The sequence below is a fragment of the Sphingomonas sp. Leaf62 genome (assembly GCF_001421915.1).
GTDB lineage: Bacteria > Pseudomonadota > Alphaproteobacteria > Sphingomonadales > Sphingomonadaceae > Sphingomonas.
Genome location: NZ_LMLN01000029.1, coordinates 39,848 through 88,609, shown reverse-complemented (window position 1 = coordinate 88,609; position 48,762 = coordinate 39,848). Strand labels below are relative to the sequence as shown.

Sequence of the window (48,762 nt, the reverse complement as noted above, 5' to 3'; positions counted from 1 at the left end):
GGAGCAGATGGCGGCCAACATCAAACAGAATGCCGACAATGCCGCCCAGACCGAAAAGATCGCCCGCCAGTCGTCGAAGGACGCCGAGGCCAGCGGTGTCGCGGTCGAACGCGCCGTGGGTGCGATGCGGACGATCGCGCAGAAGATCGGCATCGTGCAGGAGATCGCCCGCCAGACCGACCTGCTGGCACTGAACGCGGCGGTGGAAGCAGCCCGAGCCGGCGAACATGGTCGCGGCTTCGCGGTCGTCGCCTCGGAAGTCCGCAAGNACGCAGCCAGACCGCGGCGGCCGAAATCAGCGCGGTATCGGGCGACACGGTGCAGGCAGCGGCACAGGCCGGCGAGATGCTGACCAGGCTGGTCCCCGACATCCGCCGGACCGCCGAACTGGTGTCCGAAATCAGCGCGGCCTGCCGCGAACAGGATATCGGTGCGTCGCAGATCAACCAGGCGCTGCAACAGCTGGATCAGGTGACGCAGCAGAACGCATCGGCATCCGAACAGATCACCTCGACGTCCGAGGAACTGGCCGGACAGGCGGAGGAACTGCAGTCGAGCATCGCTTTCTTCCGGATCGACGCGGCCGGTGGATCGGCGCGTGCCAAGCCGGCCCCCAAGCCGCAGGGCAAACCCGCGTCCAAGGCCAGGGCGAAGACCAATACGGTTGCCGACCAGCAGGCCCGTGCCCGTGGCTTCGCGCTCGATATGGCGCAGGGCGGACCCGATAGCGAAGACGCCGCCTTCGGTCAGGCCGCCTGACCCCGACAGGTGCCGCCGCCCGTCGCACCGGGCGGCGGCCATGCACCACGAGGAGCGAACATGTTTCGGCTATCGATCATCGGCCTTGCCACGCTGGCTTTGACCGGTGTTGCTACCCCCGCCCGGGCGCAGGACGACGCGCCGGCATCCGCCTTGTCGCTCGACCTCGCCTATAAGGGCGATGTCGTCGGGGTCGCGGCAGGCGAGACGCGGGGGGCGCGCTATCTCGACAATCTCGACGTGGTCGCCGCACTCGACCTCGACCGGGCGGTCGGCTGGCGCGGCGGCAGCGCCGTTGTCAGCCTGCTCAACAATCTGGGCGGGCGGCCCAACGACCTGGCCGGTACCTTGCAGGGCGTCGACAATATCGAGGTCGGCGCGCCCGGGCTGCTGCTGTACCAGGCATGGTTCCAGCAGAGTTTTGCCGACGACCGGCTGTCGATACTGGTCGGCAAATACGACCTGAACAGCGAATTCTATGCCGGCGATGCCGCCGCGCACCTGATCGCGCCGGCGTTCGGCATCGGATCGGAACTGGCCGCGACCGGTCCCAACGGGCCGTCGATCTTTCCGCGCACCGACCTTGCCATTCGCCTGCGCGCCGGGGACGAGCGGCACTATGTGCAGGCGGTGGCGATCCGCGCGCCGCGCGGCACCGCCGATACCGGCCGCGAACGATCGACGCTGTTCGTCGCCGAGGGCGGGTTGCAGGGCCGCACCGCGATCGGCATCGGCGGCTGGGCCTATAGCCGCCGCCAGCCGCGTATCGCGCCGCCGGGCGTCACCCTGGCCGACGGTGCCGCCGCGTCGCACGGCGTCTATCTACTGCTCGAACGGGATCTGGCGGGCGAGGCCGACAAGGCGGGCCACTGGCGCGCCTTTGCCCGCGCCGGATTGTCCGACGGGCGGACGACGCCGTTCGCGGGCGGGTTTCAGATCGGCCTGACCGGACGCGGCATCGTGCCCGCCCGTCCCGACAGCCAGGTGTCGATCGGCATGGCCAGCGCCGATCTCAGCACCCCCTATCGCCGCGCCAATCCGGCGGGCGAACCGGCGCTGACCGGATCGGAGGGCATGATCGAGCTGACCTATAGCGACCGGATCGCGCCGTTCCTGACGCTGCAACCCGATGTGCAATATGTCCGCCGCCCCGGGGGCTTGCGCGATGCCGACGACGCGCTGGTGCTGGGGTTGCGGGCGATCGTCGCGTGGAAGGTGCTGTAGGACCATCCCCGGCCCCTAATAGGCGCGCTGTCCCGCGACATTGCCGGCGGGCACGTAGCGGCACACGACATAGTCGTCGCGCGCGTTGCTCGCCTCGGCACAGCCGAACCGCTGCGTCGTCCGCCACATGATCTGGGTGTAATGCCCGACGTCGCCGAATTTGCCGGTGCGGGACACGGCGGGCAGCACGCCCGGCACATAGTCGCGCCGTTCGGCGACCCAATGCCCGACCATCTCGTCGTAGCGATAGGCACCGCGCGTGCCGGTCCACAGATTCTCGCCCTGCTCGGGAACGCCGCGCGGTTGCGCCGAATGTTCGAACCGACCGGTCTTTGCCAGCGTATCGGCATGGCGGGCGGCATCGCGCGCCAGTGCAGGGTCCCAGCCGAGCGGGGCCAGTCCCGCCGCCGCCCGCGCCGCCCGGTGGCCCGCGTCCATCGCCTGTCGCAACAGCGCCGGCCCGCGCGGTGCCGGCCCCTCGAACGCGCGCGGCTCGACGATGCGTTCGGGACCTGCCTCGCCGCCCGACGAACAGCCGGTCAGCAGCAAAACCGGCGCCAGTATTTGTATCGATCGCATGACGCCCATATGGGACGGCGATGGTGCCCGACCAACCTCCGCTCACGCTGCCGCCGCTGGCGCTCTACGTCCACTGGCCGTTCTGCGTATCGAAATGCCCCTATTGCGACTTCAACAGCCATGTCCGCGATACGGTCGATCAGGCGGCGTGGTTGCAGGCGCTGCTCGCCGATCTGGCGCATGAGGTCGCCGCACTGCCCGACCGGCGGCTGGCGTCGATCTTCTTCGGGGGCGGCACGCCGTCGTTGATGCCGCCGGCGACGGTCGCGGCGATCATCGACGCCGCCTGCTGCGCCTGGCCGCCGACCGACGATATCGAAATCACGCTGGAGGCGAATCCGTCGTCGGTCGAGGCCGCCCGCTTCGCCGATATCGCCGCCGCCGGGGTCAATCGCGTGTCGCTGGGCGTGCAGGCGTTGCACGACGACGCCCTCGCCTTCCTCGAACGCGCGCATGGCGTCGAGGAGGCGCTGACCGCGCTCGGCGTCGCGCAGCGCCATTTCGCGCGGGTCAGTTTCGACCTGATCTATGCCCGGCCCGGCCAGTCGCTGGCGGCATGGGAAGCCGAACTCGCCCGCGCGCTGTCGTTCGGGACCGAGCATCTGTCGCTGTACCAGCTGACCATCGAGCCGGGCACGCGCTTCGCGACGCTGGCGGCCAAGGGGGCGCTGACCCTGCCCGATCCCGACCTTGCCGCCGACCTGTTCGAAACCACGCAGGCGATGATGTCGGTCGCCGGTCTGCCGCTGTACGAGGTGTCGAACCATGCCCGTGCGGGCGCGGAGAGCCGCCACAACCTGACCTATTGGCGCTATCGCGACTATGCCGGCATCGGTCCGGGCGCGCATGGCCGGCGCGAGGGGCTGGCGACGGTCCGGCGCAAGAAGCCCGAGAACTGGATCGCGGCGGTGACGCGCAACGGCCACGGCATCGAACGCGAGGATGCGCTGACCCCCGACGAACGCGTGACCGAGGCGCTGGTGATGGGCCTGCGGATGCGCGAGGGCATCGACCTCGCCCGCGTCGCGGCACTGGGCGGACGGCCGATCGATGCGGTGGTGCGTGCCCCGGCGGTGGCGCTGCTGGCGCGACAGGGGCTGGTGGCGCGCGACGGCGACCGGCTGGCGCTGACCCCGGCGGGTTTTCCGGTGCTCGACGCGGTGCTGCGCGAGATCGCGGTATAGGCTTGCCCCGCTCCCGGCGACTGCGCACAACCGCGCATCACCAGTAAAAACGGGGCCGACCATGCCGACCATGCCGACCATCACCCGCCGTACCGCGATCGCCGGCCTCGCCGCCGCCACCGCATCGGCGACCCTGCCCGCCCAGCCGCGCGCCAGCGGCGTCCTGCGCGTCGCTTCGACGTGGGACTTCGGTGCCGCCGCGAACGATGCCGCCGTCGCCCGGTTCAAGCGCGGCGGCACGCTGATCGACGCGCTCGAAGCCGGGGCGCAGGTGCCCGAAGCCGACCTGACCAACCATTCGGTGGGCAAGGGCGGCTATCCCGATCGCGACGGGCGGGTCACGCTGGACGCGGTCATCATGGACGACAAGGGCCATGTCGGCGCGGTCGCGGCGATGGAGGATATCGCCCATCCGATTTCGGTCGCGCGCGCGGTGATGGAGCGTACCCCGCACACCTTCCTGGTCGGCGATGGTGCGCGGCAATTCGCGCTGGCCAACGGCTTCACCGCCGAGAAGCTGCTGACACCCGAAGCCGAGGCGGAATGGCGCAAATGGCTGAAAACGTCGAAATACGCGCCGGCCGCCAACAGCGAGAACGCCCGTGCCCCGCTCGGCGGGCCGCTCGACCATGACACGATCGGCATGATCGCGCGTGCGCCCGACGGATCGCTCGCCGGTGCCTGCACGACGTCGGGCATGGCGTTCAAGCTGCACGGCCGGGTGGGCGATTCGCCACAGGTCGGCAGCGGCCTGTTCGTCGAGGGCGGCGTCGGTGCCGCGACCGCCACCGGTCTGGGCGAGGAAGTGACGCGCATCGCCGGCACCGCCCGCGTCGTATCGTCACTGCGCGCCGGCATGTCGCCCATGGCAGCCTGTCGCGAAGCGGTCGAGCATATCGCCCGGTTGCGCGGGTCGGCGCTCGACGGGGTGCAGGTCGGTTTCCTCGCGATGGACGCGCGTGGACAGGTCGGCGCCTTCGCGATCCTGCCGGGCTTCACCTATGCCGTCACCGGCGACGACGGACGCAGCACGGTGTCGAAGTCGGCGAGCCTGCGCAGCGCCTGACGCGAAAAGGCCCTGTCACCGCGATGGTGACAGGGCCAGTTCGTTACCCGAAAAGCAGGATCAGAAGTTAACGGTAGCGCCAATCGAAATCTGACGACCCAGCGAGTCGTAGCGCGCCGGGATCGTGTTGTTGCGCGCCAGCGATACGTCATAGGAGTTCGGCAGGATCGGCGGCACCTTGTCGAGCAGGTTGTTGGCAGCGAAGCGGAGCGTGAACTGCTTACCCACCGCGAACGTCGCCGCCAGATCGAAATAGCTGACCGGATCGAAGCGATAGAAGGTCTTGCGTGCGTCCTCCGGCGTACCGCCGACGGCGGGGTCGCCCGAGTTCTTTGCATGGGTCAGCGAGCCGACATAGCGCCAGTTGAACGAGATCGACGCGACCTTGTCCGGCGTGATGTAGGTGGTGCGCAAGCCATGGGTCCATTTCGGGATCAGCTGCCCGCAACCATTGCCGAAAAGCCCTGCGCAGTTGCGTTCGTCGCGGATCGGCGATTCCTGATTGCCAGCCAGCGTCGTCCACGATCCGTTAAAGATCCAGTCGAGCGTACCGAACCGGTCGATCGGCAGAACATACTGGCCCTGGAAGTCCCAACCATGCGCCTTGGTCTTGTACGTGTTGGTCGTACCCTGCTGGATATAGCCCGAGGTCGGATTGCTCGCCGGCGCGCTGTACAAAATACCGGTGGTCGGCGCGCGGACGATCTTGTCGCAGAAATACGAGTCGCCGCCTGACGTCAGACAGCCTTCCTGCCAATAGCTGTAATCCGCATAGCCGATCGAGTCATCGATATCGATCAGGAAGCGATCGACCGAAAAGGTCAGCCCCGGCAGGAAGCGCGGCTTGAGCACCACCCCGAACGTCTTGGTCCAAGCGGTTTCGGGATCGACGGTAAAGCCGCCGGTGAACACCGTGCACTGGTTGTTCGGACAGTTCAGCGTCGGGCTGCCATACAGCGAATCCGCAAGGCCGGTGGCGCGACAGACATCGATCGACGCACGCGGTGCTACGGTTTGCGTGATGGTGCGCGTGGGATCAGTGGGATCGGGTACCTGAACGGTTGTGCTGGCGCAGAAGTCGTTCTGCGAACCACCCTGCGTGCCGTACTGCCGCTGGGTCGCCTGCCGGATCTCGATCACGGTCGGCGCGCGCTGCGCCTTGTTGAACGCGCCGCGGAAGGTGACGTCCTGAATCGGAGCCCACAGCGCCTCGATCTTATACGTGCTGAACGTATCCGGATTGGTATCGTACTTCGACAGGCGATAGCCGGCATTGACCTGCAACAGATGGGTCCAGCGCTGTTTCTCGACCAGCGGCACCTGCACTTCGACGTTGGCTTCCTTCACGCTCTGGCGCAGCTGGAAGTTCTCGCCGCCATTCTGGTCACGGAACGCCTGGTTGGCGGTGCCGAGGAAACGGTCCTTGCGATATTCGGCACCAATGGCGAATGCCACGCCCTGGTCCGCCCATGGCGCAGTGATACCGTACTTGCCCAGGTCACCCGACAGGTTGGCCACCACGTCGAACAACTGAGTGACGTTGCCGTACGTACCGTCGCGACCGCTGAACAGATAATCGTAGAGCGCCGTATTGTTGTTGTTCGCAGTGAAGGCATCGAACGGGACGCAGCCGTCGGCGGTACCCGTGGCGCACGTCGGCGTGCCACCCACGTTGACAACGTTCAGCGACCGGTTGATCTTCGCGAATTCCGGGAACGGACCATTGGTCACGTCCTGCTGACTGCGCACATAGACGCCGGCGACGTCATAGCTCCACGCTTCGGCGATGGTCCCGCGCACGCCACCGACAGCGCGAATGCCCTGATTCTCGTACAGATCGGCCGAATAGGGCAGCGCGTTAAAGCGATAGCGTACCTCGATCGGCAACAGCGTCGACGTACCCGCCGCCGTACCGCAGATCGCGGCCTGTTGTGCCGTCGACATCAGCGGGTTGTTGCAGTTCACGCTGAACGGGGTCGAACCATAGGCGGTGAAGCTGAACACCCGTGCCGGGAAACGATTGTACGACTTGTCCTTGAACCACAAGCCGTTACCATACAGCTCGACCGCGTCCGACAGCTTCAGCGATACGAACCCGCCGGCATTCAGGCGGTTGCTTTCGCGCTGGTACGAATACCCGTCGAACGGATTCGCCTGGATGCCCACGCCGAACGGAACGAACGTCCGGGTACCATCGGGGTTGTTGGCATAGACACGGTTCGCCTGCGTGCCGCCGCGCGGGCTAAGGTAACCGTACTGGGTGTAGGTCGAGGTCGAGCAGCTGAGCGGGCCATCGATCCCTGCCTCGACCAGCTGACATGCCGAGCTGGCGCGGGCATCGTAAGGGACCAGGTCAGCCTTGCGATAGTTGACGAAGCCCATGACGCTCAGCCGGTCGTCGAACAGTTTCGTGCCTGCCGACAGCGTCAAATCGACGCGCGCGCCGTCGTTGGTCAGGCCACGCGGCACCGGGAACCCCGCCGCGCGGGCATAGGGACTGACCAGCGTGTCCTTATTCTCGTGATTGTAGAAATTGTAGTTCGCATTCAGATTGATGCCGTCCAGGTCCTTGCGCAGGATGAAGTTGACGACCCCGGCGACGGCATCCGAGCCGTAGACCGACGATGCACCGCCGGAAAGGACGTCAATGCGTTCGATCAGCGCGACCGGGATCATGCCAGCATCGACGCCGTTCTGCGTACCCAGCCGCAATCCGTCGACCAGCGTCAGCGTGCGTTCGAAGCCGAGGCTGCGCAACTTGATCCGCTGGCGACCGTCCGAATCCTGATAATTCTGCTGCGCATCCGGTGCGATCTGCGGCAAGCGGTTGAGAACGTCCTCGACATTGACGGCCGCCTGCAAGCGGATTTCTTCCGACGTAACCGACTGGATCGGCGCGGCCGACGTGGCATTGGGCCGACGGATACGCGTGCCGGTGACGACGATCGCGTCGTCGTCCTTGTCGGTCGTCGCGGTGTTCGTATCGGGCAGTGCCTCTACGGGCACGACCTGCGCATGGGCGGTACCAGCCAGCATCGTCGCGAGACAGGATGTGGCCAGCAGCTTCGTTATCGATTTCATTGAATCCCCCTTGTTGGCGCAGCGTCGCGTTTGTCGCTTGAGGAAGGGTCCGGCCCAGTCGGGTCGCACCGTCACCCGTCACGTCGCACGGCCTGTTCACCTGTGCGACAGTTTTCCGCCAGCACGCACACGGGTCAATATCGAATGAAACTAGATACCATATATGCGACACGTATTGCTAACAGCCGTGCTAATTCCGCAACACACCTTCGGACTATGACAGCAACAGATGCACCACCGTCGCGCTCGGCTGTGCCACCGCGCGGACGCCCGGCAACGTCGCGGGATCGATCGTCGCCGGTTGGGCCAGTTCGACGCGCATCCGGCCCGCCAGCGGTTCGACGCGCAGGATCGCACCTGCCCCGCCCAACGCCTCGATCAGCGCCGCCGGAAGGGTGGGCTGCGTGACAGGCACTTCGGCTGACGGGACCGGGGGCGGGGGGGCGGCCGGACCGTTGGCCCCGGCTTCGCGAATTTCTTCCGCTACCTGATCGGCGATCGGGCCGACCACGACCTGCACCGCGCGTGCCGAGGGGCGCAGCACGCCCATCGCGCCCAGTGCCTTCAGCGCCGCTTCGTCGACCAGCGCCTGATCGGCGACGACCAGCCGCAGCCGGGTGGTGCATGCCCCGATGCTGACGAGGTTGCCGCTGCCGCCCAGCGCGGCGAGGAACGCCCGCCCGCGCGCGCCATCGCCGGTGGCCGGGGCGCCGGTCATGGTCGGCGCACTGGCATCGCGGCCCGGCGTCTTCAGGTCGAACCGCACGATGAAGAAGCGGAACACCCCGTAATACAGCGCGAAATACACGGCACCGACCGGCAGCAGCATCAGCGGCCGGGTCGCCTTTCCATAGTTCAGCACATAGTCGAACAGGCCGGCCGAGAAGCCGAAGCCGAGCTTGACCCCCAGCCAGTCCATCAGCGCCATCGACAGCCCGGTCAGCACCGCATGGATCGCGTACAGCACGGGCGCGAGGAACATGAACGAGAATTCGATCGGTTCGGTCACGCCGGTCAGGAAGCTGGTGAGCGCGAGGCTGAGCAACATGCCGCCCACCGCCTTGCGCCGGTCGGGCAGCGCCGATCGGTACATGGCAAGGCATGCGGCGGGCAGGCCGAACATCATCACCGGGAAATAGCCGGCCATGAACGCCCCCGCCGTCGGATCACCGGCGAAGAAGCGGCGCAGATCGCCGGTCGTCCCCCCGAAATCGCCGAGCACGAACCACGCGACGTTGTTAAGGATATGATGCAGCCCGGTGACGAGCAGCAGCCGGTTGAGCAGGCCGAACCCGAACAGGCCGAAGCTGCCCGACGCCACCAGTCCGCGGCTGAGCAGATCGAGCGCGGCGGTGATGCCGCCGAAGCTCAGGCCGACCACGATGGCGATGCCGATGCCCACCACGCCGCTGACGATCGGCACGAACCGCCGCCCGCCGAAGAACGCCAGATATTCGGGCACCTTGATCGTCGCATAGCGATTATAGGCATGGCCGCCGATCAGCCCGGCGACGATGCCGATCGGCACGTCGAGCTTGGCAAAGGCCTTTGCCTTCCACGCCGCCGACAGCGTCGCCGCCACCCCCGCATCGAAGCCATGCGTCACGTCGGCCGGTACGGTCAGGAACACCGGCCCGCCATTCTTGACGACCAGATAGCAGACGACGCCGGCAAGGCACGCCGCGCCGTTGCCGTCGCGGGCGATGCCGCAGGCCACGCCGATCGCGAACAGCAGGCCGAGATTGTTGAACAGCGCATCGCCCGCCGCCGCCAGCAGGGCGATGTCGAGCAGGTCGGGCTGGCCCAGCCGCAGCAACAGCCCCGCTACCGGCAGGACCGCGATCGGCAGCATGAGCGCGCGGCCGATCGGCTGCAGCGTTTCGACGATCGACTTCATACGCCCTGCTCCTGAAGAAATTCGCGAACCATGGTCCGCACCTCGGCCGGCGATGCCGCCGCCAGCGCGCGGACCGCCAGCAACCGGCAGCGATGGGTATCGAGCCGCCGGACCAGCGCCTTCAATTCGGGCACGAAGCGCGGGGACGCCGACAATTCGGTGATGCCAAGCCCGACCAGCAGCGGGATCGCCAGCCGATCCGACGCAAGGCCACCGCACACCCCGACCCAGCGACGATGCCGCGCGGCCCCGTCGGTCGTGTGCGCGATCAGTTGCAGCACGGCGGGGTGCAACCCGTCGATGCCTGAGGCGACCGCCGGATTGCCGCGATCCATCGCCAGCGCATATTGCGTCAGGTCGTTGGTCCCGATCGACAGGAAATCGGCATGCGCCGCCAGCGTCGCGGCAGTGACCGCCGCCGCCGGCGTTTCGACCATGATGCCAACCTCGACCCGGTCGATGATGCCCAGTTCGGCGCGCAGCCGGTCGACGACCGCGCGCACGGCGGCGATTTCGGCGACGCTCGCGACCATCGGGATCATGATCCGGCATTGCCCGACCGGCTGCACCGACAATATGCCGCGCAACTGGGTTTCGAGAATATCGGGCATGGCCAGCGCGACGCGGATGCCGCGCAGGCCCAGCGCCGGATTTTCCTCCGGCGCGATCGGCAGATAGGGGGCGGGTTTGTCGCCCCCGATATCGAGCAGCCGCACGATCAGCGGCCGCCCGTCGAGTTCGGCGGCGATCGCACCATAGAGCGCGGCCTGTTCGGCAACATCGGGCGCGCTGTCGCGGTCGAGGAACAGAAATTCGGTGCGCAGCAGCCCCGACCCTTCCGCGCCATTGGCCATCGCCGCCTTCGCATCCTCGATCGACCCGAGATTGGCGAACGCCTCGATCCGGACGCCGTCGAGCGTTACACAGGCTTCGGTCGCATGGGCGAGCGCGGCGGCGCGGTCAGCGTTGCGGCGATCGGCATGGGCGCGTGCCTCGGCCAGCGTCGCCGCATCGGGATCGACGTGCAGCACGCCGCCATCGGCGTCGAGGATCACCGTCGCGCCATCGGCGATCGCTGCCAGCGGCGCGCCGATCGCGACCAGCGCGGGCAGGCCCATCGTCGCCGCAAGGATCGCGACATGCGAGGTCGGCCCGCCACGTTCGACCGCGAGGCCGATGACGTTGGCCGGATCGATCGCCATCACCTGCGACGGCAGCAGATCGTCGGCGAGCAGGATGGTGCCTGCGGGGAAGGTCATCGCTTCCGCCTGTGTGCCGGTCAGTTCGCCCAGCACCTGCCGTTCGAGGTCGAGCAGATCGTCGGCACGCTCGGCCAGCCGCGCGTCGCCGAGATTGCGCAGCGTCGCCGCCTGCGCCCGCGTTGCCGCGCGCCACGCATGGCCGGCATCGCGCCCGTCGCCGATCGCGCCGTTCGCTGCGTCGCGCAGATCGGCATCGTCGAGGAACGCGATATGCGCGGCGCGGATCGCCGCCCCCTCGCCGGTGGTCGTGGCCAGCGTCTCGCGCACCGCCGACAGCGCCGAATCAAGGCGTGCCGCCTCGATCGCCGCGCCCTGGCCGTCGATCGGCACCGTGATGTCGGCGACGCGCAGCCAGCGGGCGGTACCGATCGCATAGCCCGGTGCCGCCAGCGTGCCCGCCATCTGCCCCTCGGGCAAGGCGACCGCCGCCGGCGGCGGCGGGGTGACCACGGGACTGGTCGCGGCCTGTCTGGCGCGCTCCCCCATGCCGCTTTCGATCAGCGTCACCAGCGCGGAAACGGCTTCGCGCGCGTCGGGGCCGCTCGCGATCACGTCGATCGTGTCGCCGAACCGCACGCCCAGCCCGAGCAGACCGACCGCGCCGGTGGTGCGGGCTTCGGCCCCGTCCTTGCCCAGCCAGCTGGTCGCGACGAAGCCGCGCGCGACTTCGCCGATCCTTGCCGCGGGCCGTGCGTGCAGGCCATGCGCCATCGCCACGCGCACCTGCTGGACGATCCGCTCGCCCTCGATCGACGGGGTGGCAGACACCGTCCCCGCGATCGGCTCGACAGTCATCAGCAGCTGGCCGATCCCGACGACGCGGTCGGTTTCACGCCGGACAATGCGAAAGGCATCGGCATTGGTGACGATCAGCGGCGTCATCAGCGACGGTGCCGCCCGCACGAGCGCGTCGAGATCGAAATCGATCAGCGGCTGGCCACGCTCGACCCGGTCGCCGACCCCCACCCGCGCGGTGAAATCGCGGCCGCCCAGCTGCACCGTGTCGATCCCGATGTGCATCAACAGCTCGACCCCGCCCTCACCGCGCAGGGTGATGGCATGGCCGCCGGCATGGAGCGTGAGCACTTCCCCGTCGCACGGCGCGTGCAGCGTGCCGCCGGTCGGGTCGATGGCGATCCCGTCGCCCAGCATCCGCCCCGCGAACACCGCGTCGGGCACGTCGTCGAGCGCGTTTGCCCAGCCTTGCACCGGTGCGGTCAGCAGGATGGCGGTCATGGTCGGCCCCTTCGTGCGCACGTCCGCCCCCCCGGCGATCCGCGCGGATGCTGTTGTTCGTCCCGGCGAACCGGGGTCAGACGATGCGGTTGCCCGCAATCCACGTGCCGCGCACGGTCAGGTCCCGGTCGAGCCAGACGAAATCGGCGCTATGCCCGATATCGAGGCTGCCGATCCGGTGCGACAGGCGCAGGAACGCGGCGGGGTTGGCCGATGCCATCGCCACCGCATCCTCGAACGCGACCCCCAGTTCGTGCGTGTTGGCCACTGCCGTCGCCATGTCGAGATCGCATCCGGCCAGCGTGCCGTTGGCATCGACGCACACGCCGTTTTCGACATGGATCGGTTGCCCGTTGAGCACGAATTCCTTGGCTTCCGCACCGACCGTCGGCATCGCATCGGTCACCAGCATGAATCGGTCGATCGGCCGTGCCGCCAGCGCCACGCGGATCGCGGCAGGATGCAGGTGCGCGCCGTCCACGATCAGGCCGGCATAGACCGACCTGTCCTCCAGCACCGCCCCGACCACACCCGGATCGCGGTGCTTGAGCGGCGACATCGCGTTGTAGAGATGCGTGACGCCGCGTGCGCCGGCATCGATCGCGGCGCGGGCTTCCTCATAAGTCGCATCGCTATGGCCGATGCTGACGATCACGCCCGCCGCGACCAGCCGCTCGATGGCGGCGGGTTCGTTTCGCTCGGGGGCCAGCGTGACCATCACCACGCCCTTGCGCGGCCGGGTCAGGAGGTCGATCGCGGCGTCATCCAGCGCGCGGAAATGGTTCGCGTCGTGAATGCCCTTGCGCGCAGGATTCAGGAACGGCCCCTCGACATGGATGCCGACGACGCCCGGCACACCCTGTTCGATCGCGGCATCGACCGCGTCGAGGCCCGCGGCAACCACGTCCAGCCGATCGCTGATAAGGGTCGGCAGGAAGGCGGTGGTTCCGTACTTCGCATGGGCCGCGCCGATCGCGGCGATGCCCGCGACGGTCGGGCGGTCGTTGAACAACACACCGCCGCCGCCATTGACCTGCGTATCGACGAAGCCCGGCACCAGCCAGCCGCCGTCGAGGTCGATCACCTGCGCATCGTCACCGGCGTGGAAGTCGGCGATGACGCCGCCCTCCACACGGAACGCACAGCTGTCGTGCTGACACTGGTCGGCGAGCACGCGCCCGCCGCGGAAGACGAAGCTGCTCATCGCGTTTCGGTGACCTTGCGCAGATGCGGCGGCTGGTCGGGGTTCAGGCCCCGGCGCAGCGACACCGTGTTGACCATGCGGTAGAAGCTCTGGATCATCAGGATCGGTTCGATTGCGGGGTGGCTGCGGATCGTTGGTGGTTGGCTGTTGGTATCCGCGGCATCGGCGAGATGCACCGCCGCGCCGCGCGATGCGAACTCCGCCGCAGCCGCCCGCACATCGTCGCCGGCATCGTCCGACGTCGCGAAACCCAGTAGCGGAAAGCCGTCGTTGATGATCGCCATCGGCCCGTGGCGGACTTCGGCACTGCTGAACGCCTCGGCATGGAGCGCCGAGGTTTCCTTCATCTTGAGCGCCGCTTCCTGCGCGACGCCGAAGCTGTACCCGCGCCCGATCACGAACAGGTTGCGGGCCTGTACCAGCGTGTCGGCGACCGTCGTCCAGTCCAGTTCGAACGCCGCTTCAAGCTGTGCGGGCAGGTCGTTCAGCGCCGCCAGCAACGCCTGATCCTTGCTCCAGTGCGCGGCGATCGCGGCGAGGCCGGTCAGCGAGGCGATGAACGACTTGGTCGCCGCGACCGACGTTTCGGGACCGGCCGACAGTGGCAGCACGGTGTCGGCAAGCGCAGCGAGCGGCGAATCCTCGACATTGACCAGCGCGACGACGCGGGCGCCCGCCGCCTTGTAGCTTTCGACGGTGCGCAGCAGGTCGGGGCTGCGGCCCGATTGCGATACCGCGATCACCAGCGCGTTCATCCGCTCCATCCGCGTCGCATAGACCGACGCGACCGACGGCGCGGCGCTGGCGACCGGCACGCCGCACAGCGTCTCGACCAGATATTTGCCATAGGTCGCGGCATGGTCCGACGACCCGCGCGCGCAGGTGACGACCAGTGCCGGCGGATCGGCGCGCAGCGATGCGCCAAGCTCCGCCAGCGCCTGCGCATTGCGCGACAGGAAGCGGGCGACGGACGCACCGCCCTCCCCCGCTTCGCGGTGCATGGCGGTATGCTCGGCAACGACCGGCGTTGGCCCGGTTTCGACGGTGGACGTCATGAACCCCTTCTCGGTGCCGGCCTGTGCCGGATCAGCTTGCGTTGAGTTCGGCGACCACGTCGTACGCGTCGCCACGATAATAGGACTGGGTGAATTCGACCGTGTCGCCATCGGCCAGAAACCCGCGCCGTTCGATGAACAACCCGGCATGGCCGGTCTCGACCCCCAGCCGGCGTGCCTGTTCGACGGGAAACGCCATGGCGCGCAGCCGCTGCAACGCGCGCACCGGCCGCGATCCCGCCGCCTCCAGCGCGGCATAGAGCGAGTCGCCGACCGCATCAACGCCGGGCAGGCAATTGCCGGCGATGGTCGCATATTCGACCGCCATCGGCACGTCGTCGGCATAGCGCATCCGCTGAAACCGATAGACCGGCGCGCCGGGCGACAGCCCCAGCGACATCGATTCCTCGGGCGTTACCAGCCCGGTCGATTTCGACACCCACGCACTGCTGGGCACGCGGCCGCGCGCGACCATATCCTCCGAAAAGGAGGACAGCTTCGAAAAACTCTTGTCGACCCGCGCCGCGACGAACGTCCCCGCCCCGCGCCGCCGCACGACCAGACCTTCCTTGGCCAGCCCCTCGATCGCCTTGCGCACGGTGATGCGCGACACGTCATATTCCACGGCCAGTTCGCGTTCGGGCGGGATCGCATCATCCTGTTGCAGGATCTTCCGCTCGATCGCGGTTCGAACCAGCTGCTGCAGCTGCACATAGAGCGGCGCGTGCGCATCGTCGCGCAACCGGCCGACCCGATCTGAAAATTCCATGACCACGCCCTTCGAACTCATCGAGCGATCAACGTAAGGGGCGGTCTGGAGGATCACAATCGCCGTGATAGGTATGTTTTTGGTACTACGCAAGGGCGCGTGAGCGCCGAGAATGCCAGTGGAAACCGGCTGTCCGCCATTGCCGTATCATCATTGGCACTATGCCGTACCGTTGTTTCGCTACTACCTGCCAGCGTATACGGTTCACCTGCCCACCAGCGTCTTTGTAACTATGTTACGCATTGGAGAAATAAATGGTGTAAACCAGCCGATTTAGGCAACGTTAGCGCCATAATTTCTCACCAGTGCAGATCTTTTTCATTTTTATGTAGATTTTATGATTGTGATTGGTCACATTGCGGCCGACCAAAACGAGCTTGCATGGTACCAAAGCAGTACCAGAGCGTGACGCATGGCGTCGCTGCCCGTCGCGGCCAATCGGGGAGGGCGCATTTCGCGCCCGGATAGAAGGGGTAGGGACCATGGCTTTTTCGCGTTTCGCATATCTAGCCTCCACCGCGCTGGTCGCCGTGGCGACGCCGGCACTGGCGCAGGAAGCGCCCGCACCGACCAGCTCGACGGCTGAAGACGACACGATCACCGTCACCGGCATCCGCAAGTCGATCGCCGACTCGATCGCGACCAAGCGGCGCGCCGATTCGATCGTCGACGTCATCTCGGCCGAAGACGTGGGCAAGCTGCCCGACAGCAACATCGCCGACTCGCTCGCCCGCCTGCCCGGCGTCACCGTCGACCGCCAGTTCGGCGAAGGCGAGCAGCTCTCGATCGCCGGCACCGAACCCGCGCTGAACCGCGTGACCATCGACGGCCACTCGGTCGCATCGGCCGACTGGGGCGGCAACCCGTCGGACCGGTCGAGCCGTTCGTTCAACTATTCGCTGCTGTCGCCGACGATCATCAGCCAGGCGGTCCTGTACAAGACGCCCGAAGCCCGGCTTCAGGAAGGCGCCATCGGCGGCACCGTCGACATCGTCACCCGCAAGCCGCTCGAGCTGAAGTCGAACACGATCGCCGCGACCGCCGGCGGCGAATATAACGACCGTGCGAAGCGCGGCAGCTTCCGCGGTTCGGCGCTGTACAGCTGGAAGAACCAGGACGAGACGATCGGCTTCCTCGGCTCGGTCAGCTACGACAAGGAACAGCTGAGCCGCGCCGGCGTCGCCAGCTACTGGTACCGCACCGGTGCCGCGCTGCTCGAAAGCTTCAGCACGACCAATGCCGACGGCTCGCGCAATCCGATCCAATATGGTGCCGACGGTCGCGCGGTGATGGGTGCCACCATCAACGGTTCGCGCCCCACCGCCGCCACCATCTCGGCATTCAGCGCGTCGCGCTATGCCTCGTTCCTCGCCCGCGAATTCTTCAAACAGGAGCGCGAGCGCATCAGCTTCAGCGGCGCGGTCTCGGCCAAGCCGACCGACAACCTGACCGTCACCGGCACCGGGCTGATCATCCGCGGCAATTACGACAACGTGTCGAATTCCGAATATACCTATGGCTTCGAAGGATCGCGGATGACCGCGGCGACCTTCGTTCCGGGTCAGAACGGCCAGCCGGGCATCGTCGATTCGGCGACCTTCACCGGCATCACGTCGGGCACCGGATCGACCGGCCAGCTCGACACCTATTATCGCCGTACCCGCCTGAAGAACGACTCGGTATCGTTGCTGGTCGACTGGACGCCGGGTGAATGGACCATCAACGGCAACCTCGGTGCCACCCGCGCCACCGGCGGCAAGGACCCCGAATATCTGCTCGATTTCCGTACGCAGCAGGGCTTCACCGCCGGGGCGAACGGCCGCAACACGCAGGTCAACTGGAACTCGCCGGCCAGCGATGCGACCAAGTGGCTGAGCAACTTCACCGCCAATGGCGGTGAGAACATCACCGCACCCGACGGCCGCCGGTTCTTCGGCCGCCAGATCGGCGGCATCCCGCTCCAGTCGGGCTTCACCACCGACAGCGAGATCTTCGGCGAAGTGAATGTGAAGCGCGACGTCGACTTCGGTCCGCTTAAGGCGATCCTGTTCGGCGGCCGTTATGCCTCGCACCTGAACGGCAACACGACCTACAGCAACGCCGTCTACACCAACCAGAACTACACGCTGGCCGATCTAGATTTCTACGTGCAGGACAAGAACCTGTACAACGGTCTCGGCACGTCGGGGAACGGTACGCCCTATGCCACGCTCGACAAGGACGGCATTCTCAGTGCGCTGACGAAGTATGGCAATTTCACAGCCGATCGCGGTCTGTCGCGCGGCGATTACTGGCGCGTGCGCGAAAAGATCGCGGCGGGCTATATCCAGGCCAACTTCGAGCTGGGCAAGTTCCGCGGCAACCTTGGCGGCCGTGTCGTCAACACGTCGGACGCATCGACCTTCTACGTCCAGAGCACCGTGAACGGCAGCAGCCAGTTCGCGCTGACCAAGGTCAATAACGACGAGACGCGCTTCCTGCCCGCCGCCAACGTCATCTTCCAGGCGGGTGAGGACGTGGTGCTGCGCGCCTCCGCGGCGAAAGTGATCGCGCGTCCGCGCTACGGCGACCTGGCCGGTTCGCTGTCGCTCGACGACACCACCCGCTCGGGCAGCGGCGGCAATCCGGACCTGAGGCCCTATGCCGCGACCAACTACGGGCTGTCGGCCGAGTGGTATTTCGCACCGGCCAGCTTCCTGTCGGGCGAGTTCTTCTATCGCGACATCTCGAACTACGTCGGCAATCAGGTGGACGACGGGGTGGAGTTCACCAACAGCGTCACCGGCCGTACGCTGACCTATTCGATCTCGCGTCCGATCAACGGCGGCAAGGCGTCGGTGACCGGCATGTCGCTGTCGGGCAACACCAACATCGCCTATGGCTTCGGCGTGCAGGGCAGCTACACCTTTGCCGATGCGGAAACCCCGTTCGCCAACGGCCTGCCCTTCCTGTCGCGGCACACCTTCACGATCGTCCCCTATTACGAGGAAGGCCCGTTCCAGGCGCGGGTCAGCTACAACCGGCGTTCGAAGTATTTCTATCGCTTCGGCCGTCAGGCGAGCTCGGACTATACCGATCGCTATCGCCAGCTCGACGCGCAGATCAGCTACGCCATCTCGGAAGGCATCGGCCTGACGGCGGCGGCGTCGAACCTGCTCGACGAAACCTATTATCAGTACAGCAGCACGCCGGACGCACCGACGTCGATCTACAAGAACGGTCGTGTATTCTCGCTCAGCGCCACCTTCCGCATGTAAGGGGGCCGGCGATACGGGGGGTGCGGCCCGTGCCCCCCGCTTCGTCACAGGCCCCGGCTTTGCCGGGGCCTTTTTTCGTTCGGGCCGCTAGAGTTTCGGGCACAGCGAATCGGCGTGCCAGCCACAGGGGAGTATCAGCGTGAAGCATTTGATCTGGGCGGCGCTTGCCGCGACCACCGCGACCATCGCTCCGGTCCATGCGCAGACCGCCCCGCTCCTTCCGCTGCCAGCGCAAATCGCCCCGGCCAAGGGCACGATCACCATTGCCGATGGCGCGGGCATCGCCGTACCGGCCGGCGATACCGGTGCCGCCACCGCCGCACGGCTGCTGACCGATCGGGTGAAGGTCGATCGCGGACTGACGCTGACGACCGCTGCCACCGGCAAGATCCGCTTCGTCCGCGATGCGGCGATCACCGGCGACGAAGCCTATCGCCTGACCGTCACGCCAAAGGGCATCACCATTACCGCCAGCGGCGACCGGGGCCTGATCTGGGGCGCGATGACGCTGTCCCAGTTGCTCAGCCCCGATACCGCGTTCGGCAAGCCGGTCCGGGTGGCCGCGACCAGCATCGACGATAGCCCACGCTTTCGCTGGCGCGGGCTGATGGTCGACGTGACGCGGTCGTTCCAGCCGATCGACACGCTCTACCCGATCGTCGACACCATGGCCGCGCAAAAGCTCAACACGCTGCACATGCACCTGTCGGACGATCAGGGATGGCGCGTCGAGATCAAGCGCTATCCGAAACTGACCGAGATCGGCGCGTTCCGCTTGCCCCCCGTCGCCGGCGGCGCTCCGGGTCCGAAGGTCGGCGGATTCTACACGCAGGACGAACTGCGCAAGCTGGTCGCCTATGCCGCCGAGCGCGGCATCACCATCGTCCCCGAAATCGACATGCCCGGCCATGCACAGGCAGCGGTCGCAGCCTATCCGGAGGAGGTCGGCGTGCTCGGCGACCGCCCGCCGGTCGGCCATGACTGGGGCGTCAATCCGTGGCTGTTCTCGCCCTCCCCGCGCAGCATGACCTTCATCAAGAACGTCCTCGACGAACTGCTCGACATCTTCCCCGGCCAGTTCATCCATGTCGGCGGCGACGAGGCGGTGAAGGACCAGTGGCAGCGCTCTCCGCAAGTGCAGGCGCAGATGCAGGCGCTGGGTCTCAAGACCGAGAACCAGATGCAGGGCTGGATGATCTCCGAACTCGGCAAATATCTGGCGGCCAAGAACCGCCGCCTGATCGGCTGGGACGAAATCCTCGAAGGCGACGTGCCGACCAGCGCCGCCGTCATGTCGTGGCGCGGCGAGGCGGGCGCGGTCGAGGCGGCGAACAAGGGGCATGACGTCGTCATGTCGCCCGCCCCCAATTTGTATCTCGACAATATCCAGTCGACCGCCGGCGACGAACCGCCCGGCCGCATCGGGCTGCAGACGCTTGAGATGGTCTATGGCTATGAACCGGTCCGCCCCGGCGTGACGGCGGAGGCCGCCGCGCACGTGCTGGGCGCGCAGGGCAATGCGTGGTCCGAATATCTGGCGACGGCGAAGCAGAAGGAACACGCCACCTTCCCGCGCCTGTCGGCGATCGCCGAATTCACGTGGAGCCCACGCGACAAGCGCGACTTCAAGGGGTTCGTCGAGCGCCTCCAGCCGCAGATGCTGCGCTATCAGCGGCAGGGGATCGCCGCCGCCGATGCGGCCTTCGCGGTCGGTTACACGCTGTCGGGCACGAACGGCGACGTGCTGCGTCAGAAGCTGCCCAAGCTGACGCTGGCCACGCAGACCGGTGCCGGCACGATCCGCTACACCGTGGACGGCAGCCAGCCGACCGCCCGCTCGCGCGCCTATGCCGCGCCGATCGCGGTGAAGCCGGGTCAGGTCGTCACGGCCACGGCGTTCGCGAAGGACGGTCATGCGCTCGCCGTGCCGCGCCGCTTCGACGCGACCCGTCCGGCGCTGCTGCGCGCGACGGGCGGCAACGACATGGTCGCGTGTCCCAAGGGGGCGCTGGGCCTGCGCGTGCCGTTGGTCTCAGGGCAGAGCGGCGATGCGCCCGCCTATAACGTCAACCTGTTCGACACCTGTACCCAGGCGCTGAAAATGCCGCTGGATGTCGCACAGGCGTTCAAGGTCACCGTCGCCCGCCTTCCGCGCAACTATGGCCTGGCGCATGACGAGGGCAAGGTCCGCCTGCATTATTCGGTCACGCAATATGGCGAACTGGTGATGCGCGTCGGCGGGTGTGCCGGTACTGTCGCGGCCACCTTCCCGCTGCCCGACCCCGACACCGCACCCAACCGGTTCGACTTTACCGGCAGTTTCCCGAAACAGGCGGGCGATGCCGATGTGTGCCTGCAATTCACCTCGCCGCTGTCGCACCCCTTCTACACCATCGACACGCTGCAACTGGAAGAGTCCAAGTGAAGCCAGCCCTGTTCCTGTTGCTTGCAGCCGCCCCCGCCGCATTGGGGGCGGCCCCACGCGAAACGGTGACGCTCGACAAGGGCTGGGAGGTCCGCCTCGCCCCCGGTGATCCGGCGGCGAAGGAGCACCCGAAGGCCGCGCGCTGGCTGCCCGCCAGGGTGCCGGGATACGTCCAGACCGATCTGATCGCGGCGAAGATCACGCCCGATCCCTTCCTCCGGCTGAACGAGGCGACGATCCAGTGGGTCGGGCGCAGCGACTGGGACTATCGCGGACGCCTGAACGCGACGCGGGCGCTGCTCGCGCGCGACCATGTCGATCTGGTCTTCGACGGACTCGATACCTTTGCCGAGGTGTTCGTCAACGGCACCAAGCTGCTCGCCGCCGACAATGCCCATCGCCGCTGGCGCGCCGACGCAAAGCCGCTGCTCAAGGCCGGCGCGAACGAGATCCGCATCGCCTTCAAATCGCCGCTCGGCGTGCTGAAACCGATGGTCGCGAAGATCGAGAACCCCCTGCCCGGCGAATATGATTCGACGGCTGGCGACGAGCCGGAGGCGCGGCAGACCTCGCCCTATATTCGCAAGCCCAAATACCATTATGGCTGGGACTGGGGTCCCCGCATCATCAATGTCGGCCCCAATGGCGCGGTACAGGTCGATGCGTGGGACGATGTCCGCATCGATGGCTTGCGCGTCCAGCAGGAAGCGGTGACCCCGGCCGAGGCACGCCTGTCCGCCGACGTGATCCTGATCGCCGATCGCGACGCGACGGTGCAGGTCGACGCGATCGTCACCGCGCCCGACGGCAGCAAGGTCCGCGCTACCCGCACCGTCGCGGTCACGGCGGGCGCAAACCGGGTCAGCGTACCCGTCGCCATCGCCAATCCGAAGCTGTGGTATCCCGCCGGCTATGGCGCGCAGCCGCTCTACACCGTCGCCACCGAAACCCGGCTCGACGGCGAACTGGTCGACAGCCAGCAGCGCTCGACCGGCATCCGCACCGTCGAACTGGTGCGGGAGAAGGACGCGATCGGTCGCGGCTTCCTGTTCCGCATCAACGGCATCCCCGTCTTCGCCAAGGGCGCGAACCTGATCCCGTTCGACAGCTTCGGCCCGCGCGTCACCGACGCCTATATGCGCAAGATTATGGGCGACGCGCAGGCGGCGAACATGAACATGCTGCGCATCTGGGGCGGCGGCATGTATCTGCCCGACAGCTTCTTCGACACCGCCGACCGGCTGGGGCTGATGATCTGGTCCGACTTCATGTTCGGCGGCGCGATCACCCCTTATGACCCCGAGTATCGCGAGAGCGTGAAGATCGAGGCCGAGGAACAGGTCGACCGGATACAGGCGCATCCCTCGATCGTGTTGTGGTCGGGCAATAACGAAGTGCTGTCGGGCTGGGAGGGCTGGAGCGACCGCACCGCCTTCAAGAAGCGCGTCGGGGCCGACGAACAGGAACGCGTCGGCGTCGGCATGGCGATCCTGTTCGACCGCGTACTGCGCGATGCCGCCGAACGGCGCGACGCCGACGTCCCCTATTGGCCCGGCAGCCCAAGCGCCAATTACGAGGGCAAGCCCGATCAGGACGGCAATGGCGATCGCCATTATTGGGACGTGTGGGGCGGCAAGAAGCCCGCCACCGCCTATCTCGACAGCTGCCCGCGTTTCATGTCCGAATATGGGTTGCAGGCGATGCCCGACATGGCGACCATCGCGAAGTTCGCCAAACCCGCCGACTACGGGATCGAAGCGCCGGTGATGAAGGCGCATCAGAAATTCCTGAAGGGCGAAGGTCAAGGCCGCCTGCTCGACTATATCCGGATGCGGTACCGCGCGCCGCGCGACTTCGCCGACTTCGTCTATCTCAGTCAGGTGATGCAGGCCGACGGCATCCAGCTGGGCGCGCTTCACCACCGCGCCTGCCGCCCGGTGACCAGCGGCACGCTCTATTGGCAGTTGAACGACGTGTGGCCCGGCGCATCATGGTCGAGCATCGATTATTATGGCCGGTGGAAGGCGCTGCACTTCGCCGCCCGCCGGTTCTTCGCCCCGCTCGCCATCTCGGCGGCGCGCAAGGCCAATGGCCCGACCGAAGTCGCGCTGATCTCCGACGCGACCCGGCCGGTCACCGCGCGCTGGCGGGTGCGGACGATCGATGTCGATGGCCGCGTCGCCAACCAGTTCGAACGCGCGGTGCAACTGCCGGCGCTGTCGTCGACGAAAATCGCCACGCTGACCGACGCCGACCTGTTCAAGGGTGCCGATCCCAAGCGCAGCTTCGCGGTGTTCGAACTGCTGGTCGATGGTCAGCCGACCTCGCGCGCTTTGGTGTCGGCGCTGCCGGAAAAGGCGATGGACCTGCCCGATCCGGGTTTGACGACCCGCTGGTCGACGCAGGATGGCAAGCCGGCGCTGACCATCACCGCCAAGCGCCTCGCCCGCGCACTGTGGATCGGGTTCGGGACGCTCGACGTGCAGGCATCGGACAATTTCCTCGACCTGTTGCCCGGTGAAAGCGTCACGGTGACGATCGAGGGCAAGGCATCGGCCGGCGCGCTCAAGAAAGCGCTGCGCCTGCAAACGCTGGGAGCCGCCAAGTGAGCATCCTTCTCGCCCTGCTCGCCGGGGCCGGTCAGTCCGATCTTCGGCCCGATCCGCAAATCGCCGCGACCATCGCCGCGATGACCCCCACGGAAAAGGCGGCACAACTGCAAAGCACCGCGCCGGCGCAGGGCGATGTCCTGCCCGCCTATGACTATTGGAACGAGGCGCTGCACGGCCTCGCCCGCAACGGCGTCGCCACCGTCTTTCCGCAGGCGATCGGGCTGGCGGCGACATGGGACGCGCCGCTGATGGAGCGGATCGGCACCGTCGTGTCGACCGAGGCGCGCGCCAAATACAATGCGCTACCGGGCCGGAACCGGCGGCGCTACGAAGGGCTGACCATCTGGTCGCCCAACATCAACATCTTCCGCGATCCGCGCTGGGGGCGCGGCATGGAAACCTATGGCGAGGACCCGGTGCTGACCGGCGCGCTGGCGGTCGGCTATGTGCGCGGCCTGCAAGGGCCGGACCCGTTGCAACCTCGCGTCATCGCCACGCCCAAGCATCTGGTCGCGCATAGCGGGCCGGAGGCGGGCCGCGATGCGTTCAGCGTCCAGACCGCGCCTTATGACATGGAGGCGACCTACCTCCCCGCGTTCCGCCGCGCGCTGACCGAGGGGAAGGCGCAATCGGTGATGTGCGCCTATAACGGCATTCACGGCGTACCGGTGTGCGCCGCCGGCTGGCTGTTCAACGAACGGCTGCGCCGCGACTGGGGCTGGAACGGACTGGTGGTGTCGGATTGCGACGCGATCGGCAACATCGCCCATTATCAACGCTATGCGCTCGACAACGCCGCCGGCTCCGCCGCCGCGATCAATGCCGGCATGGATGTCAATTGCGGCAGCGCCTATGCCGCGCTGCCCAGGGCGCTCGAACGCGGCCTGACCACGCAAGCGGTGGTCGACCGTGCGCTGGAGCGTACCTTCGAAGTGCGCAAGCGCTTGGGCGACGCCTTCGGCAGCAAGAGCCGCTGGGACGCGATCCCGGCCAGCGCGCTCCACACCCCCGCCAATCGTGCCCTTGCGCTGGAGGCGGCGCGCAAGTCGCTGGTCCTGCTCCAGAACAACGGCATCCTGCCGCTGAAGCGCGGTGCCCGGATCGCGGTGGTCGGTCCCAACGCCGACAGCCTCGACGTGCTGGAGGCCAATTACAACGGCACCTCGGCAAACCCGGTCACGCCGCTCGACGGCCTGACCGACCGCTTCGCCGTCACCTATGCGCAGGGGTCGACCCTGGCCGGGGGCGTGCCCCTGCCAGTGTCCCGGACCGCCTTCGGTGCGGGGCTGAAGGCGGAATACTTCGCCGACCCGGCGATGACCGGCGCGCCGGTGCTGACCCGCACCGACCGCACCATCGATTTCAACTGGCGGCGAACCAGCCCCGCCGCGAACCTGCCGGTAAACCGCTACGGCGTGCGCTGGTCGGGGATGCTCACCCCGCCGGGTCCGGGCCGCTACACGCTGCGCATCGACATCAACCGCTGCTGGGACAAATGTTCGGGCCGTGACGCGGTCAGGCTGTGGGTCGATGGCAGGGACGTGCTGAGCGCCACCGGCACCGCCGCCATCGAGGGCGCGGCGAACGACAGCAAGTCCGAACGGATGGAGGCGGTCCTCGACTTCGCCGACGCCAGCCCGAAACCTTTCCGCCTCGACCTGACCCATGCCAGCACCGACGACAGCATCCGGCTGACCTGGATCGCGCCTGCCGATCCGCAGCGGGCGCAAGCCGTCGCCGCTGCCCGATCCGCCGATGCGGTGGTCGCGTTCGTCGGTCTGTCTCCTGCGGTCGAGGGCGAGGCGCTGCGCCTCGAAGTCGCCGGCTTCTCGGGCGGCGATCGTACCGACATCGCGCTTCCGCAAGCGCAGCAACAATTGCTCGAAGCGGTCAAGGCATCGGGCAAGCCGCTGATCGTCGTCCTGCTGTCGGGCAGCGCGGTGGCGATGGAATGGGCCAAGACCCACGCCGACGCGATCGTCGCCGGCTGGTATCCGGGCGAGGTCGGCGGCACCGCGATCGCCGACGTCCTCGACGGCACGACCAACCCGTCGGGCCGGCTGCCGGTGACCTTCTACGCCAAGACCAGCGACCTGCCCGCCTTCGTCGACTACAATATGAAGGGCCGGACCTATCGCTATTTCGAGGGGACGCCGCTCTGGGGCTTCGGCCATGGCCTCAGCTACACCAGCTACGCCTATACGCAAGCAAAGGCCCCGGCGACCCTGACCGCCGGCCAGCCGCTGACCGTCACCGCCCGCATCACCAACACCGGCCAGCGCGCCGGTGAAGAGGTCGCGCAAGCCTATCTGATCGCCCCGGCCGCACTCAACAAGATCGGCGCATGGAACGACCCGGTCCTGCGCCACAGCCTCGTCGCCTTCCAGCGCGTCGCGCTGAAGCCGGGAGAGGCGAAAACCGAGACCTTCACCCTCGATCCGCGCCTGCTCAGCACCGTCGCGCTCGACGGCACCCGCGCGGTGCGACCGGGCGACTATCGCCTGTTCCTCGGCGGCGGCCAGCCGGGCAGCACCCCCGGACAGGAAGTCGCCTTCACCATCACCGGCACGCAGGAGTTGCCGAAATGACGACGCTTTCCCGCCGCGCCCTGCTCGGCGGCACCGCCGCGCTGGCGCTGATCGACACGCTGCCGGCCGGAGCGGCGACGGCCGCGCCCGCCCGCCCCGACCTGTTCATCGGCACCGGCGGCGACGGCCATACCTTTCCCGGCGCGACCATGCCGTTCGGGATGGTGCAGCTGTCGCCCGACACCGACACCGCGCGCTGGGCGACCTGTTCGGGCTATCACAAGGGCGACAGCTCGATCCTCGGCTTCAGCCACACCCATTTGTCGGGCACCGGCATCGGAGACATGCTCGACGTGCTGGTGGTCCCGACGCGTGGCCCCGTCCAACTCGACGGCGGCCCGCTCGACGATCCCGACAAGGGCTACCGCCAGCGTTATTCGCAGGAAGTCGCCGAGCCCGGCTATTATGCCGTCACTCTCGAAAGCGGCGTCCGCGCCGAACTGACCGTGACCGAGCGCACCGGCATCCAGCGCCACCGCTTTCCGGCAGGCCCCGGCCATATCCTGATCGACCTGTCGCACCTCGTCATGGAGGGGCCGAACCAGCGCCCCTATATCGACGAAGCCGCGCTCACCCTCGAACCCGATGGCAGCATCACCGGCACCCGCCGCGTGTTCCGCTGGGCGAAGGGCCGCCGCATCTTCTTCGCGATGCAGCTCTCGCGCCGGCCCGACCGGGTCGAATTCTTCGGCGACGGCGATGCCCCGGCGGGCGCGCAGGGCGTCACCGGCAAGCGGCTGAAGGCTGTCCTCCATTATGCCGACGCCGGCGCCGCGCCGATCGTCCTGCGCACCGGCATCTCCGCCGTCGACCTCGCGGGCGCAAAGGCTAACCTTACCGCCGAAGCCAAGCACTGGGACTTCGACCGCTACGCCCGGTCGGCCCGCGCCGCATGGGCGCGCGAACTCGACCTGATCCGGTTCGAGGGCGGCACCGCGCAGCAGCGCACCGTCGCCGCGTCGGCGCTCTACCACGCCTCGATCGGTCCGACGCTCTTCTCCGACACCGACGGCCGCTATATCGGCCTCGACCGCCAGACGCATACCGTGCCGCGCGGCGAAGCGGCGTACAGCGCCTATTCGCTCTGGGACACCTATCGCGCCTTCCACCCGCTTCAGACATTGATCCGCCCGAAGCTGACAGAGGCGTTCACCCGCGACCTGATCCGCCAGACGCAGCAAAGCCCGTTCGGCCCGCCCGTCTGGCCGCTACAGGGCGTCGAGACCGGCACGATGATCGGCTGGCACGCGGTCCCTGTGCTCGCCGAAGCCCGCGCGAAGGGCGTCGCCGCCGACTATGCCGCCGCATGGGGCGGGGTGAAGAAACGCTCGTTCGACTGGTCGACGCCCAATCTCGACAACAGCATCGGCGTACGCGCCTATGACGAACTCGGCTATGCGCCCGCCGACCGCATCTTCGAAAGCGTGTCGAAGACGCTGGAGTTTTCCTACGACGACTATGCCGGCGCGTTCATCGCCGATGCGGCGGGCGACGCCGCCGGGGCGGCGCGGTTGCGCAAGCGGTCGGGCAACTGGCGCAATGTGTTCGATGCCCGGATCGGCTTTGCGCGCGGGCGGCTGGCCGATGGCAGCTGGGCCGAACCCTATGCCCCCAATGCGCTGGGCCATTCGAAGAGATGGCGTGATTTCACCGAGAGCAATGGCTGGCAGGCGACCTTCCTCAACCAGCACGACATCCCCGGCCTGATCGCGGCGATGGGCGGCGATGCCGCGTTCGAGGCGAAGCTGGACGGGCTGTTCAACGCCTCGTCCGAACTCCCGGCCGACGCCCCGCCCGACATCTCCGGGCTGGTCGGGCAATATGCGCACGGCAACGAACCCAGCCACCACGTGGCGTATATGTACGCGTGGTGCGGTGCGCCGTATAAGACGCAGGCGATGGTCCGCCGCCTGCTGACCGACATGTACCATGACCGCCCCGACGGCATCATCGGCAACGACGACTGCGGCCAGATGAGTGCCTGGTATCTGCTCTCGGCGCTCGGCTTCTATCCGGTCGACCCGGTCAGCGCGACCTATGTGCTCGGCAGTCCGCTGTTCGATCGCGCGACGGTACGGGTCGGTGGCGACAAGCGGCTGATCGTCGAGGCGCGCGGCAACGCCCCCGACCGCCCCTATGTCCGCGCTGTCACGTGGAACGGCCGGCCATGGACCAAAAGCTGGATCGCCCATGCCGATCTGGCGAAGGGCGGGCGACTGGTGTTCGAAATGTCGGCGACCCCGAACAAGGCGCTCGGCCGTGACCCCAAGGACCGGCCGGGCACCCAGTGATCCTCGCCACGCTCCTCGCCACCGCCGCGCCGGTCGTCGTACCGCTGAACGCCGCGTGCGTCGTCGGCACCGATCCGGCGGCGCAGGTCCTGCGCGAGCGGTTGACGGAGCGGGGAGCATCCTGCCCTTCGTCATCCTGGCGAAAGCCGGGATCCATGGACGACGAGACGGTCGCGCAGGAAGCGACAGTCGCCGACACAATGGATTCCGGCCTTCGCCGGAATGACGGCGTGGCGAATCTGGCGACGCTCCAACCGGCACCGTACCCCCGCGCAGACGGGGGGCCAGAGCCAAGCAGACCGAACGATTGCGTTCGTGACACTGGATCCCCGCCTGCGCGGGAATACGGATGTGCGGCGCCCGTAACGATCCGGTTCGTGTCGGCAAAACTCGCCCCCGAAGCCTTCGCCATCACCACCACCCCGCGCACGATCACCATTTGCGCCGCCACCACCCGCGCGCGGCTGTTCGCTGCCGGCTGGCTGCTCCGCCATCTCGACGATCTGACCCTCACCGCCCCGCCCCATGTCGCCGAAGCCCCGGCGATGGCGATCCGCGGCACCCAGATCGGCTACCGCGCCAAGAACAACAGCTATGACGCTTGGGGACTGCCCATGCTCACCCGCCGGATCGAGGATTTCGCATTACTCGGGGGCAACCGTATCCAGTTCGTCGCGCCGGTGTCGGACGATGCCGCCACCTCGCCGCTCTCCCCGCTTCCCGCCACCGAAACGCTCATCGCGGTCGCCGCCGCCACCCACCGCCTCGGCCTTGACGTAGCGCTCTTCTACCCGCTGCTGCGCGATTACGAAAAATCCGGCAGCGCCGATGCCGAGGTGGCCGACTTCGCGACGCTCGCCGCCAGACTGCCCGCGCTCGACGCACTCTACATCCCCGGCGGCGATCCCGGTCATACCGCACCAGACCGGCTTTTCCCCGTCGCACAGCGCATCGCCGCCGCGCTGCGCCGGCGGTTCGCGAACGCCGAAATGCTCCTGTCGACACAAGGCTTCGACGCCGCCGGCCTCGACGCCTTTCACGCGCAACTGGCGAAGCACCCGCGCTGGCTGACCGCGATCTTCGTCGGCCCGCAAACCCGCGACAGCCTCGCCACGCACCGCGCGCGGATCGCCGGGCGCTTGCCCGTAGAAACCTATCCCGACACCGCGCACACCATGCACGCGCAATTCCCGATCCCCGACTGGCACCCCGCCTTCGCACTGACGCAAGGCCGCGAGCCGGTGAACCCCCGCCCCGCCGCCACCGCGCAAATCTTCGCCTACCTCGCCCCGCAAACGCGCGGCTTCGTGACCTATAGCGAGGGGGTCAATGACGACTGGAACGTGACCCAATGGTTCCGCCTCGGCTGGAACCCGGCGACCCCCGCCGCCGAGATTGCCGCCGATTATGCCCGGATGTTCGTCGGCGACATGGCGTTCGCCGCCGTTCCGCAGGCGTTGGAGGGCAATTGGCGCGGCGATCCGTCGGCCAATGCCGGGATCGATGCCACCGCCCGGCTGGTCGCCGACCTGAAACCCGCCCGATGGGCCGACTGGCGCATCGACCTCTATCGCTACCGCGCCACCTATGACGCGCTCGTCCGCCACCGCCTGATCGCGGCGAAAGCCGCACAGGGCGAGGCGCTCTGGACGCTGCGTCAGGCACCCGCCACCGGGGCCGAACCGGCCGTCGTCGCCGCGCGCTTCGCCTATGCCCGCCCCGAACCGGCGATGATCGCCCCGCTGCGTGCCGACCTGACCGCCATCGCCGACCGGTTGTGGCGGCGCGCGCGGATGCAGTTGTCGGTTCCGCGCCACGGTGCCTCCAACTGGGAACGCGGTGCCAATCTCGACCGCGCCGATATCCAGCTTAACGACCGCACGTCCGTCGAAGCGGCGATGACCGAGGCGCTGACCCGGCCGGACGCCGCCGCCCGCCTCTATGCGATCGGCGATCCATGGCGCAGCCGCGACCTGGCGCTCTACGACGATCTCGGCGACCCGACCGCCGAACCGCATCTGGTGCGTGGGCCGGGCTTCGACACCGATCCGCAATCGCTGGCCAGCGCGATCGACGGCGTCGCCGACCATATCCCCGATGAGGGCTGGCGCATGGCGGACCTGAGCTATGCCGAGGGGCTGTACGAAACCCCCGTCCGCCTGTCCTATACCGGGCTGGAGCGGAACCGCCGCTACCGCCTGATCGCGCGCTGGGCGGGCGAGGATTATGCGCTGCCGATGCGCCTGACCGGCGACGGCGTCGAACTCCACGGTTTCCGCCCGCGCAAGGGCGATCGCGAGACAGTCGAAACCCCGATCCCGCAAACCCTTACCGCCAATGGCACGCTGACCCTCGAATGGCACCGCCCAGCCGGCATCGGCGGCGGCGGGCGTGGTCATCAGATCGCGCAGACATGGCTGATTCCCGAACCCCTATCTCCCGAACCCAAAGCCCCCGGAGCAGAGCAATGAAGTTTTCCCGCCGCAGCCTGATGGGCAGCAGCCTGATCGCCGGTGCCGCCGCCTGCACCCCGCGCACCGGCAGTTCGCCTGTCGCCGCCGCATCCGCCTTGCCCGCGCCATGGGGGGCCACCCCCTCGCCCCGCCAGCTCAAATGGCATGATCGCCGCCAGTACGGCTTCATCCATTTCTCGATCAACACCTTCACCGACAAGGAATGGGGCTATGGCGACGAAGACCCCAAGCTGTTCGACCCGACCGATTTCGACCCCGATCAGATCGTGGCGGCGGCCAAGGCCGGCGAACTCACCGGGCTGATCCTGACTGCCAAGCATCATGACGGCTTCTGCCTGTGGCCAACGATGTTGACCGAACATTGCATCCGCAATTCGCCCTATAAACAGGGCAAAGGCGACATCGTCGGCGAACTGGCGGCGGCATGTCGGCGCGGCGGGATCAACTTCGGCGTGTACCTGTCCCCATGGGATCGCAACCGCGCCGATTACGGCACGCCCAGCTACATCACCTATTATCGCGCCCAATTGACCGAACTCTGCACCCGCTACGGCAACCTGTTCGAGGTGTGGTTCGACGGTGCGAATGGCGGCGACGGCTATTATGGTGGCGCGCGCGAGACACGGAAAATCGATGCGGTTCAATATTATAACTGGCCGTCGATCGTAAAGCTGGTCCACGACCTGCAACCGGACGCCTGCACCTTCGATCCGCTCGGGGCCGATATCCGCTGGGTCGGCAACGAGGACGGCCACGCCGCCGATCCCTGCTGGCCGACCATGCCGAACGAGCCGTACGATCAGGCCAAAGGGAACACCGGCGTGCGCGGGGCCGAATTGTGGTGGCCGGCGGAGACCAATGTGTCGATCCGGCCGGGCTGGTTCTACCATGCCGATGAGGATGCGCAGGTAAAGTTACCCAGCAAAATCATGGAGATGTACAATGATTCCGTCGGTCACGGCACGACCTTCCACCTGAACCTGCCGCCCGACCGCCGCGGCCGCATCCACGACCGCGACGTCGCCAGCCTGACCGCGTTCGGCAACGCGCTACGTGCAACCTTCGCCAACAACCAGGCCGATGGCGCGGTCGCGACCGCCAGCGCCGACCTGTCGGGCACTTCCGCCCGCAACGTCAATGACGGCCGCCCCGACACCTTCTGGCTCGCCCCGCCGGAAGCCAAAAATGCCAGCATTATCCTCGACCTGCCGCCCGGCCGCAGCTTCGATACGGTGCGCTTGCAGGAATGGCTACCGCTGGGTCTGCGCGTCACCCGCTTCGCGATCGACGTGTCGGACGGCGGCGATCAATGGACCACCGTCGCCGAAAAGGACATGGTCGGCCCCCAGCGCCTCGTCCGCCTGCCCGCGCCGATTTCACCCCGCCGCGTCCGCTTCCGCACCGTCGCCGCCGAAGCCGGCCCCGCGATCCGCGAATTCGCACTGTTCCGCTCGGTCGCACCCGTCGACCTGCCGCCGCTGAAGGTTACCGACGCGAGCATCGTCGACCGGGCAGGGTGGAAGGTCACCGCCGCCAGCGCGCCGGGCGGCGAAGCGATCCTCGACGCATCCCCCCGCACCGCATGGACCAGCCCCGCGCCGGCGACGCTGACCATCGACATGGGCCGCAACGAGACGCTGGCCGGCTTCACCCTGACCCCGACGCGTCACGTCGATCCGAACGCTGCTCCGCCGATGAAATACCGCGTGGAAACCAGCACCGACGGCCGGACGTGGACGCCGGGTGGCGAAGGCGAGTTCCCGAACATCAACTACGCCCGCGCGACGCAGCGCCTGCCCTTCCCGAAGGCCCGCGCCGCCCGCTACCTCCGCTTCGCCTTCCCGCAGCCGGCGGTGCCGGCACCGGCGATTGCCGTCGCGGAAATCGGGGCGTTCCGGTGAGCTGACAACGCCCCGCCACCGTTCGGTTCGAGCAGCTTCGAGCCTGTCGAGAAGCGTCTGTCGAGAACGCCCCGCTCGGGGCAACCCCTTCTCGACTACGGTTCTCGACAAGCTCGAACCTCCGCTCGAAGCAAACGGAGGGATTGATTTTAGGGCCGATCCACGAACGTGGAAGTGGCACCAGCCAGCACACACCGTTCATGCCGAGTAGGGGCTGAGCGTACGTCGAGTGCCTATCCCGGTCATGATGAGTCCCGCCTGCCACTCACCCCTTGGGCGCCAGCCGAACCGCCCCCGTAATCCCCGACCGGGCACCCGGCACCGCCTCGACCAGCACCGCCACGCCCTTCGCCCCGGCGGGTACCGGCACCACCAGCGTGCCGGCGGCGGGATCGGTCTTGGCCGCGACCTGCCGTCCGTCGACATAGACGGTCGCCCGCCCCTCGATCTGCGCAAAGCTCAGCGTCCCGCCTTCTGCCACCACCCGTCGCCGTACCGGCAGCGCCGCGCGATACAGGCGGAACGACGGCCCGGCCTCGGGTGCAGCGGGCGTGCCGCTGCGGGTGAAGTCCCAGCTGTTATTGTCGTTCACCGGCGGGGTCATTCCCGGATCGGGCGCGGTCGCGAACGATCTGGAGCGTCGCCAGCCGAGGATGAACGCCCCCGGCGGCGTCACTGCCACCTGCGCCCGCGGGGTCGCCGCGAGGCGGTCGATCACCAGCCGGGCGGCACGCAGCCCGTCGGCACTGGCGACGATCGTCACCTTCCCGCGCCCCTCGCCCGCCTGCACCAGCATCTGCGCCAGACCGTTGAACAGCGACCGCTGCGGTGCCTTTTCGCTTTCATGGCTGTTGGGATCGCCATTGCCGACGCCGATCAGCGTCGCGCCGTCGATGGTGAAGCGGGTCGTCCGGTTCTCGGTCGGGACGTGGTGTCCTTTCGCATCGACCGCATCGATCGTGACCGGCACGACGTCTTCGGTATCGCCCAGCATCTGCCGCCGCGCCGGGGTCAGCCGCAGCGCGACCGCCGGTCCCGCCGTTTCGTGCACCGCCCGCGCCACTTCGCGCCCGCCGTTCAGCGCCACCGCCTCCAGCTTGCCGGGTGCGTAGGGCACGATGAAGCGGTTGCCCATGATCCGGTCGACCGCCTGTTCGCCGATCATCCGCCCGTTCAGCACGAGCCGGACGCGTTCGGCATTGCTGGCGACGAGCAGCGGCATCGGCTGCCCCTCCTTGCCCGGCCATGTCCAATGGGGAGCGACGCCGACCACCGCCTGATCGTCGATCCAGTGCGCGCGGTGGATGTCGTACGCGGTCTTGGGAAAGCCGCACAGGTCGAGGATGCCGAAAAAGCTGGCGATGGTCGGCCAGGTAAACGGCGTCGGCTCGCCATGATAGTCGAACCCGGTCCACACGAACCCGCCGGCGATGAAGCGGCGCTTGGCGATCTCCGCCCACGCATCGCGGTGCGTCGCGCCCCAGGGTGCCGCCTCATCGTCCATCGACGACAGGACATGCGCGGCCTTGTCGGTGGTATAGGCCCCGCGCGTCATGAACGCGCTGGTATCCTCCGACGACGTGCTTGGCTTTGCGGGGTTCAGCGCGTGGAACTTGTCGTAATCGCCCTGATAATAGTTGAACCCCATGACATCGACGACGCTCGACACGTTCTTGGGGTCATAGAACGACCCGTTCATCGCCGCCGTCACCGGGCGGCTGTCGTCCAGCGCATGGACCTGCGCCGCCATTCGGCGGACCATCTCGACGCCCGCTTCGGTGCCCTGCATCGGTTCCTCGTTGAAGACCGACCACAGGATGATGCTGGGATGATTGCGATGCGCGCGGACCAGCCATTCCAGCTGCGCCATATTCTCGGGCGCAGGATTGAAGACGCGGTTTTCGTCCATGACGACGAACCCCATCCGGTCGCATAGCTGGTAAAAGGCGTCGGCCTGCGCATTGTGCGAACAGCGGATGGCGTTGACGCCGGTATCCTTCATCCGCTGCAGCCGCCACGCCAGCAACGCATCGGGCACCGCCACGCCGACCCCGGCATGGTCCTGATGCAGGCACACGCCCTTCAGCTTCACGGCCTTGTCGTTCAGGAAAAATCCCTGCGAGGCATCGAAGCGGATCGTGCGGAAGCCGATCGCGATGCGGCGTTCGTCCCCACCGCCCGGGGCATCGGTGATGACGCGCACGGTATAGAGCGTCGGCGTCTCGATCGACCAAAGCTGCGGGTCGGCGACCGGCAGCGACAGCGCGACCTCCGCCTCGCCCAGCGACGGCAACTGCGCTTGCCCGCGTGAGCTGGCGACGACCTTTCCGGCGGGGTCGAGCAGATCGACCAGCACATTCGCCGCCGCCGTCTCGCGCGCGATACTGTTCAGCGCGACGGTAACCGGCACGCTCCAGCGCCCGTCGCTGCCGGGGCGCGGATCGCAATGCACGCCGTCGGTCGCGATCGACACCGGTGCGCGCTTCGACAGCCAGACATGGCGGTACAGGCCCGCGCCCTCGTACCACCAACCCTCCATCGCGTTGGCGTCGACGCGGATCGCGATGACGTTCAGTTCGTCGCCGAACCGCGCGAACGGCGTCAGATCGATGTCGATCGCGTTGTAACCGGAGAAGTTGCGCGCGACGATGCTGCCATTGATCCAGATCGTCGCCGCGGTCGCGATCGCGCCGAAATGCAGTTCGAGCCGCTTGCCACGATCCGCCGGATCGAGCCGCAGCGTCCGGCGATACCAGCCGATCCCGCGCGGGCGATACCCTTGCGCAACGTTGGCGGTCTCGACAAAGCCCTGCGCCGACGCCCAGTCGTGCGGCAGCGTCACCGCCGCCCAGTCGCTGTCGTCATAATCCATCGCCGCCGCACCGCGCGCGTTGCCGGCCTTGGCATTGCTGTACGTATCGTCATGGGTGACCGGTGCCGGGGGCGTGATATCGCCCTCGTGGAACAACCACCCGCGCGCGAGCAGCGTCCGCGACGGGTCCTCGACAGGCAGGCGTTCGAACAGCCCGTCGCGGGGGCCAAGTCCGTGCAGCAGTCCGCTCGGCTCGGTCGGGCGCGGCGCGGCGATGGCGCGCACCGGCAGCGTCGCCGCCGCCAGCGATCCCGCGGTTCCGGTCAGCAGGGCGCGCCGGCCCAGCGGCATGAACGTCATTCGATCTCTCCCGTTATCCATCGATCGCGGCGCGCAGCGCCCGCACGATCTTCTCATCGGTCCGCGCCAGTCCCGGCCCGGCAAAGCCGAGCGCGTGGACGCGCGCATCGTCCTGCGGGACCGCAACACCGGCCGAAGCATGAACCTCCACCGCACCCGTTACCGACAGCAGTTCCACGACATTGTCGGGCCGCACGCCCGATCCCGGCATCACCACGATCCGCCCCGCCGCCGCGCGAACCATCGCGGCGATCACCGCCGCCCCATCGACGGCACGCACCGCGCCACCCGACGTCAGGATGCGGGCAAAGCCATGCGCCACCGCCGGTTCGATCGCCGCCACCGGATCGGGCAACAGGTCGACCGCGCGGTGCAGCGTCAGGTCGATATCGTCGCGAACCGCCCGCACCGCCGCGACCCATTCGCGCAGGGCCGCTTCGTCGATCGCGCCGCCCCGCACTGCACCGAACACCAACCCATCGACCCCGGCGGCGATCAGTGCCTGCGCATCGGCGACCGCCGTCGCGACGTCGCCCGCATCATAGGCAAAGTCACCCGCGCGCGACCGGACCATCGCATGGACCCGAACCCCCGCCGCCCGCGCCCGCGCGACGACCAGCGCCGCCAGTCCCGGCGACGGCGTCAGCCCGCCCACCGACAGCGCACCGCACAACTCGATCCGGTCCGCCCCCCCGGATATCGCAGCGTCGCACCCTGCAATGCTGTCGATACAGATTTCCAGCGTCGTCCGCGGCATGCGCCCCCCAATCGGTTTGTAGGACCAATGAAGCCTCGCCGCCGAAGGTCAAGCGCCTTCCCGTGCTTGACTCCCGGACGTACCCGGCATAAACGCGCCGGCAAGCGTCGTGGCTGGATTCGTCCAGGTCCGACGTCCGTCCGAGACAGCAGGTGCGGGTTTCCCGCTTAATGCCCTGCCGAGGCGGGGAATGCGTTAACTCGCCGGGCGCAGCATCTGCCACGCCGGGCCAGCCATGGGAAATCCGCGCGACTGCCCGGTTTCTTCGCATGGCGACCATGCCCCTTCACGGACTGTCGCCCCGTTTGTCGCATCTGCGGCGGGCGGATTGTTCGCGGGCGTTTTCCGAATTGTCGGAAGTACGCCCCAGTTAAGGAGAACGGCATGGATCGCACTCAGAAGAGTGAAGCCGTCGCCGAGCTGAACCGCACCTTCAACGAGGTCGGCGTGGTGGTCGTCACCCGCAACCTCGGCATGACCGTCGCACAGTCGACGGGCCTGCGTAACAAGATGCGTGACGCCGGCGCGAGCTACAAGGTCTCGAAGAACCGTCTTGCCCGGATCGCAGCCGAAGGCACGCCGTACGCGGTGATCGCCGACCTGCTGACCGGCCCGACGGCGCTTGCGACGTCGACCGACCCCGTTGCCGCGGCACGGGTCATCAACGACTTCGCCAAGACGAACGACAAGATCGAGATCGTCGGTGGCGCGATGGGCGGCCAGCTCCTCGATGCGGAAGGTATCAAGGCACTCGCCTCGCTGCCGTCGCTCGACGAACTGCGCGCCAAGATCGTCGGCCTCATCGTTGCCCCGGCAACGAAGCTGGCGACCATCACCCAGGCTCCCGCGGCACAGATCGCCCGGGTCCTGTCGGCATATGCGGAGAAGGACGCGGCCTGATCGGCGGCTTCCGACCCATTTACCCCTATCTGATTTACGGAGAATATCATGGCTGACCTCAACGCAATCGTCGACCAGCTGAGCGAACTGACCGTCCTCGAAGCAGCTGAACTCTCGAAGCTGCTCGAAGAAAAGTGGGGCGTTTCGGCCGCTGCTGCCGTTGCCGCTGCTCCGGCCGCTGGCGGTGGCGCCGCTGCCCCGGCTGCTGAAGAGCAGACCGAATTCGACGTCATCCTGACCGGCGACGGTGGCAAGAAGATCAACGTCATCAAGGAAGTCCGCGCCATCACCGGTCTCGGCCTGACCGAAGCCAAGGCGCTGGTCGAAGGCGCTCCGAAGGCCGTCAAGGAAGGCGTCAACAAGGACGAAGCCGCCAAGATCAAGGCGCAGCTCGAAGGCGCCGGCGCAACCGTCGAAGTCAAGTAAGCCGCAGCGGGAGTGCGGAGCAGCGATGCTGCCCCGCACTCCCGCAAGGCCGGCCGGCGGGCCGCACAGCCCGACCGACGGGATGGAATTCACTTCCATCCCGGCTTGCGAAAAAAGGGGGCGATCCGGCAACGGGTCGCCCCCTTTTTTTTGTGCAACGCCGGCAAGGTCCGACCATCGAGCCCGCGCAGCAATCGAATACCGGCGGCGCCTTGCGCCGGTAACAAAACACCCGCATCCTCCAGGCCATGGCAATCGTATCGCTCGCGCTGTTCCTGACGGCGGCCACCACGTCGGTCGTACCCCCGCCGCCCCAGCAACGTCTGGCCCGCTGGACGCCCGGTCCGGTCCGATGCGGCGGTACCGTCATCGATCCGGTACGACTGGTCCGGTCGCGCCCCGAACTGGCTTGGGGCGAAGTACCGTCGAAGGTGACCACCTTGCGCTTCCGCATCGATGCGAGCGGTCGGCCGCTGTCGATCAAGCGGGCGGGCAGCAATGATTTCATCCCGTTCGGCAGCGATCTCGTCCCGGCCTTCGCCGCATCGCAGTTCGCGTCCGGCAGTCCGCGAAACGACTGCGCGATCGACTATACGATCGAACTGACCACGCTTGCGACGGCGGAACGGGCCGACCTGATGGCCTATTCGCTCGATCCGAGCAGTGGCCCGTTACCCCCCGAAGGGTGGGACCGGATCACGCCACCCGATACAGATTGCCGGCGTCGGCCGTATCCGGCGGACCTGTTGCGCGCCTTTCCCGATTTCGACAAGCTTCCCGGCACGCCGGGCGAGCGGCAATGGTCGATGACCGGCTACGACCTCGACAAAAAGGGTCGCCCGATCAGCGTGCGAACCGTTGCTGGTACCGGCGATGCCGCACTGGATGCGGCGTCGCGCAAGGCCGTCGCGAAATCGCGTTTCGTCGCCGGTGCGCGTACCGGCTGCATGTACCCCTATAGGCGTGGCCCGCTCCGGATCGCGGCACCACCCGCTCCGCCAGAAGATGCGTTCGGTCCAACGCCGCACTGCCCGACCGCGCCGTGGGTCCAGCAACCACGGCTGATCTATCCGCCGGCGTGGAACCGCCGTTCGATCGAAGGATGGGCGGTGGTCCAGTTCGATGTCGCCCCTTGGGGCGAAGTCGGCAACACGCGGGTGCTGGCAAGCGAGCCGGCCGAGGATTTCGGTCGGGAAGCGATGCAGGTGATCCGCACCGCGCGTCGCGCGCCGTCGACGACCGGTGCGAGCGGCTGTATCGAACGCATCCGCTTCGCGATCCGACCGCCCGGAGCAGCCGCCAGCGCCGACGTGCCGCCGCCACCGCCGGTGGTCATCGAGTAGCGCCGGGGCGGATCGCGCCGCCCCGGCGTCCCGGTTCAGGGGACCGTCACCGTCTGCACCGGCACGCCTTTCAACTCTGGCAGCGCGCCCAGTTGCGGCTTCACCTTGGCCAGATCGCCGACCACGACCAGCGTGAACTTGTCGAGCGGCAGGCTCTGCCGGATCGCGCTGCTGAACTGCGCGTCGCTGACCGCCATGGTCGCCGGTACATACCGGTCGAGCCAGTTGGCCGGCAGGCCCAGCGCGTCGCGCGTCGCGAGTTGCCCGATCAGCGAGGCGCTGTCCGAACTGCGCAATACGAACAGCCCGGCATTGTAGCTGCGCATGCCGCCGGCTTCCTCGGCGCTCGGCGGGGTCGATTGCAGCGTCCGGATTTCGTGGAACACTTCCTTCAGCGACGCGCCGGTCACCGCGGTCGTCACATCGGCATCGAACGTCCAGCGCGCGTCACCGGGGCGCTGGGCGATCCCCGATCCGGGCGAATAGGTATAGCCCTTGTCCTCGCGAATATTGCGGGTGATCCGCGACGAGAAGCTGCCGCCGAGCAGCGCATTGGCGACGCGTAGCGGAATGTCGCCGTCGCTTCCGGCCAGCGGCGATGCCCAGTCGAGCCGGATCGTCGATTGCGGCGCATCCGGCCGGTCGACCAGCAACACACGGGGTCCCGCCGCGGCGGTCGGCACCAGCGACAGACGTGCCGGCCCCTTCTGCCAATCGCCGAATGCCTGCTGCACGGCGGCCTTCACCTGCGCCGGATCGAACCGTCCCGCGACATACAGCCGCGCGCGCTGCGCACCGAAATTGATGGCGTAGAAGCGCTTCACCTGATCAAGCGTGTAGCCGTTCAGCTGCGCCGGGGTCGGCAGGATGCGACCATAGGGATGGTCGCCATAGGTCGCACGGGCCAGCGCATAGTCGGCCAGCATCCCCGGCTGCGCCAGCGACTGCGTCAGTGAGCGCGCGCTGTTCGCCTTGACGCGATCGAACTCGCCGGCCGGAAAGGTCGGATGACGGGCGACGTCCCCGATCAGCGCAACCGCCTGCGGTGCGAATTCGCTCAGGCCGCTCATGCTGATCGACGTGCCGGTATAGCCGACCCGCACGCCCAGATTGCCGCCCATGCCGGCGGCGGCGGTGGCAAGCGCGGCGGAATCGCGATTGCCGGCCCCTTCCTTCATCATGCTGCCGGCCAGATCGGCGAGCCACGGATCGCGGCCTTCCTCAAGGTTGCCGGCATAGACCTGCAACACCATCGTGACCTTCGGCGCGTTGCCATAGGCGATCAGCGTCACGCCCATGCCATTGGGCAGGGTGTAGGTTTCCGAGGCGGGCACGGTGAATGGCTTGGGCGCACCGATTTCGGGCGCGGGGAGTGCCGGCGGCGGGGTTTGTGCGGCGAGCGGCGCGGCGATCAGCGCAAGGCCGGCGAGAAGGATCGAACGGCGCATCTCACTTGCCTCCCTTGGCGGCACTGCCGGGCACGATGGTGTAGATCGAACGGTTGGTCGGGCGCAGATACTCCTGCGCCGTCTTCTGGATCAGCGCGGGGGTCACCTTGGCAAAGCCTGCTTCGATCCGGTTCACCGCCTGCGGATCATTGTCGAACAGCGCATAGACCGCCAGCAGATCGATCAGCCCGACGCGCGTGCCGCCATCGACCGATGAATACAGGTCGGAGCGCAATTTGGTCCGTGCCCGGTCGAGTTCGCCCTGCGTGACCGGGGTCGTCCGCAATTGCTCCATGACGCCGTCCACCGCCTGCCGGATCTGCGCATCGCCAAACTGCGGATCATGGGTGAAGTTGAACGCCCACAGCATCGGGCCGTTGTAACTATACATGTTGCCAAGCGAGGCATTGATCCCGCCTGACAGATCGCCGGTAATGCCGGTTTCGGACACCAGCTTGCGCGACAGGCGGCTGTCGTCGCCCTGCACCAGCATCTGGTCGATCAGCCCCATCGCATACCATTCGGGCGTGCCGCGCGGCGGCATGTGATAGCCCGCCGCCCAACCGGGCTTGGGCGCCAGCGCGTCGACGCGGCTGCGGGTTTTTTCCGCGGTCTGGCGCGGCTCGGTCAGGTCGGGCAGCACGACCGGCGCGCCCTTTTGCAGCGGGCCGAAATATTTGCGGACCATGGCTTCGGCCCGGGCATAGTCGATATCGCCCGCGACCACGAGCACCGCATTGTTCGGGCGATAGAAGGCGGAGTGGAACTGCTTGGCATCGGCGACCGTCGCCGCCTCGATCTCCTTCAGATCGCCGTAGAAGTTATGGCTGTTATACCAGTTGGTGTTGGCCAGCATCGGCAGGTCGATCCACGGCCAGCTGCCATAGGGCTGGTTGAGGACGTTGACCTTCACCTCGTTGCCGACGACGCCCTGCTGGTTCTTCAGCACCGTGTCGTCGATGACCGGGCGCGCCATGCGATCGGCCTCCAGCCACAGGATGCGCTCCAGCGCGTTCGACGGCGCGATCTCGAAATAATTGGTGAAATCGAACCGGGTCGATCCGTTCAGCACGCCGCCGGCATTGCTGATCGTGTTGATGAACACACCCTTCGGTGCGTTCTGCGACCCTTGGAACATCAGATGTTCGAACAGATGCGCGAAACCGGTGCGTTCGCGCGGTTCGACGCGGAAGCCGATGCCGTAATAGACGCCGACGGTGACGGTCGGGGCCAGCGTGTCGCGCGACAACACGACCTTCAACCCGTTGGGCAGCGTCAGGTACCGCATGTCGATCGCCAGCTTCGCCGGCGCGGTGGCGACGGGGCGCGATTGCGCCGCCGATACGGTCGCCGTCACCGGCAGCGCGGCCAGCGCCGCCCCCAGCAACAGCCGCTTCATGATACGCGTCATCGTTCCCCCTTTTCGCCAATTAGTCGTCGGTATCGCGTTCCTCGGCCGTTTCGGCATGGATCAGAATGTCGCCGGGCTGGCATTCGAGCACCCGGCAGATCGCATCGAGCGTGGTGAACCGGATCGCGCGCGCCTTGCCGGTCTTCAGGATCGACAGGTTGGCGAGCGTGATATCGACCGCCTGCGCCAGTTCGGTCAGCGTCATGCGCCGGGCGAGCAACACTTCGTCGAGGCGGACCAGCACCGCCATCAGACCGTCCCCTCCAAATCCTCGCGCAGCGCCGCGCCCTCGGCGAACACCCGGGCCAGCACGAACGCGACCAGCACCGACAACCAGCCCCCGATCGAGAAGGAGGAGCCGTCCAGCCCGACCCCGGTGCCGGCAAAGCGCGGCAGGATCGCGAACAACGGAATGTCGAGCAGCTGGATGGCCAGCAACGCCCAGCCGATCGCGCGCACCCGCCGGGCATTGGGCGACGCGAACGTCTCCCCCGCCAGCACGGTACGGATGACCGCGATCAACCGCGAGAAGATGACATGGGCCGGCACCGATGCGACGACGCCAACCAGCAACAGCGCGCGGATGCCGCCGATCATGCGTTCGGCATCGATCACCGGATATTTGGCGACCATCCGTGCGGCGAGCATGTCGTGCAACGGCAGGCTGGCGATGGCCGCCAGCAGGAATATGATCGCAAAGAGAATATTGAGCGCGAGCAGCAGCCGCAGCACGCCGAGGGTCAATCGCAATATCCGGTCCCGCCGCCCCATGCCGCCCTCTTTCCTGTCCCGCGCGGACGCTACCGGGTATATCGATTATCGCCAAGGGCGATGGCGGCGTTACGTGCGCCGCACCTGCCCATAGAGCCGCACTTCCAGCCGATCGGTCATGCGGTCGCCGCGATCGGTGAAGATCGGGGCGAGCTTGCCCTGCGGCGCGGCGGGACCGACCATGAACGCGGCGGTGGTGCGCGATTCGCGACCGTCCTCCCAGCGATAGCGCGCGTCGATCGCGATCATCGGCACGAAGAACGGCCTGCCCCGCGCGGTAACGATGTTCACCGCCACGCGCGGAAGGGTCATCGTCGCCTCCAGATGCCGCTGCTCGCCCGGGCCCAGCGCGAACGGGTCGAGCCCGCGCTTGCCGTCATTGGCGAAGAAATCAGCGATCGCGTCGTCCTGTCCGGCATGGGCGGTCAGCAGCATCGTCGCGACGCTGACCTCGGTCACCGGCATCGATGCGGGATTGCCGACGGTCAGGTCGAAATCGAGCAGGATCCGCTCACCCTCGGTCCCGACGCGGATCGGGGCGAGCTGGAATTCGAGGAACGGCCCCGGCGTCGGCGCGGGCGCTGCGGGGGGTGGCGGGACGACCGGCGCGGGGGGCGGCGCGACGGGTCGCGGCGGCACGGGCGGGGCTACCGGTTCGGGTGGCAGGACCGGGAGCGGCGCTACGGGCGCCGCATCCTCGACATCCGTCGCCGATCGACGCCGCCGCCGGGCGAACAGCAGGGCCACGCCGGTCGCGACCACGATCCCGCCGAGGAACCACAGCCACCATGGCAGCGCATCGCCGGTCGGTGCCGGAGCGGGTTGGGCGGCGGGGGTCGGGAGCAGGTCGGGCGTGGGCGAGGCGGCCGGGGTCGGCAGCACCGGCGGGCCGGCATAGGTCGCCTGCGGTGCCGGGGCGGCCGCTGGGGTAGCGACGGGTGCAGGACTCGAAGTTGGCGAAGGTGTCACGCGCGGACGTGGCGCGGGCGGGGTCGGCGTGGCGGTCGGGACCGGGGCCCGGGGGGCGCGCGGAGTCGGCGACGGCGTGACGCGCGGGGTCGGGGTTGCGGTCGGCGTCGAAGTTGGCACCGGGGTCGGCGCGACCTGCGGCGTGATGTCGTAGATCGGAATCGATCCGCCGGGTTGCGCCTGCTGCGCGGCGGCGGGTACGGCAAGAGTCGCGACGATCGCCGCGCACGAAAGCTGGAACTGCATCGCCGCCCTGAACCGGGGTTTGCGCGCGAGCGTTAGCCCACCTGGCACCCGGTTGCGACGAAGCGGGTTGGTTCCACGGCCAGTCGAACCCACCACTGGCCCGCGTTGACACACCCGGTCATGGCTTCTATATCGACGGCTTGCTTCAGGACCGGGAAAGAATGCGTCGTCGCGCAACGCATTCCATGCATAGGCCTGTCGCCATTCCAGGACGCTCGATCAGCTGCGGCCCATCATGGGTGACGCGGCTTTCGTCGTCCCGATCGCACGCCAGCCCGGTGGCAACCGGGCACGAGATTTGACTGCAAGCGAGGCCCACGACTCCATGGCGACCAAGGCAACCGCAACCGGCACGCACAAGCGCCGCATCCGCAAGGTGTTCGGCGACATCCACGAAGTGGTGCAGATGCCGAACCTGATCGAGGTTCAGCGCGAGAGCTATGAACAGTTCCTGCGTTCCGACCCGTCGATCGGCTATGTCTCCGGCCTCGAGAAGACGCTGCGGTCGGTGTTCCCGATCCGCGACTTCGCCGGCACCGCCGAGCTCGACTTCGTCACCTACGAACTGGAAGATCCCAAGTTCGACGTCGAAGAATGCCGTCAGCGCGGCATCACCTATGCCGCGCCGATGCGCGTCACGCTGCGCCTGATCGTGTTCGAGGTCGACGCCGATACCGAAGCCCGGTCGGTGCTCGATATCAAGGAGCAGGACGTCTATATGGGCGACATGCCCCTGATGACGGGCAACGGCACCTTCTTCATCAACGGCACCGAGCGCGTGATCGTGTCGCAGATGCATCGCTCGCCGGGCGTGCTGTTCGACCATGACCGCGGCAAGACCCACGCCAGCGGCAAGTATCTGTTCGCCGCGCGCGTCATTCCGTATCGCGGTTCGTGGCTCGATTTCGAATTCGACGCCAAGGACATCGTCAACGTCCGCATCGACCGCAAGCGCAAGCTGCCGGTCACGTCGCTGCTCTATGCGCTGGGCATGACCGGCGAGGACATCCTCAACCACTTCTACAACCGCGTGACCTTCGTCCGTGGCGAAGGCGGCTGGCGGATTCCGTACGCGCCGGAAAACTGGCGTGGCCAGAAGCCGTCGTTCGACATCGTCGATGCGAACACCGGCGAAGTCGTGTTCCCGGCCGGCACCAAGATTTCCCCGCGCCTCGCGAACAAGGCGGGCAAGGACGGGCTGACCGACCTGCTGATCCCGACCGAGGAAATCTTCGGCCGCTACAGCGCCTATGATCTCATCAACGAGACCACCGGCCAGATCTATATCGAAGCCGGCGACGAAGTGACCGCCGAGAACCTCGAACTGCTCGACCAGGCCGGCATTGAGCGGATCGAACTGCTCGACATCGATCACGTGTCGACCGGTCCGTGGATCCGCAACACGCTGAACGTCGACAAGGCCGAGGAGCGCGAACAGGCGCTGTCGGACATCTATCGCGTGATGCGCCCCGGCGAGCCGCCGACGCTGGAAACCGCCGAATCGCTGTTCGCCGGCCTGTTCTTCGATCCCGAGCGTTACGACCTGTCGGCCGTCGGCCGCGTGAAGCTCAACATGCGTCTCGACCTCGACGCGCCGGACACGGTGACCACGCTGCGCAGCGAGGACATCCTGGCGGTCGTCAAGACGCTGGTCGACTTGAAGGACGGCAAGGGCGAAGTCGACGATATCGACAATCTCGGCAACCGCCGCGTGCGGTCGGTCGGCGAGCTGCTGGAAAACCAGTATCGCGTCGGGCTGTTGCGCATGGAGCGTGCGGTCAAGGAGCGCATGTCGTCGGTCGACGTATCGACGGTCATGCCGAACGACCTGATCAACGCCAAGCCGGCGGTTGCGGCCGTTCGCGAGTTCTTCGGTTCGTCGCAGCTGTCGCAGTTCATGGATCAGACCAACCCGCTGTCCGAAGTGACGCACAAGCGTCGCGTGTCGGCGCTCGGGCCGGGCGGCCTGACGCGCGAGCGCGCGGGCTTCGAAGTCCGCGACGTTCACCCGACGCACTATGGCCGTATCTGCCCGATCGAAACGCCGGAAGGCCCGAACATCGGTTTGATCAACTCGCTGGCCACGTTCAGCCGCGTCAACAAGTATGGCTTCATCGAGACCCCGTATCGTCGCATCGTCGACGGCAAGGTCACGAACGACGTCGTGTATTTGTCGGCGATGGAAGAGCAGAAGCACACCGTCGCGCAGGCGTCGGCCACGCTGAACGAGGACAGCAGCTTCGCCGAGGAACTGGTGTCGGCCCGTCAGGCCGGCGAATTCCTGATGGCGCTGCCCGAAAACGTCACGCTGATGGACGTTTCGCCGAAGCAGCTGGTGTCGGTCGCCGCGTCGCTCATTCCGTTCCTCGAAAACGATGACGCCAACCGCGCGTTGATGGGTTCGAACATGCAGCGGCAGGCCGTGCCGCTGGTGAAGGCGGAAGCGCCGTTCGTCGGCACCGGCATGGAAGAGACCGTGGCGCGCGATTCGGGCGCGGCGATCTCGGCCAAGCGCGCCGGCGTCGTCGATCAGGTCGATGCGGCCCGTATCGTCATCCGCGCGACCGGTGAGGTCGATGCGGCGGAGAGCGGCGTCGACATCTACACGTTGATGAAGTTCCAGCGTTCGAACCAGTCGACCTGCATCAACCAGCGTCCGCTGGTGAAGGTGGGCGACGTGGTGAAGGCCGGCGAGGTCATCGCCGATGGCCCGTCGACCGAGTTCGGCGAGCTGGCGCTGGGCCGCAACGCCCTCGTCGCGTTCATGCCGTGGAACGGCTACAACTATGAGGATTCGATCCTCATCAGCGAGCGGATCGTGAAGGACGACGTGTTCACGTCGATCCATATCGACGAGTTCGAAGTCATGGCCCGCGACACCAAGCTGGGGCCGGAAGACATCACCCGCGACATTCCGAACGTGGGTGAGGAAGCGCTGCGCAACCTCGACGAGGCGGGCATCGTGTATATCGGTGCCGAGGTCGAACCGGGCGACATCCTCGCCGGCAAGATCACGCCCAAGGGTGAATCGCCGATGACGCCGGAGGAAAAGCTCCTCCGCGCGATCTTCGGTGAAAAGGCCAGCGACGTGCGCGACACCTCGCTGCGCCTGCCGCCGGGCGTGTCGGGTACGGTCGTCGACGTCCGCGTCTTCAACCGTCACGGCATCGACAAGGACGAGCGCGCGATGGCGATCGAGCGCGAGGAGATCGAGCGCCTGAAGAAGGACTCGGACGACGAGCGCGGCATCCTCAACCGTGCGACCTGGTCGCGTCTGCGCGAAATGCTCGAAGGGCAGACCGCGACGGCCGCGCCCAAGGGCGTGAAGAAGGGCGTGATCATCGACCGCGAACTGCTCGACAGCGTCGAGAAGCATGAGTGGTGGCGGTTCGCCGTCGCCGACGATGCGGCGCAGTCGAACCTCGAAGCGGTCAAGGCGCAGTATGACGAGGCGGTGAAGCGGATCACCGACAAGTTCCACGATCGCCGTGAGAAGCTGGAGCGCGGCGACGAGCTGCCGCCGGGCGTGCTGAAGATGGTCAAGGTGTTCGTCGCGGTGAAGCGCAAGCTGCAACCGGGCGACAAGATGGCCGGCCGTCACGGCAACAAGGGCGTCATCAGCCGCATCCTGCCGGCGGAGGACATGCCGTTCCTCGCCGACGGGACGCCGGTCGACCTCGTGCTCAACCCGCTGGGCGTGCCGTCGCGCATGAACGTCGGGCAGATCTTCGAAACGCACCTCGGCTGGGCCGCCCGCAACCTCGGCATGGAAGTCGCCCGGTCGCTGCGCGACTGGCGCGAAGCCAATCCGGATGCGGTCGGCGGCGAAATGCCGGCGGCGGTCAAGGACCGGCTGAAGGAGATCTATGGCGATCACTATGCCGAGGACATCGACAGCCGTTCGAACGAGCAGCTCCACGAGCTGGTCCAGAACATCAGCACGGGCGTACCGATGGGCACCCCGGTGTTCGACGGCGCGCGCGAGAGCGATGTGTCCGACATGCTGAAGCTGGCGGGTCTCGACACGTCGGGTCAGTCGGTGCTGTTCGACGGGCGGACCGGCGACCAGTTCGACCGGATGGTCACCGTCGGCATCATCTACATGCTGAAGCTGCACCACCTCGTCGACGACAAGATCCACGCGCGTTCGATCGGGCCGTACAGCCTCGTTACCCAGCAGCCGCTGGGCGGCAAGGCGCAGTTCGGTGGCCAGCGTTTCGGGGAAATGGAAGTGTGGGCGCTCCAGGCCTATGGTGCCGCCTATACGCTCCAGGAAATGCTGACGGTGAAGTCCGACGACGTGGTCGGCCGCACCAAGGTCTATGAGGCGATCGTCAAGGGCGACGACACCTTCGAGGCCGGCATCCCGGAAAGCTTCAACGTGCTGGTCAAGGAAATGCGCTCGCTGGGTCTCAACATCGAGCTGGGCAGCATCGAAAAGCCGGAAGAACTGGC

The 48,762-nt window shown here is 67.3% G+C and carries 28 protein-coding genes and 2 pseudogenes; 16 read left to right on the top strand and 14 right to left on the bottom strand.

Annotated features, from left to right (window positions below):
• The 3 genes and pseudogenes from ASE91_RS20725 to ASE91_RS14740 form a co-directional block, all read left to right on the top strand.
• Nucleotides 1-268, top strand: a pseudogene (locus ASE91_RS20725) (methyl-accepting chemotaxis protein); the annotation flags it as partial.
• Between the two features lies 1 nt (nt 269).
• Nucleotides 270-759: pseudogene (locus ASE91_RS20720) on the top strand (methyl-accepting chemotaxis protein); the annotation flags it as partial.
• Nucleotides 760-819: 60 nt separating this feature from the next.
• Nucleotides 820-1,983 carry a carbohydrate porin gene (locus ASE91_RS14740; protein WP_056627380.1) on the top strand — a complete coding sequence of 388 codons (1,164 nt, stop codon included), beginning with the start codon at nt 820-822 and terminating at the stop codon, nt 1,981-1,983.
• A 15-nt stretch (nt 1,984-1,998) separates the two neighbouring features.
• Here the strand turns inward: ASE91_RS14740 and ASE91_RS14735 are convergent, their stop codons facing one another.
• Entirely contained in the window at nt 1,999-2,562 is a 564-nt protein-coding gene (locus ASE91_RS14735; protein WP_235530505.1) for a CAP domain-containing protein, read from the bottom strand.
• A 20-nt stretch (nt 2,563-2,582) separates the two neighbouring features.
• Between ASE91_RS14735 and hemW the strand changes: the two genes are divergently transcribed.
• Together hemW and ASE91_RS14725 are read left to right on the top strand one after the other, a co-directional pair.
• Nucleotides 2,583-3,746 (top strand): radical SAM family heme chaperone HemW, encoded by a 1,164-nt coding sequence (hemW, locus tag ASE91_RS14730; protein WP_056627373.1) that lies wholly within the window; start codon nt 2,583-2,585, stop codon nt 3,744-3,746.
• 61 nt (nt 3,747-3,807) lie between these two features.
• Nucleotides 3,808-4,812, top strand: a complete 1,005-nt coding sequence (locus tag ASE91_RS14725; protein ID WP_327196790.1) for a N(4)-(beta-N-acetylglucosaminyl)-L-asparaginase — start codon at nt 3,808-3,810, stop codon at nt 4,810-4,812.
• Between the two features lie 60 nt (nt 4,813-4,872).
• Here ASE91_RS14725 and ASE91_RS14720 read toward each other — a convergent pair whose 3' ends face one another.
• The 6 genes from ASE91_RS14720 to ASE91_RS14695 all read right to left on the bottom strand — a co-directional run bounded on the left by ASE91_RS14720 (nt 4,873) and on the right by ASE91_RS14695 (nt 15,316).
• Complete coding sequence (locus ASE91_RS14720; RefSeq protein WP_082454055.1) at nt 4,873-7,893, bottom strand: TonB-dependent receptor domain-containing protein; 3,021 nt, start codon at nt 7,891-7,893, stop codon at nt 4,873-4,875.
• 214 nt (nt 7,894-8,107) lie between these two features.
• A complete protein-coding gene (gene nagE / locus ASE91_RS14715) occupies nt 8,108-9,790 on the bottom strand; it encodes an N-acetylglucosamine-specific PTS transporter subunit IIBC (RefSeq protein WP_056627368.1) in 1,683 nt (560 codons plus the stop codon).
• Nucleotides 9,787-12,288 carry a phosphoenolpyruvate--protein phosphotransferase gene (gene ptsP / locus ASE91_RS14710; RefSeq protein WP_056627593.1) on the bottom strand — a complete coding sequence of 834 codons (2,502 nt, stop codon included), beginning with the start codon at nt 12,286-12,288 and terminating at the stop codon, nt 9,787-9,789. Before ptsP ends, nagE begins: the two co-directional genes overlap by 4 nt.
• Before the next feature lie 76 nt (nt 12,289-12,364).
• Nucleotides 12,365-13,492: an N-acetylglucosamine-6-phosphate deacetylase gene (nagA, locus tag ASE91_RS14705; protein WP_056627365.1), complete on the bottom strand. Its 1,128-nt coding sequence runs from the start codon at nt 13,490-13,492 to the stop codon at nt 12,365-12,367.
• Nucleotides 13,489-14,547, bottom strand: coding sequence for an SIS domain-containing protein (locus tag ASE91_RS14700; RefSeq protein WP_056627363.1), 1,059 nt, complete (start codon nt 14,545-14,547; stop codon nt 13,489-13,491). The genes nagA and ASE91_RS14700 overlap by 4 nt, the downstream gene beginning before the upstream one ends.
• Before the next feature lie 31 nt (nt 14,548-14,578).
• Nucleotides 14,579-15,316 (bottom strand): GntR family transcriptional regulator, encoded by a 738-nt coding sequence (locus ASE91_RS14695; protein WP_056003033.1) that lies wholly within the window; start codon nt 15,314-15,316, stop codon nt 14,579-14,581.
• Nucleotides 15,317-15,798: 482 nt separating this feature from the next.
• Here ASE91_RS14695 and ASE91_RS14690 point away from each other — a divergent pair, with 482 nt between their 5' ends.
• From ASE91_RS14690 to ASE91_RS14660, 7 genes are all read left to right on the top strand, one after another.
• The gene (locus tag ASE91_RS14690) at nt 15,799-18,573 is read left to right on the top strand and encodes a TonB-dependent receptor (protein WP_056002634.1); all 2,775 of its coding nucleotides are present in this window, start codon (nt 15,799-15,801) and stop codon (nt 18,571-18,573) included.
• A gap of 139 nt (nt 18,574-18,712) precedes the next feature.
• Nucleotides 18,713-20,998, top strand: coding sequence for a beta-N-acetylhexosaminidase (locus ASE91_RS14685; protein ID WP_235530503.1), 2,286 nt, complete (start codon nt 18,713-18,715; stop codon nt 20,996-20,998).
• On the top strand, nt 20,995-23,607 hold the full coding sequence (locus tag ASE91_RS14680) for a beta-mannosidase (protein WP_056627354.1): 2,613 nt from the start codon (nt 20,995-20,997) through the stop codon (nt 23,605-23,607). The genes ASE91_RS14685 and ASE91_RS14680 overlap by 4 nt, the downstream gene beginning before the upstream one ends.
• Nucleotides 23,604-26,198 carry a glycoside hydrolase family 3 C-terminal domain-containing protein gene (locus ASE91_RS14675; RefSeq protein WP_235530502.1) on the top strand — a complete coding sequence of 865 codons (2,595 nt, stop codon included), beginning with the start codon at nt 23,604-23,606 and terminating at the stop codon, nt 26,196-26,198. The genes ASE91_RS14680 and ASE91_RS14675 overlap by 4 nt, the downstream gene beginning before the upstream one ends.
• Nucleotides 26,195-28,489, top strand: a complete 2,295-nt coding sequence (locus ASE91_RS14670; RefSeq protein WP_056627349.1) for a GH92 family glycosyl hydrolase — start codon at nt 26,195-26,197, stop codon at nt 28,487-28,489. Before ASE91_RS14675 ends, ASE91_RS14670 begins: the two co-directional genes overlap by 4 nt.
• Nucleotides 28,490-28,866: 377 nt before the next feature.
• Entirely contained in the window at nt 28,867-30,960 is a 2,094-nt protein-coding gene (locus tag ASE91_RS14665; protein WP_056627347.1) for a hypothetical protein, read from the top strand.
• Nucleotides 30,957-32,864 carry an alpha-L-fucosidase gene (locus tag ASE91_RS14660; protein ID WP_056627343.1) on the top strand — a complete coding sequence of 636 codons (1,908 nt, stop codon included), beginning with the start codon at nt 30,957-30,959 and terminating at the stop codon, nt 32,862-32,864. Before ASE91_RS14665 ends, ASE91_RS14660 begins: the two co-directional genes overlap by 4 nt.
• 265 nt (nt 32,865-33,129) lie before the next feature.
• On the opposite strand, the gene galA is transcribed toward ASE91_RS14660, so the two are convergent.
• Entirely contained in the window at nt 33,130-36,027 is a 2,898-nt protein-coding gene (galA, locus tag ASE91_RS14655) for a beta-galactosidase GalA (RefSeq protein ID WP_156357879.1), read from the bottom strand.
• A gap of 22 nt (nt 36,028-36,049) precedes the next feature.
• A complete protein-coding gene (locus ASE91_RS14650; RefSeq protein WP_056627340.1) occupies nt 36,050-36,793 on the bottom strand; it encodes a copper homeostasis protein CutC in 744 nt (247 codons plus the stop codon).
• Between the two features lie 384 nt (nt 36,794-37,177).
• Here ASE91_RS14650 and rplJ point away from each other — a divergent pair, with 384 nt between their 5' ends.
• From rplJ to ASE91_RS14635, 3 genes are all read left to right on the top strand, one after another.
• Nucleotides 37,178-37,693: a 50S ribosomal protein L10 gene (gene rplJ, locus ASE91_RS14645; RefSeq protein ID WP_055761025.1), complete on the top strand. Its 516-nt coding sequence runs from the start codon at nt 37,178-37,180 to the stop codon at nt 37,691-37,693.
• A gap of 48 nt (nt 37,694-37,741) precedes the next feature.
• Complete coding sequence (rplL, locus tag ASE91_RS14640; RefSeq protein ID WP_056002613.1) at nt 37,742-38,119, top strand: 50S ribosomal protein L7/L12; 378 nt, start codon at nt 37,742-37,744, stop codon at nt 38,117-38,119.
• Nucleotides 38,120-38,367: 248 nt separating this feature from the next.
• Entirely contained in the window at nt 38,368-39,462 is a 1,095-nt protein-coding gene (locus tag ASE91_RS14635; RefSeq protein WP_056627335.1) for an energy transducer TonB, read from the top strand.
• Nucleotides 39,463-39,497: 35 nt separating this feature from the next.
• Here the strand turns inward: ASE91_RS14635 and ASE91_RS14630 are convergent, their stop codons facing one another.
• The 5 genes from ASE91_RS14630 to ASE91_RS14610 form a co-directional block, all read right to left on the bottom strand.
• Nucleotides 39,498-40,910, bottom strand: a complete 1,413-nt coding sequence (locus ASE91_RS14630; RefSeq protein ID WP_056627332.1) for a M16 family metallopeptidase — start codon at nt 40,908-40,910, stop codon at nt 39,498-39,500.
• A 1-nt stretch (nt 40,911) separates the two neighbouring features.
• Nucleotides 40,912-42,321, bottom strand: a complete 1,410-nt coding sequence (locus ASE91_RS14625; RefSeq protein ID WP_200911267.1) for a M16 family metallopeptidase — start codon at nt 42,319-42,321, stop codon at nt 40,912-40,914.
• 19 nt (nt 42,322-42,340) lie between these two features.
• A complete protein-coding gene (locus ASE91_RS14620; protein WP_056002603.1) occupies nt 42,341-42,571 on the bottom strand; it encodes a helix-turn-helix domain-containing protein in 231 nt (76 codons plus the stop codon).
• Complete coding sequence (locus ASE91_RS14615) at nt 42,571-43,092, bottom strand: DUF2975 domain-containing protein (RefSeq protein ID WP_082454054.1); 522 nt, start codon at nt 43,090-43,092, stop codon at nt 42,571-42,573. Before ASE91_RS14615 ends, ASE91_RS14620 begins: the two co-directional genes overlap by 1 nt.
• A 69-nt stretch (nt 43,093-43,161) precedes the next feature.
• Nucleotides 43,162-44,307, bottom strand: a complete 1,146-nt coding sequence (locus tag ASE91_RS14610) for a hypothetical protein (RefSeq protein WP_056627327.1) — start codon at nt 44,305-44,307, stop codon at nt 43,162-43,164.
• A 325-nt stretch (nt 44,308-44,632) separates the two neighbouring features.
• Here ASE91_RS14610 and rpoB point away from each other — a divergent pair.
• Nucleotides 44,633-48,762, top strand: a 4,130-nt coding sequence (gene rpoB / locus ASE91_RS14605; protein ID WP_082454052.1) for a DNA-directed RNA polymerase subunit beta, incomplete at its 3' end; no start/stop codon positions are given.

Bases quoted from the DNA above. Each gene is read 5' to 3' on its own strand.
- ASE91_RS14635 (WP_056627335.1), top strand. From the start codon at position 38,368: ATGGCAATCGTATCGCTCGCGCTGTTCCTGACGGCGGCCACCACGTCG.
- ASE91_RS14735 (WP_235530505.1), bottom strand. From the start codon at position 2,562: ATGCGATCGATACAAATACTGGCGCCGGTTTTGCTGCTGACCGGCTGT.
- ASE91_RS14660 (WP_056627343.1), top strand. From the start codon at position 30,957: ATGAAGTTTTCCCGCCGCAGCCTGATGGGCAGCAGCCTGATCGCCGGT.
- ASE91_RS14720 (WP_082454055.1), bottom strand. From the start codon at position 7,893: ATGAAATCGATAACGAAGCTGCTGGCCACATCCTGTCTCGCGACGATG.
- ASE91_RS14650 (WP_056627340.1), bottom strand. From the start codon at position 36,793: ATGCCGCGGACGACGCTGGAAATCTGTATCGACAGCATTGCAGGGTGC.
- nagE (WP_056627368.1), bottom strand. From the start codon at position 9,790: ATGAAGTCGATCGTCGAAACGCTGCAGCCGATCGGCCGCGCGCTCATG.
- nagA (WP_056627365.1), bottom strand. From the start codon at position 13,492: ATGAGCAGCTTCGTCTTCCGCGGCGGGCGCGTGCTCGCCGACCAGTGT.
- ASE91_RS14725 (WP_327196790.1), top strand. From the start codon at position 3,808: ATGCCGACCATGCCGACCATCACCCGCCGTACCGCGATCGCCGGCCTC.
- ASE91_RS14615 (WP_082454054.1), bottom strand. From the start codon at position 43,092: ATGGGGCGGCGGGACCGGATATTGCGATTGACCCTCGGCGTGCTGCGG.
- hemW (WP_056627373.1), top strand. From the start codon at position 2,583: ATGGTGCCCGACCAACCTCCGCTCACGCTGCCGCCGCTGGCGCTCTAC.
- ASE91_RS14610 (WP_056627327.1), bottom strand. From the start codon at position 44,307: ATGCAGTTCCAGCTTTCGTGCGCGGCGATCGTCGCGACTCTTGCCGTA.
- ASE91_RS14620 (WP_056002603.1), bottom strand. From the start codon at position 42,571: ATGGCGGTGCTGGTCCGCCTCGACGAAGTGTTGCTCGCCCGGCGCATG.
- ASE91_RS14690 (WP_056002634.1), top strand. From the start codon at position 15,799: ATGGCTTTTTCGCGTTTCGCATATCTAGCCTCCACCGCGCTGGTCGCC.
- ptsP (WP_056627593.1), bottom strand. From the start codon at position 12,288: ATGACCGCCATCCTGCTGACCGCACCGGTGCAAGGCTGGGCAAACGCG.
- ASE91_RS14625 (WP_200911267.1), bottom strand. From the start codon at position 42,321: ATGACGCGTATCATGAAGCGGCTGTTGCTGGGGGCGGCGCTGGCCGCG.
- ASE91_RS14740 (WP_056627380.1), top strand. From the start codon at position 820: ATGTTTCGGCTATCGATCATCGGCCTTGCCACGCTGGCTTTGACCGGT.
- rplL (WP_056002613.1), top strand. From the start codon at position 37,742: ATGGCTGACCTCAACGCAATCGTCGACCAGCTGAGCGAACTGACCGTC.
- rplJ (WP_055761025.1), top strand. From the start codon at position 37,178: ATGGATCGCACTCAGAAGAGTGAAGCCGTCGCCGAGCTGAACCGCACC.
- ASE91_RS14695 (WP_056003033.1), bottom strand. From the start codon at position 15,316: ATGGAATTTTCAGATCGGGTCGGCCGGTTGCGCGACGATGCGCACGCG.
- ASE91_RS14700 (WP_056627363.1), bottom strand. From the start codon at position 14,547: ATGACGTCCACCGTCGAAACCGGGCCAACGCCGGTCGTTGCCGAGCAT.
- ASE91_RS14630 (WP_056627332.1), bottom strand. From the start codon at position 40,910: ATGCGCCGTTCGATCCTTCTCGCCGGCCTTGCGCTGATCGCCGCGCCG.
- galA (WP_156357879.1), bottom strand. From the start codon at position 36,027: ATGCCGCTGGGCCGGCGCGCCCTGCTGACCGGAACCGCGGGATCGCTG.
- ASE91_RS14670 (WP_056627349.1), top strand. From the start codon at position 26,195: ATGACGACGCTTTCCCGCCGCGCCCTGCTCGGCGGCACCGCCGCGCTG.